Origin of the sequence: Streptomyces sp. NPDC085524, from assembly GCF_044541755.1 — a bacterium.
In the GTDB taxonomy this organism is placed as follows: Bacteria; Actinomycetota; Actinomycetes; order Streptomycetales; family Streptomycetaceae; genus Streptomyces.
In genome coordinates, this window is the sequence record NZ_JBITTH010000023.1 from 1 (window position 1) to 56,871 (window position 56,871).

A 56,871-nucleotide genomic window follows, 5' to 3' on the forward strand; every position below is an offset into this window, starting at 1 on the left:
GCCTCCGGCGGGGGCCGGGGGGGGGGGGGGGGGGGCGGGGGGGGGGGGGGGGCGGGCCCCCCCCCCCCCCCGCGGGCCGGGGGGGGGGGGGGGGGGGGGGGGGGCCCCCCCCCCCCCGAAACCCGGCCCCGCCGGGCACCGGGCTCTGCCCGGACCCGCTCCTCAAACGCCGGAGGGGCTGGGTGCCTCCCGGAGGGATTGGGGTGCCGGGCGGCGGGGTCGGCGTGCGCGCCGTACGGGCCGGGGTGCCCCCGGAGGGCTGGGGTGCCGGGCGGCGGGGTTGAGGGGCGGGCCGACACCCGCAGGGGCGGATCGTGGCGCGGGCCGTGGGGTCCGGTGGCCGGACTAGGCTGCTCGTGGCCGCGGGGTGTCCCCGCCCGGCCTCATGCCGTCCCCTCCGCGCCACCTCTGGACCCCGATGCCCCTCCCCGCCGAATCCGGCCGCCCGACCCGCCGTCCGCTGGGCCGGGGCCCCGGTGCGTCGGGAGAGGTCCCGGAAGGCCCTGGAGGGGCCTCTGAGGGCCCGGAGCCGGTTCAAGGGGCGGCGGAGCCGGAGCGCGCCCCTGAGGCCCCTGAGGCCCCTGAGGGGCGCGAGGCGGGCCCGCGGGCGGCAGACGGCGTCCCGGCCCCCGACGGAGAGGCCTCCGCGGAGCACGAGGCCGCGGCGGACCGGCCCGCGTCGTCGCGTGACGGCGGGGTGCCGGCAGCGCACGTGGGCGCGCCGGAGGAGCGGGGCGGGGCCCGGGGGGCGGACGGGTCCGTGGCGTCGCGTGACGGTGGCGCCGCCGCGGGGCGCGGTGCCGGGGCCGGGCGGACCGCGGCGGCTCCGGGTGGTGAGGGCGGGGGGCCCGCCGCAGGCGACGGGCGGTTCACGCTGCGGCTCGACAACTTCGAGGGCCCGTTCGACCTGCTGCTGCAGCTGATCTCCCGGCACAAGCTCGACGTCACCGAGGTCGCGCTGTCCCAGGTCACCGACGAGTTCATGGCCCACATCCGGGCCATGGGGCCCGACTGGGACCTCGACCAGACCACCGAGTTCCTCGTCGTCGCCGCCACCCTCCTCGACCTCAAGGCGGCCCGGCTGCTGCCCGTCGCCGAAGTGGAGGACGAGGCCGACCTCGCCCTGCTGGAGGCACGGGACCTGCTCTTCGCGCGGCTGCTCCAGTACCGGGCCTACAAGAAGATCGCCGAGATCTTCGAGGGCCGCGCCGAGGCCGAGGGCCGGCGGTACCCGAGGACCGTCGGCCTGGAGGCGCACCACGCCGACCTGCTCCCCGAGGTCGTCATCGGCATCGGCGCGGACGGGTTCGCCCGGCTCGCCGTCAAGGCCATGCAGCCCAAGGCCAAGCCGCAGGTCTACGTGGACCACATCCACGCCCCGCTCGTCAGCGTGCGCGAGCAGGCCGGGTTCGTGGTGCGGATGCTGAAGGCGCGGGGCGAGGCCACCTTCCAGGAGCTCACCGAGGACACCGACGACACCCTCACCGTCGTCGCCCGCTTCCTGGCCCTCCTGGAGCTCTACCGGGAGAAGGCGGTGGTCCTCGACCAGGAGGAGGCCCTGAACACCCTCACCGTGCGCTGGAGCGGCGGGGACGGCGACGGCGTGCCGGCCGTGACCGACGAGTTCGACCGGATCATCGTGGAGGCGAAGGATTGAGCAGCGATACGAGTGCCGTGGCGGGGCTGGAGCTGAAGCCGGCCCTGGAAGCCGTCCTCATGGTCGTGGACGAGCCCGCGACCGAGGCGCACCTCGCCAAGGTGCTGGAGCGCACCCCGCGCGAGGTGGCGGACGCGCTGCGCGAGCTCGCCGACGAGTACACGGTGCAGCGGCGCGGCTTCGAGCTGAGGCTCGTGGCCGGCGGCTGGCGCTTCTACACCCGCGCCGAGTACGCACCGGCCGTCGAGGGCTTCGTACTGGACGGCCAGCAGGCCCGGCTCACGCAGGCCGCGCTGGAGACCCTGGCGGTCGTCGCGTACCGCCAGCCGGTGAGCCGCTCACGGGTCTCTGCGGTCCGCGGAGTCAACTGCGACGGCGTCATGCGGACCCTCCTCCAGCGCGGTCTGGTGGAGGAGGCGGGCACGGAACCCGAAACAGGTGCGATCCTGTACAGGACGACGAACTACTTTCTGGAGCGGATGGGCCTGCGCGGCCTGGACGAGCTCCCGGAGCTCGCGCCCTTCCTCCCCGAGGCGGACGCGATCGAAGCCGAGACGCAAGAAGGTGTGCCGTCGTTCGATCCGGACGCACCGGACACCGATGAAGACGACAAGACGACGGACATTTGATGCGAAGCAGCGGCAACGGCAACGGTGGCGGCAACAGGAACAGCGGCGGCGGCGCCGGAGGCGGGCGCGGTAACTCCCGCGGCGGCTCCTCCAGCGGCGGCGGTGGCTTCCGCGGGAGCGGCTCCGGCGGTGGCAGCCGGGGCGGCAGCTCCGGCGGATCCCGTGGCGGTTCCTCCGGCGGCGGCTACCGCGGCGGCAGCTCCGGCGGTTCCTCCGGCGGTGGCTACCGCGGGGGCGGCTCGGGCGGCTACCAGGGTGGTGGCGGCTACCAGGGCGGCGGCTCCGACTCGCGAGACCGCGATCAGCCGGCCCCCCGCATCCGCAACCCGCGCCCCGAGGAGCGCCGCTACGACGTGGGTCCCGAGGGCGAGCGCAGCGGCCGCAGCGGCCCCAAGGCCGGCGGCGGCGGCGCCCGTGGCGCGGCGGCGCGCGGCGGCGCCAAGGGCGGTCCCAAGACCTCCAAGACCCCCGGCATCGGCGGCGCCGGCGGCCCGCGCCGTGGTCCGGGCAGCCGCAGCGGCCAGTCCCGCCCCCGCGAGCTGGACGCGCGGATCGAGGAGCGCGTGCGCGACCGGTACGCCGACAAGCCCGTGATCAAGACCCCGAAGACCTTCCCGGGCGCCGAGCAGGAAGGCGAGCGCCTGCAGAAGGTGCTCGCCCGCGCCGGCATGGGTTCGCGCCGCGCCTGCGAGGAGCTCATCGAGCAGGCCCGCGTCGAGGTCAACGGCGAGATCGTGCTGGAGCAGGGCAAGCGCGTCCAGCCGAAGGACGAGATCAAGGTGGACGGCCTGACGGTCGCCACCCAGTCGTACCTGTTCTTCGCGCTGAACAAGCCGGCCGGCGTCGTCTCCACCATGGAGGACCCGGACGGCCGCCAGTGCCTGGGCGACTACGTCACCAACCGTGAGACGCGTCTCTTCCACGTCGGCCGGCTCGACACCGAGACCGAGGGCATCATCCTGCTCACCAACCACGGCGAGCTGGCCCACCGCCTCACGCACCCGAAGTACGGCGTGCAGAAGACGTACGTCGCCGCGATCACCGGCAGCCTGCCGCGCGACATCGGCAAGCGGCTCAAGGACGGCATCGAGCTGGAGGACGGGTACGCCCGTGCCGACAACTTCCGCGTCGTCGACCAGGTCGGCAAGAACTACCTGGTCGAGGTGACCCTCCACGAGGGCCGCAAGCACATCGTGCGCCGCATGCTGTCCGAGGCGGGCTTCCCCGTCGACAAGCTCGTCCGGACCGCGTTCGGGCCGATCGAGCTGGGCGACCAGAAGTCCGGCTGGCTGCGCCGCCTGACCAACACCGAGGTCGGCATGCTGATGCGCGAGGTCGGCCTGTAGTACCGCAAAACCCCCGAAAAGCCCGCAGCGCCCTTCGGCGCTGCGGGCTTTTCCCTTGTCCGGACCCTTCCTCCCTGTTTATAGTCAACCTGACTATTAAAGGGAACGAGGGATCGTCATGAGCTGGACCGAGGTACTCGGATTCGCCACTGGTGCCCTGTGCGTCTGGCTCGTCGCCCGCCAGCACGTCGCCAACTGGCCCATCGGCATCGCCAACAACGTCTTCTTCATCGTCCTGTTCGTCCAGGCCGGCCTCTACGCCGACGCCGGACTGCAGATCGTCTTCATCGCCCTCGCCGCGTACGGCTGGTGGTCCTGGACCCACGGGGGTGGACCAGGAACCGCCGAGGCCCTGCCGGTGCGCCGCACAACGCGCACCGAGTGGATCCGGCTGGCCGCGGCGGGGGCGGTGGGGGTCCTCGCCCTCACCGTGCTGCTGGGCCGCGCCACCGACTCCACCGTGCCCTTCTGGGACGCCCTGACGACCGGGCTCTCGCTCGCGGCCACCTACGGCCAGTGCCGCAAGCTCGTCGAGTCCTGGTGGCTGTGGATCGCCGCCGACCTCGTCTACATCCCGCTGTACGCGTACAAGGGGCTCTACCTGACCGCCGCCCTGTACGCAGGCTTCCTCGCGCTCTGCGTGGCCGGGCTGGCCGGCTGGCGCCGCGACCTCCCCGAGCGCGGGACCCGTACGGCGCTGGGGGCGACGGCATGAGGCGCTACGCCCACGGGCTGGTGCTCGGCAAGTTCTACCCGCCGCACGCCGGCCACCACCACCTGGTGCGCACCGCCCAGGACCGCTGCGACCGGCTCACCGTGCTCGTGTGCGCGGCCTCCGTGGAGTCGGTCCCGCTCGCCGACCGGGTCGCCTGGATGCGCGAGGAGCACCCCGGCGCGGACGTCGTCGGCGCGGTCGACGACATCCCGGTCGACCTCACGGACCCCGCGGTCTGGGAGGCGCACATGGCGATCTTCCGGGAAGCGGTCGGCCGGCCCGTCGACGCCGTCTTCACCTCGGAGCAGTACGGGACCGAGCTCGCACGGCGGTTCGGCGCCGAGGAGGTCTGCGTCGACCCGGCCCGCAGCCTGTTCCCCGTCTCCGGGACGGCCGTACGGGCCGATCCCGCGGGCTGCTGGGACTTCCTGGGGCCGGCCGTACGGGCCTCCCTGGCCCGGCGGGTCGTCGTACTGGGCGCCGAGTCCACCGGCACGACGACGCTGTCCCGGGCGCTCGCGGCGCACTACCGGGCCCGTGGCGGGGTGTGGGCCGCGACGGGCTGGGTCGCCGAGTACGGGCGCCGCTACAGCGAGGAGAAACTGGCGGCGGCCCGCGCCGCCGACCCGGCGGCCACCTGGGAGGACATCACCTTCGCCTCGCAGGAGTTCCCGGTCATCGCCCGGCGGCAGGACGCGGAGGAGGAGCAGGCGGCCCGGCTGGGCTCGCCGGTGCTGTTCTGCGACACCGACTCCTTCGCCACCGGCATCTGGCACGAGCGCTACGTCGGCGGACGCAACGAGGAGGTCGAGAAGACCGCCGCCCTCACCCGGCGCGACCTGTACCTGCTGACGGACGACGCGGACGTGCCCTTCGAGGACGACGGACTGCGCGACGGCCCGCACCTGCGGCCCTGGATGACCGGACGGTTCCGGGAGGAACTGGAGCGCACCGGCAGACGCCACCTCGTCATGCGGGGCAGCCGCGAGGAACGGCTGGCCGCCGCGGTGGCGGCCGTCGACGAGCTGCTCGCCGAGGGCTGGCACTTCGCCGACCCCCTGCCGGAGAACCGATGAGTGGCGCGCCCCCCGCGGGCTACGACCCGTACGCCTTCTCGCCGTTCGCGGTGACCGTCGACCTCGCGGTGTTCACCGTACGGGCCGGGCTCCTGCACGTGCTGCTCATCCGGCGCGGCCAGGAGCCCTACGAGGGGGCCTGGGCGCTGCCCGGCGGCTTCGTCCTGCCCCGGGAGTCCGCCGAGACCGCCGCCCGCCGCGAACTGGCCGAGGAGACCGGCCTCGCGGAGCCCCTGGTGGCGGCCCTGCACCTGGAACAGCTGCGCACCTACAGCGAACCGGACCGCGACCCCCGGATGCGGGTGGTCTCGGTGGCCTTCACGGCGCTGGTCCCGGACCTGCCGGAGCCGGCGCCGGAGGGGGGCGGCGACGCAGCGCACGCCCGCTGGGTGCCCGTGGGGGAGGCCCGGGAACTGGCCTTCGACCACGCGGTCATCCTGGGCGACGCCCGCGAGCGGATCCGCTCGAAGCTGGAGTACACCTGCCTGGCCACCGCCTTCTGCCCGCCCGAATTCACCCTCGGGGAGCTCCAGGCCGTCTACGAGACCGTCTGGGACACCACCCTCGACCGCCCCAACTTCCGCCGCAAGGTCCTCGCCACGCCCGGGTTCGTCGAAGCCGTACCGGGCGCCGCCCGGCTGACCGGCGGGCGCGGCAAACCGGCCGCCCTCTACCGGGCCGGCCCCGCGACGGCCCTCCACCCGCCACTGCTCCGACCCGAAGGACCCACGCGATGACGAAGCGAGCCGCGACCGGCGCCCTGCTCGGGCTGGCCCTGGGCGACGCCCTCGGCTTCCCCACCGAGTTCAACGACGTGCCGTCGATCCTGGCCAAGACCGGCCCCTGGCGGGAGATGAAGCTGCCCCGCCCGGCGATCGTCACGGACGACACCCAGATGACCCTCGCCCTGGCGCGAGGCATACGGACCGCCGCCGAGCGGGGCCGGGTGGGCCCGCTGCGCCTCGCCCGCCCGGTCCGCGAGGAGTTCGTCGACTGGTACCACTCGCCGGAGAACAACCGCGCCCCCGGCAACACCTGCCTGCGGGCCTGCTCGCTGCTGAACCACCCCGAGCGGGACTGGCGGGACGCCAGCCAGATCGGCTCCAAGGGCTGCGGCGCGAACATGCGGGTGGCCCCCGTGGGGCTGGTCCCCGGCTGGACCGAGGAGGAACGGGCGGGCGCCGCCCAGCTCCAGTCGGCCCTCACCCACGGCCACCCCACGGCGCTCGCCGCCTCCGACCTGACGGCCCGCGCGGTCCACCTCCTGGCGCAGGGCACCGAGGTGACGGGGCTGGTCGGGCTGCTGCGCTCGTACGCCCTGGAGAACCGCACCCGCTACCACGAGCGCTGGCTGGGCGACCTGTGGATGCGCACCGCCTCCGACGCCTCGCCCGAGTCCTTCATCGCGCGCGGCTGGGACGAGTGCCTGGCCGTCCTCGACCGGCTGGCGGCCGCCCTGCGCAGCCCCTCCCCGGAAACCGACCCCTGCCTCACCACCGGCGACGGCTGGATCGCGGAGGAGGCCCTCGCGACCGCCCTCCAGTGCTTCCTGCTCTTCCCCGACGAACCCCTCCTGGCCCTGCGCCGCGGGGCCTGCACCAAGGGCGACTCGGACTCCATCGCCTGCCTCGCCGGCGCCTTCGCGGGAGCCCACCTCGGCGCGGACGTCTGGCCCCGCGACTGGGAGGGCCGCATCGAGTACCGGGACGAGCTCCTGGCCTTCGGAGCCCTCTGGGATGCTTGATCCATGCTGGATGCCCTGAGTCTCGACCTCGCCCCCGTCGTGGCGGAGCAGCCCGACCCGCTGCTCTTCGCCACGGTCTCGGGCGCCCACCTGTACGGATTCCCCTCCCGGGACTCCGACGTCGACCTGCGCGGTGCGCACCTGCTCCCGGCCGGAGCCCTCCTCGGGCTCCGCGACCCCGAGGAGACCCGCACCCGTATGTGGGACCGGGACGACGTGGAGATGGACCTGGTCACGCACGACCTGCGCAAGTTCGTCCGCCTGATGCTGAACCGCAACGGCTACGTCCTGGAGCAGCTGCTGTCCCCGCTCGTCGTCCACACGACGCCGACGCACGAGGAGCTGATCGCGCTGGCCCCGGGCGTCCTGACCTCCCACCACGCCCACCACTACCGGGGCTTCGCCAACACCCAGTGGCGGCTCTTCGACAAGGCCCGCGAACTCAAGCCGGTGCTCTATGCGTTCCGGGCCCTGCTCACCGGCATCCACCTGATGCGGTCGGGCGAGGTGCAGGCGCACCTGCCGACCCTGCTCGGCGAGGTGGCCGAGGCGCCGCCGTACCTGGGGGCCCTGATCGAGGCCAAGGTGGCCGCCGAGCACGGGGGCTACGAAGGGCCGGACCCCGCCGGGGTGCGCAGCGACTTCGAGGCGCTGCACGCGGTGCTGGACGCGGCGCAGGCCGCGTCGGCGCTGCCGGAGCACGCGTCCGCGTACGACGCGCTCGACGAGCTGGTCGTACGGCGCCGCACGCAGCTCGGCTGACGCGGCGAGGTGCCGTGCCGGGCGCCGCGACCTGGTGAACCTTTCCGGTCACCGCACTAGGAGGCCGCGGCGCGGCGCGTGCGCACCAGGAAGTCCTCGACGCGGGCCAGATCCGGCTCCGCGGGCAGGGGCGTGGTCGAGAGGGCCGACTCCGTCTCCTCCTGGAGCCGCGCCATCCAGGCGTCGACCTCCTCCCAGGAGGCCTCGCCGCGGCGGACGGCGAGCAGGCGCTCGCGGTACGGACCCGCGTCGACGGTCAGACGGCCCGTGCGCAGCAGGTCGCGGCAGGACAGCAGCAGCCGCAGCAGGTGCATGGCGTGCTTCCAGCGCGGGGCCCCGTGGACGCGGACGTCCGCGAGGAGCTTGCCGCGCTGGGAAGCCGCGTACCGGCTGAAGCTGGTGTGGGCCCGGCGGGAGAGGAACGCACCGCGCAGGGAGAGGAGTTCCTCACCGACCGGCGTGGCCTCCTCCACGAGCGGGGAGTGCAGGCACTCCAGGATGTTCGGGTTGGCGCGCAGGGCGAGCTCGCAGAAGCGCTCCAGCTCCCAGGAGAACTCCTCGTCCCGAGGGCCCTCCACGTGCGTGGGGGGTTTCTCGAACCGCCAGAACAGCGGCGTCGGGGCGAGGTAGACACCGCGCCGGTCGGTGTCGCTCGCCTCCGTCGCCAGCCCGAACGCCCGGGACCCCATCACGCACCGGTAGACCGTGTGGTCCCGTACCAGTGTCAGATCGTCCATCCCGGGAGGTTAGGCGCCGAGGCCCCCGCTACGCGAGCGAGATGTTCCCGTCCGGAGCCACGGTGATCTTCTTCTCGGGCAGCGGCTTGGTGGCCGGGCCGTGGGCCACGGCGCCGTCCGCGACCTGGAACTTGCTGCCGTGGCAGGGGCAGTCGATGGTGCCGTTCTCCACCTTGTTGACCAGGCAGCCCTGGTGCGTGCAGACCGCGCTGAAGCAGCGGAACGACCCGGCGGTGGGCTGGGTGACGACCAGCTTCTCCTCCTTGAGGACCGTGCCGCCGCCCACCGGTACGTCCGCCGCCTTGGCGATGGCCTTGCCGCCCGCCGCGGGCGCGGAGGCGGAACCGCCCGAGGACGGGGTGGCCGCGCTGCCCGATTCGCTCTTGGGCTGTTCCTTCTCGCTGCTGCCGCACGCGGCGAGGGTGCCGCCCGCGAGGGCTGCCGCTCCCACCGCCAGGACAGTGCGGCGGGCGGTGGTCGTGGGGTCGCTCATGGGTGTCTCCTCAGCTCAGCTGTGTGGCCGGTCGGGCGAGCAGCATCCTGGCCTGTACCGGCCCTCAGGTGAAGTCCGCCGCGCCGTCGGCGCGGGCGGTGGGCTCCCATGGGGCCAGTGAGGCAGGGCTGCCGGGTGTGCGTACCACCTCGAACACGCGCCCCACTGCTTCCCGGTTCAACGGGCCGAAAACATGCGGGTAGCGGTCGCCCGCGTCACCCTCCCGGCGGACCTCCGCAGTCAGCGCGGCCTCGTCGAGTTCCACCGCGAGCAGGGTCCCCGGCAGCTCCCGGTAGTGCGCCTCGACGATCGCGAGGGCGGTCGCCCGGTCCGCCGAACAGTGCACGAAACCCTCGGAGTCGAGCGAGGGCGGGGCGTACGGAAGGTCGGGCGCGGCGGTCCAGTCGGCGAGCGGGACGATGTGGAAGATCATGCCGATCGTTCTACCCCAGCGGCCGGGGAGCCGTGCGCCAGGTGGCGGTATCAACCGCTATCAGCGAGATTGTCCGTGTCTCGAAGCCGGGTTGACGACGCTGTCCGCGCGGCCCGGTCCCTCTTCGAAAGGCATCACGATGGCGGGTAACGACCTCGGCTCCCTTCTCGGCGGCCTCCTCGGCGGCTCCGGCGGCGGTCAGGGCGGTGGCAACATCCTCGGCTCCCTGCTCGGCGCGCTCATGGGCGGCGGCGGCGCGGGCGGTGGCGGCGCCCAGGCCGGCGGGAACGGCAACCCGCTCGGCGGGCTCCTGGACATGCTGACCAGGTCCGGCCTCGGGGACCAGGCCCAGTCCTGGATCGGCACGGGGGACAACCAGCCCGTCAGCGGCGCACAGGTCAGGGAGGCGCTGCCGGCCGACACCCTGCAGCAGGTCGCCCGGGAAGCGGGCGTCAGTCCGGAGCAGGCCGCGGACCAGATCGCGCAGACCCTGCCGCAGGCCGTCGACAGGCTGACCCCGAGCGGTCGGATGCCGTCCGGTTCACTGGAGGACATCATCAAGGCACAGGCCCTCTGACCCGCCGTACGACAGGTTTCGCACGAGGGCCCGGCGGCCCCGTCCCACGGGATGGGCGGCCGGGCCCTCGCGCTGCCCACTCTGGCTACTCTGGCCACGCAGAGTCCTTGATCCCTTACGCAACCCTGGAGCGCCCCCGTGAGAACCGCCGTCGTCATCGGAACCGGACTGATCGGCACCTCCGCAGCACTCGCCCTGTCGGGCCGGGGCATCACCGTCCACCTCGTCGACCACGACCCGGCCCAGGCCCGTACCGCGGCCGCCCTCGGCGCCGGCACCGACGAGCCCTTCGAGGGCCAGGTCGACCTCGCGATCGTCGCCGTACCGCCGGCCCACGTGGCGGCGACCCTGGCGGACGTGATCGGGCGCGGCGTGGCGCGTGCGTACGTGGACGTGGCCAGCGTCAAGGGCGGGCCGCGGCAGGAGCTCACGGAGCTCGGCGTGGACCTGACCTCCTACATCGGCACCCACCCGATGGCCGGCAAGGAGCGGTCGGGGCCGCTCGCGGGCTCCGCGGACCTCTTCGAGGGCCGCCCCTGGGTGCTGACCCCGACCCGGGACACGGAGCACGAGGTGCTGAACCTCGCCCTGGAACTGGTCGCCCTGTGCCGGGCCGTCCCCATCGTGATGGACGCGGAGGCCCACGACCGGGCGGTGGCGCTGGTCTCCCACACCCCGCAGCTGGTGTCCAGCATGGTCGCGGCCCGGCTGGAAGGCGCCGACGAGACGGCCGTCCGGCTGTGCGGGCAGGGGATAAGGGACGTGACGCGGATCGCGGCCTCCGACCCCCGGATGTGGGTGGAGATCCTGTCGGCGAACCCGGGGCCGGTGGCGGACGTCCTGGCCGGGATCGCGGCCGACCTGCAGGAGACCGTCGAGGCGCTGCGGGGCCTGCAGTCGGCCGACGAGGAGAAGCGGCGCAGCGGCGCCGCCGGGATCGAGGACGTCCTGCGGCGCGGGAACGCGGGACGGGTGCGGGTGCCGGGCAAGCACGGCGCGGCGCCGACGGTCTACGAGACGGTGGCCGTGCTCATCTCCGACCAGCCGGGCGAGCTGGCGCGGATCTTCGCCGATGCGGGGCGGGCGGGCGTCAACATCGAGGACGTGCGGATCGAGCACGCGACCGGGCAGCAGGCGGGTCTGGTCCAGCTGATGGTGGAGCCGCGGGCGGTAGCCGGCCTGACGGCCGAGCTCCGGGAGCGGGGCTGGGCGCTGCGGCAGCAGTAGCCCCGCGGGGCGGCGGCCGGGCGGGGCGGGCACGGCGCCGCTGCCGCGGCGCCGCCCCGGACCCCGGACCCCACGCCTCAAACGCCGGAACTCCAGCCCCTCCGGCGTTTGAGGAGCGGGGTACGGGGCGCTGCCCCGGGGCTTTGAGCCGCCCGGGACCGGGGGCTTCCCGGGGCCGGTAACCTGGAGCAGGGGCGTTTTTGCGCGCCTGCACACCTACGCGCTAACCAGGAAGGTGCCCGCACCGTGGAAACCGCAGCTCCGGCAGCCGTGATCGTCGCCATCGACGGTCCCTCCGGCACGGGCAAGTCCAGCACCTCGAAGGCCGTCGCCGCCAAGCTCGGGCTGCGCTACCTGGACACCGGTGCCCAGTACCGGGCCATCACCTGGTGGATGATCACCAACGGCGTGGACACCGAGGACCCGGAGGCGATCGCCCTCGCCGCCGGCAAGCCCGCCATCGTCTCCGGTACGGACCCGGCCGCGCCCACCATCACCGTGGACGGCCTCGACGCCGCCGGTCCCATCCGTACCCAGGAGGTCACCTCCAAGGTCAGCGCCGTCAGCGCCGTCCCCGAGGTGCGCGCCCTGATCACCGAGCTCCAGCGCTCCATCGCCGCCGAGGCGGCCGAGGAGGCCGACGGGATCGTCGTCGAGGGCCGGGACATCGGCACCACCGTGCTGCCCGACGCCGACCTGAAGATCTTCCTCACCGCTTCCCCGGAGGCCCGCGCGGCCCGCCGCAGCGGTGAGCTGCGCGGCAAGGAGGCCGCCGACCTCGCGGCCACCAAGGCGGCGCTGATCAAGCGCGACGCCGCGGACTCCGGCCGCAAGACCTCCCCCCTGGCCAAGGCCGGCGACGCCGTCGAGGTCGACACCACCGAGCTCACGCTCGACCAGGTCATCGAGTGCGTCGTGACCCTGGTGGAAGAGAAGCGGGCGGGTCGCAAGTGAGCGGTACGCCCTCCCTCAAGGGTGCGGCGGTCGGCAGGCGCATCGGCATCGGGCTCATGTACGGGCTGTGGAAGCCCCGCGTGCTCGGCGCCTGGAAGGTGCCCGCTTCGGGCCCCGTCATCCTCGCCGTGAACCACTCGCACAACATCGACGGCCCCATGGTGATGGGCACCGCGCCGCGACCCCTGCACTTCCTGATCAAGAAGGAAGCGTACGTCGGCCCGCTCGGCCCCTTCCTCGAAGGGATCGGGCAGGTCAAGGTCGACCGCAGCGGTCCCGACCGGACGGCCATAGGCCGCGCCCTGAACGTGCTCGACAACGGCGGCGCCCTGGGGATCTTCCCCGAGGGCACCCGGGGCGAAGGGGACTTCGCCTCGCTGCGCGCCGGGCTCGCCTACTTCGCGGTCCGCAGCGGCGCGCCCATCGTGCCGGTGGCCGTGCTGGGCAGCGGCGACACGCCGGGGCGGCTCGTCAAGGGGCTGCCCGCCCTCAAGAGCCGGGTCGACGTCGTCTTCGGCTCGGCCTTCGACGCCGGGGACGGCAGTGGCCGCCGCACCCGTACCGCGCTGGACCAGGCCACCGTACGCATCCAGGACCGGCTGACCGCCCACCTGGCCGACGCCAAGCGCCTCACCGGGCGCTGAGCGAGACTTGACCTAGTAGTGGAACCGCGCTGCGCGGGTACCACCGATCACCACGAACGACGAGGAACGGACTTCATGAACGACCAGCACGACCACGGAGCACTTGGCGATGCCGAGTACGCGGAGTTCATGGAGCTCGCCGCGGAAGAGGGCTTCGACATCGAGGACGTCGAAGGTGCCCTCCAGGAGGCCGCTGCCGGTCCCCTCCCCGTCCTCGCCATCGTGGGGCGGCCGAACGTCGGCAAGTCGACCCTGGTGAACCGCATCATCGGCCGCCGCGAGGCGGTCGTAGAGGACAAGCCCGGCGTCACCCGCGACCGCGTCATGTACGAGGCCGAGTGGGCGGGCCGCCGCTTCACGGTCGTCGACACCGGCGGCTGGGAGCAGGACGTCCTCGGCATCGACGCCTCCGTCGCCGCCCAGGCCGAGTACGCCATCGAGTCCGCCGACGCCGTGGTCTTCGTCGTCGACGCCAAGGTCGGCGCCACCGACACCGACGAGGCCGTCGTACGCCTGCTGCGCAAGTCCAAGAAGCCCGTCGTGCTGTGCGCCAACAAGGTCGACGGCCAGAGCGGCGAGTCCGACGCGGCCGCCCTGTGGTCCCTGGGCCTCGGCATGCCGCACCCGGTCTCCTCGCTGCACGGCCGCGGCACCGGCGACATGCTGGACGCCGTCCTCGAGGCCCTTCCCGAGGCCCCCGAGCAGACCTTCGGCGCCGGCACCCCCATCGGCGGCCCCCGCCGCATCGCGCTCATCGGCCGCCCGAACGTGGGCAAGTCCTCGCTGCTCAACAAGGTCGCGAAGGAGGAGCGGGTCGTCGTCAACGAGCTGGCCGGCACCACCCGCGACCCGGTCGACGAGCTGATCGAGCTCGGCGGCGTCACCTGGAAGTTCGTCGACACCGCCGGCATCCGCAAGAAGGTCCACCTCCAGCAGGGCGCCGACTACTACGCCTCCCTGCGCACGGCCGCGGCCGTGGAGAAGGCCGAGGTCGCGGTCATCCTGATCGACACGACCGAGCAGATCAGCGTCCAGGACCAGCGCATCATCACCATGGCCGTCGAGTCCGGCCGCGCGATCGTGATCGCCTACAACAAGTGGGACGAGCTCGACGAGGAGCGCCGCTACTACCTCGAGCGCGAGATCGAGACCGAGATGCAGCAGGTCTCCTGGGCGCCCCGGGTGAACGTCTCGGCGCTCACCGGCCGCCACATGGAGAAGCTGGTCCCGGCGATCGAGACCGCCCTCGCGGGCTGGGAGACGCGCATCCCCACCGGCCGGCTGAACGCCTTCCTCGGTGAGGTCGTCGCCGCCCACCCGCACCCGATCCGCGGCGGCAAGCAGCCCCGCATCCTGTTCGGTACCCAGGCCGGCAGCAAGCCGCCGCGGTTCGTCCTCTTCGCGTCCGGCTTCCTGGAGCACGGCTACCGGCGCTTCATCGAGCGCCGGCTGCGCGAGGAGTTCGGCTTCGAGGGCACCCCGATCCACATCTCGGTGCGGGTGCGCGAGAAGCGCGGCGCCCAGTACAAGAAGAAGAAGTAGTACCGGGCAGGAGCAGCGGTACCGGGGTCAGTAGCCCCGGCGCGGAGCGGGCGGCAGGGCCGCCGGGATGTGCGTCATCCCGGTCTGGTGCTGCCGCCCGCCGCTGTATGCGGGGGAGGGCTCGGACGCGGTGCCCGCGTAGGAGTAGGCGGGCGGCTGCGGGCTGTACGAGGGCTGCCAGTCGTCGACGCGCTGCCACGCGGAACCGTTCCAGCCGCCGGAGTACGAGCTGCCGCCGGTGTAACCGCCCCCGTACGAGAACGCCGTGAACCCGAGGTCCTCCTCGCCCGTGCGGTCGCCGGGCAGTGCCCGGAAGGCACGCAGGTACTCCGAGTACAGCGTGTCGTAGATCGGGGTGGGCGAGACGGTGCTCGTACGGGCGGGGGCGCGGGAGGAGTCGTATGAGTGCACGTACCAGCCAACGAACGCGGTGCCCTGCGGATGCGGGGTGAACGGGGCGAAAACGCAAGAGGCCGGGGGTGCGCGGGACGGACCGCGCACCCCCGGCGCACACCGCCGGGCCCCGGGGTGAAGGGGCCGGCGGCCGTTCCGGGGCCGGTGGGCGTCAGGCCCCCGGGGTACCCGCGAGGGGCATGGAGGCGGCCACGAGCTTGCCCGCGGCGGCGGCCTTGTCCAGGGCGTCGCGCAGCAGGTCCTCGCGGGGCTGCTGGCCGATGGAGCCGACCGGGGCGGCGTAGATGAGCACGCGCTGGGTCTTGTTGACGGCGGTCCGCCAGCCGTCGGTGACCGACAGCGCCTGGTGCGCCTGCCACCAGGCGACCTGGCCGCCGTCGGTGCCCGGCTGCAGCACGGCGTGCAGCTGGCCGCCCGCGAGCAGCACGGACCAGCCGCCGAGGGCGGTGGGGAGCTCCGCGGTGTCGGTGACCGGGATGAAGCCCTGCTCGATGAGGAGCGGCAGGAAGTCGTCCCCGGGGCCGGTGGTGCCGGGGCGGGCGATCGGCGCGGTCGGCTCGACGACCAGGGCGGGGTGCAGCTCGCCGCCGATCAGGACCAGGCCGCTGGTGATGCCGAGGACGGCCTGGCCGCCGGGCACGTTCTGCGGGCCGTCACCGGGGGACGGCAGGACGGGCACGGCGGGGGCCGGGCTGTCGCCGGTGATGCTGCGGACGGCGCCCTGCAGCTGCTCCTCGGACACGGTGACGACCTGCGAGGGGATGCAGGTGGCGTGGGCGAAGGCCAGCACGGCGGTCTCCTCGCCGACGAAGAGCACCGTGCTGGTGCGGTCGCTCTCGGGGTCGCCGGGGGTGCGGCAGGAGGTGCAGTCGTAACTGCGCGGTGCGTCGTCGCCGACGAGCAGCCTCTCGGCTTCTTCGTCACCGATCTCGGCACGTACCTCATCACTGACGTCGAGCATGCGCGGCACGGGGTGGCTCCTCGGCATAGGTGCGGGCCGGGCGGATCCCGGCTCGCCGGGCTCAACGGGGGATCGGCGGCCGGGGTCACGCCATTGGAGGGAACGGAATCGAACCGGGCCCCCGGAAGAGTGAACCGTCCGACCGGGGCTTTGTTTTCGTGCGAACTCTTTTCTGGTTGTGCGCAGTTGGTGTGCGGAGATGGCCGTTTCGGGGAGGCGGTGCGGTCGGCCGACCGGGTGGGGCCCGCAGGCGCGCGGCGTGCCGGGCCGGGAGGGCGGCGGGGCCGCGCGTAGCGTGACGCGATGCCCAACCTCGGGATCCGGCGGGGCGCCGTCAGCGCCGCCGTCACCGTCACCGCTGCCGCCGTGCTGGCACTCGTACTCCCCTCCGGTGCGGCGGCAGCGGCCCCGCCGCCGCCCGCTCCGGGACCCGCGGGGGTGGCGCACCCCGGTTCGCCCGGACTGATCGGGAAGGGGCCCGGTGACTGCGGGCCGGGCGGGGAATGGCCCTGGGACTGCGTGGCCGACTGCGAGAGCAGCGGCCGCTGGGCGGTCAACACCGGCAACGGCTTCTACGGCGGGCTGCAGTTCTGGCAGCCGACGTGGGAGGAGTACGGCGGGCTGGCGTTCGCGAAGCGGGCCGACCTCGCGAGCCGCGGGCAGCAGATCCGGGTCGCGCAGGACGTCCTCGCCCGGCAGGGGTGGGACGCCTGGCCGGTGTGCTCGAAGCGGTACGGGCTGGCGGGCCGGATGCACACGGTGCGGGCCGGGGACACGCTGTACGGGATCGCCCGCCGGTACCGGGTGGCGGGGGGCTGGCAGGCGGTGTACGCGGCGAACCGGGCGGTGATCGGGGCGCGGCCGGGGGTGATCGGGATCGGGATGCTGCTGGTGGTCCCGGGGCCGGTGGCCGCGGCGCCGGTGGCTGCGGTGCCGCCGATGGCCGTCGCCCCGCCGGTGGCCGCCGCCCCGCCGATGGCGAAGCCGGCGCCGGCCGCGGTTCCGGGGGCCGCCGCCGCCCCGCGGGTCCGCCGCTGATCCCCGTCGCGCCGTGACGCGGTGCGCGGGCCGGGCTCCCTGCGTGGTGCGGCTGCGGCGCAGCCGCCGGGGCTCCGCCCCGGACCCCGCGCCTCGAACGCCGGCGGGGCTGGATTTTCCGCGGCGAGGGGTCTGGCCCCGGCGCGGTGGAGCCGGCGCGCGTTGCGGGACGGGGGGTGGGCGCTGAACCTGGAAGCGTCGAATCGTACGGCTTGGACGGTGGTGAGCCAGATGGGCCAGAGAAGACACCCGCGTGCCGCGGGGCTGGCGGCGGCCGCAGTGCTGCTGGTCGTGCCGCCCCTGGCCGGAGCCGCCTCGGCGGCGGAGGCAGGGGTGGCGGTGCCGCCGGGCGCCGCGGCCCCGGCCGTGCCCGCCGCGGACGGTCCGGCCGATCCCGCTGCGGCCAAGGCGCAGATCGAGAAGAACTGGGTCGTCTTCTTCGACCCGAAGTCCACCACGCAGGAGAAGGCCGCCGTGCTGGAGCACGGTGACTTCCTGGAGCCGGTACTGGGAGGCCTCGCGCGCCTCCCCAGCGCGGACAAGACCGCAGCGAAGGTCAAGAACATCACCTTCACCTCCCCCACCCAGGCGACCGTGACCTACGACCTGCTGGTCTCCGGTTCCCCGGCGCTGTCCGACAGCAAGGGGATCTCGGTGCTCGACGACGGGGTCTGGAAGGTCTCGCTGAAGAGCCTGTGCGGGCTGATCGAACTCAGCGGCGAGTCGGCGCCGGCGTTGCTGCCCTGCTGAAACCGGTCGTGCACGGACCGCGGGGCCCGCTGGCAGACTCTGGGCATGCTCGAGACCTCCGCACGACTGCTGCGCCTGCTGTCCCTGCTGCAGGCCCACCGCGAATGGACCGGCGCCGACCTCGCGGAGCGGCTCGGGGTGACGCCGCGGACGGTCCGGCGGGACGTGGACCGGCTGCGGGAGCTCGGGTACCCGGTGAACGCCAGCCCCGGCACCGGCGGCGGCTACCAGCTGGGCGCGGGCGCCGAGCTGCCGCCGCTGCTGCTCGACGACGACGAGGCCGTGGCGGTGGCCGTCGGGCTGCGCACCGCCGCCGGGAACGGCGTCGAGGGCATCGGGGAGGCCTCCGTACGGGCCCTGGCGAAACTGGAGCAGGTGCTGCCCTCGCGGCTGCGGCGGCGGGTCTCGGCGCTCAACGAGTTCACGGTGCCGATGCTGCGCGGCGCCGAGCGGTCCACCGTGGACCCCTCGGTGCTGGCCGGGCTCGCCGCCGTGTGCCGGGACGGCGAGCGGCTCCGTTTCGAGTACCGGGACCACGGGGGCAACGCCACCCGCCGCACGGTCGAGCCGCACCGGCTGGTGTGCACCGAGCGCCGCTGGTACCTGGTCGCCTGGGACGTGGAGCGGGAGGACTGGCGGACCTTCCGCGCCGACCGCATCGAGCCCAGGCCCCCGCACGGCCCGCGGTTCGCTCCGCGCCGGCCGCCCGCCGAGGACCTGGCCGCGTACGTCTCCCAAGGCGTGTCGCAGCGGGCGTACGCGGCCCGCGCGGTGGTGCGGCTGAAGGTGTCGGCGCAGGACGCGGCACGGATCATCGGGCCGAGCGACGGAGCCCTGGAACCGGTCGACGGGAACAGCTGTCTGCTGCGCACCGGGGCGGTGAGCCTGGACGTTCTGGTGATTCACGTCATGCTGCTCGGCTGTGAGTTCGAAGTGGTCGAGCCGCCGGAGCTGACCGACCGGATCAGGGCCGCGCGGGATCTCCTGGGACGCGCCGTCGGAGCAGGAGAAGTGAAGGAAATGTAGCGGTCCTGAGGGGCATTCGGTTGGTCTGGTCCAGGGCCGGGACCGCGGGAGTGGCGGCAATGGCCGGGGGAAATGCGTCGGCTCTCGGGAGGAATTCCGGAGGGTCTTGACGGCGGGCGTGTCGCGGACCGTAAAACAATTGGCGGTTGTAGATATTCTGTGACACAAGCGTGACCCGGGATGGACGAACGTCCGGGCGTGGCGCTGACGAACGCAGAAGGCGGGCCGGGTCTGGGACCCGGCCCGCCTTCGTGTCGCGGGGTCAAGTGGTGCGTACCGCCCCCGCGGTGGCGCTCAGCCGCCGGCGACCGGACGGGCCGCGGCGGCCGCCGTCCCGCGGGCGGGAGCCCGCTCGCCGTGGGCCGGGCGGCGGCTGCCGACCGGTGTGACGGGAGTCCGCTCGGAGCGGATCACGTGCTGCCGTCCGGACGCGTGCCCGGCAGGCCGGGGCGCCGGGGAGTGCGCGGCGACCGTGGCGGCCGCTGCCGCGACGGCGGGCTGCGGGACGGGTGCCGGGGCCGGCTCCCCGGCCGGGTCGCCGCCGGCCCGCAGCTGCCACTTGCCGCCCGCGGAGAGCAGCGGGGTGAGCGCGGTGACGACCGGCGCGGGCATCCGTCCGGTCTCCGCGCGGCGGCGCAGCAGCTCGCGCAGCTCGAAGACGTAGGCCTCGGACCGGGCGATCAGCGGCTCGAACCAGGGGAGGGCCAGCAGGATCAGCAGACCCGCGGACCAGCCGAGCAGGACGTCGCTGACCCAGTGGGTGCCGAGGTACACGGTGGTGGCGCCCACGCTCAGCGAGACGACCGCGGAGACCACGGACAGCACCCGCCGGGTGACCACGGTGGAGGCCAGGTAGGCCAGGATTCCCCAGGTCACAACGGCGTTGGCGGTGTGGCCGGAAGGGAATATATCGCCGCCCGCGAAGAGCTCGGCCGAGCCGATCTCCGTGGCGTAGTGCGGACCGAGCCGGCCGAGACCGAGCTTCACGGCCCCGACGGTGATGTTGAGGAGGAGCAGGGCCACGCCGAGGGCGATCAGGGGGCGGAGGGTGTGCTGCCGCCAGGAGCGCCAGCCGAGCCAGGCGGCGACCATGACCGCGGTGGGCCCGCGCTGGCCGAGCACGACGAGGTAGTCGAGGAACGCGTGCACCTGCGGCCACTGTTCGTAGGGCCGGAAGAACATGACCTGCCAGTCCAGGCGGACGAGCCAGGACGTGGTCAGTACGGCCACGACGATCGCGAGGTAGAAGGCGAGGGTCGATCCGAGGAGTACGACGCGGTGCCGGCTCATCTGCGGGGTTTGCAGATGAGCCGGTCGCTCTGGTTCCCGGTCCAGCCGGGCGAACACCCGCTCCAGACGGGTCAGGATTTGATCGGTACGCACTCAATCGACGTTACCGTCCGCCGATGCTCAAGCCGGGCGAATCGCGGGCTTTGTGATGACCATGTGATGTGGAGTTGGTCTCACGCGAGACTTAATTCCGGTTATTTCGGCAGCGGTTGAGGAGGTCTTGATCGGCCGTTCCGGTAATTGTTTCCCGTGCTTATCCAGGCTTTATGTCGGTGAGTCGTTTTCATTTCTACGGAGGTCCCGAGCCGTTCAGCCAGAACGCCCCGTACGCCGCCGAGACCAGGGCCGCCGCGCCCAGGACCGCGGAGGCCCGCACGGTCCGCCACCGGGCCAGGGCCAGGGCCACGGGCAGCAGCAGCGGGAAGGCCGGGAGCAGCAGCCTGGGCTTGGAGCCGAAGTACCCGGAGGCGCACAGCGCGAGCGCCACGACGATCCCGCAGTACACGAGCAGCGGCGCCGGCTGCCGCTGGCGCACGCACTTCGCGTACAGCCACAGCACCAGCACGACGCCCGCGATCAGCCCCACCCCGGCGGGGAAGGCGGACGAGGCCAGCTTCCCGCCGATGAACCGGGCGAAGGCCCAGCCGCCGTCGAAGCCGTTGCCCCAGCCGCCCTGCACGTCCAGGTACCCGAGCAGCCCGCCGCCGGTGCGCGCCCCGACCCACAGCACGTACGCCGCCGCGCCCGCGGGGGCGAGCAGCGCACCCGCCGCCATCCGCCGGGAGCGTTCCCCGCGCCGCCGGGCCAGTAGGACGGCCACCCACACCGCCGCGACCACCGCGGCCCCGACCGGGCGGGTCAGCCCGGCCGCCGCGGCGAGCAGCCCCGCCGTCAGCCACCGGCCGCGCAGGGCGCCGTACAGGGCCCAGGCCGCCAGCGCGGTGAAGAGCGACTCGCTGTACGCCATCGACTGCACGATCCCGACGGGCAGCGCCGCCCAGACCCCGGCGGCGAACACCCCGGCGCGGCGGCCGTGGACCAGGTCGGCCACCGCGAAGATCCCCCAGGCCGCCGCGAGTCCCGCGGCCACCGACACCACCAGGCCCGCGGAGCCGTACGACAGCCCCGTCGGTGCCGACGCCAGCCGCTCCAGCCAGGGCAGCAACGGGAAGAACGCCAGGTTCGAGTGGACGTCCCCGTTGGGGAGGGCCACCTCGTACCCGTACCCCTCCGCGGCGATGCGGGCGTACCAGAGCGAGTCCCAGCGGGCGGACAGCAGCGTGTGCGGGCTGCTGCCGGCCGCCGCGCACCACACCGCGAGCACGGCCAGCCCGAGCAGCCGGACGGCCGCGAAGACGGCGAGTGCGGGCGCGGCCCGGCGAAATCCAAGATCCTTCACGGGCATGATTATCGGTGGCGGCGGCCGGTGACCCGGGTCGCAGGCCCGGCCGCGGATCCGGCGGGAACTGCGGACCGTGAGCGCGCGTGTACGCGGGGGAGGCTCGGGGTGGACGGGAGTGGCGCACGCCACACGGAGGGCGCCGTCGGGATGAGAGCTTGGCCACGTGCCCTGCAGGCGAACTCGCGTACGCTGATCGTTCACTCGCGTGTCGATGCCGGACCCCGTTGGACGCCGCACAGCGCACCACCCCCCGTGGCTCCACAAGACGCTGGTCCGCCGAGCCCGAGGGATCACCTGGGAGGTACATGCATGTCGGGGACGAACGCGGCCGGGGTCGAGGCCCCTTCCCCCTGGCAGCGGCTCTGCGCCGCCTCCGGCGGAACCAACCGCTGGGTCGTCCTGGCGGTCCTCTGCGTCAGCCTGGTCCTCGTCGCGCTCGACGCGACGATCCTGCACGTCGCGGTGCCCTCCGTCACCGAGGACCTGCGCCCCGGCTCCATCGAGCTCCTCTGGATCGTCGACGCCTACCCGCTGGTCTGCGCCGCGCTCCTGATCCTCTTCGGCACCCTCGGCGACCGGGTCGGCCGCCGCCGGATCCTCCTCCTCGGCTACGGACTCTTCGGCGTGGCCTCCGCCATAGCCGCCCTCGCCGACAACGCCCAGGTGCTCATCGCCGCGCGCGCCCTGCTCGGCATCGGCGGGGCGATGATCATGCCCGCCACCCTGTCGATACTCCGCCAGGTCTTCCCCGACCGGCGCGAGCGGGCCCTGGCCATCGGCATCTGGACCGCCGTCGCCGCGATAGGCGCGGCCAGCGGGCCGGTGCTCGGCGGATTCCTCGTCCAGCACTACTGGTGGGGTTCCGTCTTCCTCATCAACATCCCGCTCATGGCGCTGATCCTGCCGCTCGGACGCTGGCTGCTGCCGGAGTCGCGCGGGGCGGCGGACGGGCCGTGGGACGTGCTGGGCGCACTGATGGCCGCCGCCGGAGTGCTCGGCGCGGTGCTCGGGATCAAGCGGCTCGGTGCGGAGCGGCACCTGCTCGACCCGTACGCGCTGGTCCCGCTCGCGATCGGCGTGGTGCTGCTCGTGCTCTTCGTACGGCGGCAGAAGCGGCGTGAGCACCCGCTGATCGACATGCGGATGTTCTCCCGGGCCGCCTTCTCTACCTCCGTCGGCTGCATCGTGCTGGCCATGCTGGCGCTGGTCGGCCTGGAGCTGATCGCCGTGCAGTACCTCCAGCTGGTGCTGGACCTGAGCCCGCTCGAGACCGGCCTGCGGCTGCTGCCGCTCACCTTCGCGGCCATGGCCGCGGGCGCCACCGGCTCGTACACGCTGTCCCGGATCGGGCCGCGCACGATGGTGTCCCTGGGCTTCGTGCTCACCGCCCTCGCCGTCTTGCTGCTGACGCTGATGGGGCAGGACGACCGGCCGGTGCTGCTGACGGTGGGCTTCGTGCTGCTGGGCTTCGGGCTGCAGACCACGCTGTTCGCGGCGTACGAGTCGATGCTGAGCGAGGCCCCGGCGGCGACGGCCGGCGGCGCGGCCTCGATCGGCGAGACCTCGTACCAGCTCGGCGCGGGCATGGGCATCGCGCTGCTGGGCAGCGTGATGAACGCGGCGTACCGGCCGGGGCTGGCGGACGTGCCGGGGGTCGCGGCGGCGGACTCGGCGGGCGCGGCCAACTCCCTGGGCGAGGCCTACCAGATCGCCGCGCACATCGGGGGGCCGGCGGGGGCCTCGCTGCACGCGGCGGCGCGGCACTCGTTCGTGCACGGGCTGCACGTCACCCTCGTGGTGAGCGCGGGGCTGTTGTTCGCGGGGGCCGTGATGGCGCTGAAGCTGCCGAAGGTCATGGAATGCGGGGTGCCGTCCGGCGGTGAGCCGGAGCCGGAGGCTGCGCTGCCGTCGCAGGCGTCGGTCCCCGAGGCCCGGGTCGCCGTGCCGGCGCAGGCGAAGGCCGAGCCGTGCCCGTCCCCGGTGGAGCAGGCTGGCTGAGCCGTCGGCTGCGCCGCCGCCGGGGCTCAGCCCCGGACCCCGCGCCTCAAACGCCGACGGGGCCGGATCGGCCGGTCGGGGCTGGATCGGCTGGGAAGGGCTGGATCGGCCGGTCCGGGCTGGATCGGCCGGGAAGGGCTGGATCGGCCGGGAAGGGCTGGATTTTGTGCCCATGGGGTCGCTAGCGTCAGCGGCGCGGTGCAAAAACTTGCGCTGCTAGGTTCTGTCGGCCGGGCCGGCCGCGACGCGGCCCCCGGCACCACGCGGCCCTCGGGCCGCCCAGGCCGCCGGGAGGCCCCGTGTCCTTCGTACCCACCGATCCGCTCGGGCTCGACGAGCTCCTCGGGCCCGAGGACCTCGCCATCCGGGACACCGTCCGCGGCTGGGCCGCCGACCGGGTGCTGCCGTACATCGCCCAGTGGTACGAGAGCGGTGAGCTGCCCGCGATCCGGGAGCTGGCGCGGGAGCTCGGTTCCATCGGGGCGCTCGGGATGTCCCTCACCGGCTACGGGTGCGCGGGGGCCAGCGCCGTGCAGTACGGGCTCGCCTGCCTGGAGCTGGAGGCCGCCGACTCCGGGATCCGGTCGCTGGTCTCCGTGCAGGGCTCGCTGGCCATGTACGCGATCTGGAAGTACGGCTCCGAGGAGCAGAAGCAGCAGTGGCTGCCCGGCATGGCGGCAGGTGAGCTGATCGGCTGCTTCGGGCTGACCGAGCCCGACGTCGGGTCCGATCCCGCCGCGATGCGGACCCACGCGAAGCGCGACGGCACCGACTGGGTGCTGAACGGCCGCAAGATGTGGATCACCAACGGGTCCGTGGCCGCGGTCGCCGTGGTGTGGGCGCAGACGGACGAGGGGATCCGCGGGTTCGCGGTGCCCACCGGCACCCCGGGGTTCTCCGCGCCGGAGATCAAGCACAAGTGGTCCCTGCGGGCGTCCGTGACGAGCGAGCTGGTCATGGACGACGTACGGCTGCCCGCGGATGCGGTGCTGCCGGGCGTGACCGGGCTCAAGGGTCCGCTCGGCTGCCTCAGCCACGCGCGGTACGGGATCATCTGGGGATCCATGGGCGCGGCGCGCGCCAGCTTCGAGTCCGCGCTCGACTACGCCAGGACGCGGGAGCAGTTCGGGAAGCCGATCGGGGGCTTCCAGCTCACCCAGGCCAAGCTCGCGGACATGGCCCTCGAACTCCACAAGGGCATCCTGCTCGCCCACCACCTGGGCCGGCGGATGGACGCGGGCACCCTGCGGCCGGAGCAGATCAGCTTCGGCAAGCTCAACAACGTCCGCGAGGCCATCGATATCTGTCGCACCGCGCGGACCATCCTCGGTGCCAACGGGATCTCCCTCGAATACCCCGTCATGCGGCACGCCACCAACCTCGAATCGGTCCTCACCTACGAGGGCACCGTCGAGATGCACCAACTGGTGCTGGGCAAGGCGCTCACCGGGCTCGACGCCTTCCGGTGAGGGCCCCGCCTAGCTCTGGTTGAAGAAGTCGCGTGAGCGGCCGCCGGGCTCGCCGTTCACGATCTGGGTGTCGGCCGGGGTCAGCAGGAAGACCCTGGTCGCCACCCGCTCGATGGATCCGCGCAGCCCGAAGGTCAGTCCGGCCGCGAAATCGACGACGCGCTTCGCGTCGCCCGGGTCCATCGAGGACAGGTTCACGATGACGGGGACGCCGTCGCGGAACAGCTCGCCGATGCCGCGCGCGTCACGGAAGCCGTCCGGGGTGACCGTCGCGATCCGCCGGCCGTGCTCCACCGCCGACTCCGAAGCCACCTTGACCCGGGGGTCGGTGACCCACGCGTCACCGGGGCCGGACACCGCACCGTTCTGGCGCTCCACCGCCTCCGCGTAGTCGTCGTCGTAGTAGCGCTCGTCGTCGCTGTCCTCCACGAGACCCAGCCAAGCACTCGCCTTGCGCACCGAACCCATGGACTGCCTCCTTTCATCGCGGTCAGTCTGTCTCTTCGCCGCTGCCCCTATGCTCGTCCATGATGCTGACAACGCGCCAAGTGGATAGTCGCCGCGCAGGGGTTTCGTGACGGTACTGGTGCAGAACATCCGTTGCACGGTCAAGGATCCTGGCAGCTACCACTGCTGTCTGAGTGAAAATACGACTGCTACCTCCGAATGGGTGAGCGATTGCGGCGTACGGGTGACAGCCAGGGCTCGGTACGATGCCCCGCAGGCACGCGTACGACTCACGGGGGAAGCAGTTTGTTCGGCATCGTCAGACCTTGCACGCACCGGCTCGGAGAGCGGTTCAAGGCGGAGTGGATGGCCCATCTCTGCGGGCTCTGCCTGGCACTTCGGGGTGACCACGGCCAGTTCGCGAGGATCGTCACCAACTACGACGGCCTGCTCGTCTCCGTTCTGACGGATGCTCAGTCCGGTCCGGCGGCCGGCTCCCGGCGCACCGCGGGCCCCTGCCCCCTGCGCGGGATGCGCACCGCCTCCGTGGCCAACGGCGAGGGCGCGCGGCTCGCCGCGGCCGTCTCGCTCGTCCTGGCCTCGGCGAAGGTACGGGACCACGTGGCGGACCGGGACGGGCTGTTGGCCCGCGCCCCGATAGCCATGGCGGCCCGCAAGGTCGCCCGCGGCTGGGACCGGGCCGGCGCCCGGACCGGGGCCTCGCTCGGCTTCGACACGGCCGTGCTCGTCGACGCCGTGGACCGGCAGGCGGGCATCGAGACGCTGGCGGGCCTCGGCACGCCGGTGCTCGTCGTGACCGAGCCGACGGAGACCGCGACGGCCGCCGCCTTCGCCCATACCGCCCAGCTCGCCGGACGGCCAGGCAACGCTCCCGCGCTCGCCGAGGCGGGCCGGTACTTCGGACGGCTCGCGCACCTGCTCGACGCGGTGGAGGACCAGGCCGCGGACGCCGCGGCGGGCGCCTGGAACCCGCTCACGGCCACCGGTACCTCGCTCACCGAGGCCCGCAGACTCTGCGACGACGCACTGCACGGCATCCGGCTCTCACTGCGCGAGGTCGAGTTCACGGACGCGGGGCTCGCCCACCGGCTGCTGGTGCACGAGCTGCGCACCTCGGTGGACCGGGCCTTCGGCACGAGCAGCTGCGGGCACGGGCACGCCGCGACGAACTCCGCCGGACAGGGCGGCGGGCCGTACGCCGCGAACCCGTACGCGGGCAGCCCCCAGTCCGGCGGCGCGCCGTACGGCTCGGCCCCCTACGGCTCCAACCCGTACGCCCCCGGCGGTCCCGGCACCGCCCCGCCCATGGGGCCGGGCGGCCCCGGCTGGGGCGGCGGCGGGCACGGCGGTGGCGGCGGCGGGCTGCCCCCGCAGCGGCCGCGGCGCGGGCTCCTCGCCGGCTGCGCGGTGGCCATCGGGCTGTTCTGCACGTGCCAGCTGTGCTGCACCGAGCACGAGGGTCCGTGGTCCCGGGAGAAGAAGGACCCCTGGTGCGACGGCTGCGATGGATGCGACGGCTGTGACTGCTGCTGCAACTGCGACGGCTGCTGCTGCGACGGCTGCGACTGCGGCTGCGACTGCTGAGTCCTCCTCGGTCCGCGCTCCCTCGGGCTGAGTCCTCCCCGGGCCGGGGCTCCCTCGGGACGAGGCCCCCTCGGGCCCCGGCTTCCTCGGGCTGAGGAGCCGTCAGGGCCCGGCCCCTTTCACGGACGTGCAGGTCCGGACGGCGTACCGCGGGTTCACCCGGGGTTTCCGTCCGGACCGGCGTGGAAGGGTTGAGCGGCATGAGCGATGACGCAAATGATCCGCACGCCGCCTGGTACGCCTGGCACGAGCATCGGGTGGCCACCGTGTCGGCCCCTTACGGTCCCCTCGCGCTGATCGGGACCCATTGGCTCGCCGATTACCCGGAAGGTCGAATTCCGGCCGTTCCGGGGCAGTGGCGCACGGCCGCCGGCGGAGTGGAGCTGACGGCCGTGCCCGGGGATTCCCTTCAGCTCGACGGCGAGCCCTTCACCGGTGACGCGGTACTCATCGCAGACGAGGGCCCGCCCTCGCGCTCCCGGCTCACCGCCGGGGACAGGCGCCTCGTGGTGGTCCGCCGCGAAGGGGAGTGGGCGGTACGCGTCTTCGACCCCGGCTCCGAGGCCCGCCGCGCCTTCGGCGGGATCGAGGCGACCCCGTACGATCCCGCATTCGCCCTGCCCGGGCGGTTCAAGCCGTACGGCGAGCAGCGGACCGTCCAGGTCGACAACGTCGACGGGCGGGCGCGCGGACTCGGCATCGGCGGCGAGCTGACCTTCCGCTTCGGCGGCGTCGAGCACAGCCTCCAGGTCGCCGTCGACGAGGACGACGGCAGCCTCTGGGCCGTCTTCGGCGATGCCACCAGCGGTCGCTCCAGCTACCGGTTCCGTTTCCTGAAGCCGGGCGTGCCGGGGGAGGACGGCTCGATCACGGTCGACCTGAACCGGGCCCTGCTGCCGCCCTGCGCCTTCGCGGACCACTTCATCTGCCCCTTCCCACCCCCCGGGAACACGCTGCCCTTCGAGGTGGCGGCCGGCGAGCGGCGGCTGAAAGGCGCCCTTGCGACCGGTATCTGACGACAGGACACTCCCGACAGCGCTTGTCAGGGGCACGGCCAAAATGCACGCGCCGGTCATGCCCCCGACTGCGCCTCACGGGCGCCGGCACCCCCACAGCCGCCGGGCCCCCGAACCCTCTCCAGGAGGACGAGAAGTGAGGATCAAGCGCATCACCCGTACCAGGCTCCTCGCGGTGGCCACCGGCCTGGCCGCCGTCGCAGCGCTCGCGGCCCCCACTGTGGCGAGCGCGGAAGCCGTCAAGGACGGCAAGGACACAGGCTTCAGCGAGGCGCGCCTCGCCTCCGTCGGTGCATCCGTGCTGCGCGCCGACGTCGCCGGCACCGCCTGGTACACCGACACCGCCACCGGCACCCTGGTGGTCTCCGCCGACTCCACGGTCTCCGCCGCCGACATCGCCAGAATCAAGCGCGAGGCCGGAGCCGACGCCGGCGCCCTGCGCATCGAGCGCACCCCCGGCAAACTGTCGAAGCTGATCTCCGGCGGCGACGCGATCTACGCGTCCAGCTGGCGCTGCTCGCTGGGCTTCAACGTGCGCAGCGGCACCACGTACTACATCCTCACCGCCGGGCACTGCACCGACGGCGCGGGCACCTGGTGGACCAACTCCTCCCACACCACCACGATCGGCCCGACGGTCGGCTCCAGCTTCCCCACCAACGACTACGGACTGATCCGCTACGACAACACCTCGCTCGCCCACCCGGGCACGGTCGGCAGCCAGGACATCACCAGCGCCGTCAACGCCACCGTCGGCATGTCCGTGACCCGGCGCGGCTCCACCACCGGCATCCACAGCGGCTCGGTGACCGGACTCAACGCCACCGTCAACTACGGCGGCGGCGACATCGTCTACGGCATGATCAAGACCAACGTCTGCGCCGAGCCCGGCGACAGCGGCGGCCCGCTCTACTCGGGCACCCGCGCCGTCGGCCTCACCTCCGGAGGCAGCGGCAACTGCTCCTCGGGCGGCACCACCTACTTCCAGCCCGTGGTCGAGGCCCTCAACGCCTACGGGGTCAGCGTCTACTGACGCGTGACCCACGCGCCCCCGCCGCACCCCTGGACGTCCTCCCGCCTTCTGGGAGGATGTCCAGGGTGTCCGTGTCCACGGGGGAGGCAGGGTTCCGAATGAAGCGAATCGGCGTGACCGGGCACCGGTCCATCCCGGACGAGGTGCTCGCCCACGTGGAGAGCGGCCTGCGTGCCGTACTGGGCGGCCACGAAGGGCCGCTGGAGGCCCTCTCCAGCCTCGCCGAGGGAGCGGACCAGCTGTTCGCCGCCATCGCGCTGGAATACGGCGCAGGGCTCACCGTGGTCATCCCCAGCGGGGACTACGAGGACGCCTTCGAGGACACCGAGTCCCTCGCCCGCTACCGCGGCCTCAAGCGGCGGGCCACGCAGGAGGTCCGGATGGACTTCGCCCGCTCCACCGACGAGGCCTACTACGCCGCCGGCACCTACATCGCCGACTCCTGCGACCGGCTCGTCGCCGTCTGGGACGGACTGCCCGCGCGCGGGCACGGCGGCACCGCCGAGATCGTCGCCTACGCCCGCTCCCTGGGCAAGCCGGTCACCGTGATCTGGCGGGCGGGCGTGACCCGGGACTGAGCCCGCGGGCCCCCGCACGCCCACCTCAACTGCTGTGCCGGGCGAGCCAGTCCGTGTGCTGCGGGGAGACGTACCGCTCGGTCTCGTACACCGCCGAAGGCCACTGCGACTCGGTGATGGTGGTCTGCATCACGACCATCATCGCCGCCAGGTCCTGCTCGATCAGGGTGTGCGCCTCGATCAGCGGATGGTGGCGGCGCACCTCGTTCCACGCGATGCCGGCCGCCGCCGCCGCGCTCAGCAGCCCGGTCAGCTTCGGCCCCGGCCCCGAGCCGAGCGCCCCGAACAGGGCGAACAGCAGGGCCAGACAGGTCAGCAGCACGATCGTCCACGACCACAGGGCCGTCGCACGCCGGGACACCTCCGTCTTGCGCCGGTACCAGTTGCGCTGCTCGATCAGCCGGTCCCGGACGTACGTCTCCCGCCGCACCTGGTACTCGAGGCCGCGCAGCCGGAACATCGCTCCGGTGATCTCCCCGCCCTCCGGGACCGCCCCGGAGCTCCGCGGATCGTCCCAGCCCATCTTCTTCAGCTCGTCCAGCCCCGCCTCCAGCCGCGCCCGGTACGTGGCCTCGGCGCCCGCCGCATCGCTGCCGAACGGCGCCCCGTGCACGGCGTACCGCCAGGCCAGGGACTTGATGAACTCGGCGGCGCTCCGGTTGAGCTGCCACTGCGGACGGGCCCGGCGCCTCGTCGCCCGTACGCCCACGCCCAGCACCCCGGCGTACGCGAGCACGCTCACCAGCCCGAACAGGTACACCGAGCCCAGCCTGGGGCCCGTGGGCAGGGCCGCGGCCGCCGCGGCCGCGACGAGGAGCAGCAGCTGGGCGCGCGTCGCCTGGGTGGATTCGCGCTGCCGGGAGATCGCCGCCTGGTCGGTGTGGTGGAAGAGGGCCGGCAGGTCCTCGTTTCGAAAGGTCATGCTGTCGGGCACAGCGCCCCCCTGCTGTCGATCGGATCGATCGGATCGATCGCGTTTCGGCGGCGGGGACCGGTGGGGTCCCCGCCGCCCTCCTGGGATCACACGGCGAGCGGCTCCAGGTCGCGGTGGACCCGCCGCTCGTCACGGGCGTACCGGGTCAGACCGTGCTCCTCGCCGAGCAGCCTCGTCAGCTCGCCGACCGCCTCCGCGCGCAGCCGGGCCGCCTCCTCCTTGCGGCCCATCGAGTCCAGGCTGACCGCCATGTTGGAGGCGCTGGCCAGGGTCTCCGGATGGTGTGCCCCGAGCGCCTCGCGCAGCCGCATCACCGCGAGCCGCTCCAGCTCCAGGGCGCCCTCCGGATCACCCAGGTCGGCCCGGGTGTTGGCCAGGTTGAGGTTGGCGAAGACCGTGTGCGGGTGGTTGTCGCCGAGCACGTCCCGCATCAGCCGGATCGTCTGCCGCAGCATGGTCTCCGCCGTGTCGGCGGCGCCCGTGCCCCAGTGGAAGACCGCCAGGTTGTTCACGGCCGCCAGGGTGTACGGGTGCCGCTCGCCCGGAACCTTCATGTACTCGTCCACCACCTCCTGCGCCAGGTCCCGGGCGGCCCCCGGATCCCCGGTCGCGAAGAGGTCCGAGGCCAGGTTCAGCTCGCAGGACAGCAGGTCCGGGTTGACCGAGGTGTACTTGGCCCGGTAGCGGGCCCGGGTGGCCGTGGTCAGCCGGAGCGCGTCCTCCAGCTGGCCCGCCCTGCGCAGCGACACCGCGAGGTTCTTCGCGGCCGCCAGGGTGCCCGGGAAGGCCCGGCCCAGCGTGCGCTTGTAGCTCTCGTACGTCCGGCTGAGCAGCTGCACCGAGTCCTCGTACCGGCCGACCTCGCGCAGGTCGCGGGCGAGGTTCTGCGCGGAGGACAGGGTGTACGGGTGCTCCGGCCCCAGCACCTCCGTGCGCAGGTCGTGCACCTCCTGGTCGATCTCGCGGGCTCTGGTGTACTGCCCCACGAGCCGCAGGTTCAGCGCCAGGTTGTTCGCCGCCGCCAGCGTGCGCGGGTGCGCCTCGTGGAAGATCTGGCTGAAGCCCTCGTGCGCGTCGGTCGCCAGCTCCATCGCCTCGCCGTACTGGCCCAGGGCGCCCAGCGTGTTGGCGAGACCGCTCATGGTCATGTACGTGTGCGGGTGCGAGGGGCCGAGGACGGCCTTCTGCCGCTCCAGCGTGACCTCGTCCAGCTCCTTCGCCTCCACGAACCGGCCCTGCGAGCGCAGGATGTTCGACAGGTGGAAGCGCAGGTACAGGTACTGCAGGTCGTCGTTGCCCAGCATCTCCTTCCAGGCTTCGCGCAGCTCCTCGCCGAGCGCGTACGCGGCCTTGAAGTCACCGCGCTTCCACAGGTAGCGGACCCGGTCGATCAGCAGGCGGCGGGTCTCCGGCTCCTTGCAGTACCGGGCCTCCGACGGGGTCAGGTGCGACCAGATCGTGTTGAACCGCGGCCAGGTCTCCGGGTTGTCGATCGGCTCGTCGTCGTCCGGGCGGGCGCCGGCCAGGATGCGGTGGACGGCGTGCCGGGCCTCGCGCTGCTCCTCCTCGCTCATCTGGGACCGGATCACCGCCTGGACCAGGCGGTGCACCTGGATGCTGTTGCTGACCTGGTCGACCTTGGCCAGCGCGAACCGGCCGATCTCCCGGATCACCCGGCCCAGCACCAGCTTCTCCTGCAGCGAGGAGTCGTACGGCTTGAGGGCGTCGATCATCTCCTTGCTGTAGAGCAGGTTCGCCGAGATCGGCTCCGGTGCCAGGAAGGCGCACAGCTGGAGCAGCCGCACGGCGGCGGGGGAGCGGGACTGCAGCCGCTCGATGGAGATGTTCCAGGTGGCGGCCACCGGCTCCGGGTATCCCGGCGGCTGGTTCAGACCGAGCACCCGGGCCGCCTGCTGGGCCAGCTGCTCGATGTACGCGGACACCGGGGTCGCGGTCTCCGCGATCCATGCGCCCGCCTGCTCGACGGCGAGCGGCAGGTCCCCGACCGCTATCGCCACCTGCTCGGCGTCCTCCTTGCTGAGCCCGGGGGCCCGGCGCTGGAGGTGCTCGATGGACTCCTCGCGCAGGAACACGTCCACCGGGAGCGCGTCGCCGTACTGCGACCAGGACTGGTTGCGCGAGGTCACCAGCACGTGGCCGGGCCCGCCCGGCGGGAAGAACCGCTTGAGCGTCTCGGGATCGTCCGCGTTGTCGAAGACCAGCAGCCAGCGCGAGGACGGCACCCCGCGCCGCAGCAGGTCGATCGCCTCCTGCGAGGCGGCCGCCATGTCCTCGCCGGTCTGCGCGCCGAGGCGTACGGCCAGCTCCGCGAGGGCCGCGACCACGTCGTCGGTCTGCTCCGAGGAGATCCACCACACCAGGTCGTAGTCGGCCATGAACCGGTGGACGTACTCCAGCGCCACCTGCGTCTTGCCGACGCCGCCGAGACCGAACAGGGTCTGCGGCTGCGGCAGCACCACGGAGATGCCGCCGCCGAGCTGGTCGCGCATCCGCTCCAGCACCATGGAACGGCCCGTGAAACCGGGGTTGCGGGGCGGCGCGTTCCAGATCTTGGGGACGGTCCCCGGGAACCGCGGTCCGGGCTGGGAGGCACTGGCCACGGTGTCCGTCAGGGCCGCCGGCCGCTCCACCGCGCGCAGCAGCGCCGTGGTCGCGTGGACCTCGTCGAGGCGGAACAGGTCGACCGGATTGCGGTCGATGTAGGGCGTGGCGAGGCGTACGTCGCCCACGCGCAGCGCGACCAGGTGGCGCCTGCCCCCGGTCGGGTCCTCGGCGGCCGCCCGCTCCCACACGTCCACGGCCCGGGCGGACTTGAGGTAGGCGCTGGAGAGCAGCACCACGGTCCGGGCCGCGTTGTCGACGCTGATGCCCGCACCGCCGATGGTGTCCCCGGAGTCCGCGCCGGGGGTCCGTTCGGCGGACACGTCCCGGGGGACGACGCGGAAGCCGGCCCGGGTGAGCACCGACTCGATCCAGTCGGCCCACATCCGGTTCTCGGCGACGTACGAGAGGAACAGGTCGGCGGGGAGCGCGGGGCGGCGGCGGGTGAAGGCGTCCCGGATGCGCAGGCGCACCTCCTCGCCGATGACCGGCATGGAGGTGATGGCGCCCTCGGTGACCACGGTGGTGAGCCGCTCGAAGGCGGAGAGCAGGGAGTTGGTGAGCCCGGCCTCGTCGCCGAAGGTGGCCAGGGTCTCCTCGTAGGCGTAGTAGGGACGGTAGGGGATCTCCACCGCGCCCCAGTAGGAGGTGAGTTCGTCCCCGACCAGCCCGTTGGGGAAGCGGTCGAACTTGATCCGGGCCAGCGCCCGGCCCGCGTCCGCCTTCTCCTTCTCGCCCTCGTCGATGCGCATCGGAACGGGGTAGATCTTGATGCCCCGGTCGTTGAACCGCTCGTCGATCTGCCGGGCCACCGAGGCGGCGCCGTCGATGGACTGGTCGGAGAGGGTGAAGCAGTCCACCAGGATGTCGGGGAGGTGGACCGTGCAGATGTCCGCGATGTCGGAGAGGCCGGTCCGGCTGTCGATCAGGACGTAGTCGTAGTTGCTCTTCATGTCCTCCCGTAAGGCGTCGAAGAAGAGCCCGCCGCCGAGCCGGTCGTAGAAGTTGTCCCAGTCGAAGGTGGAGACGGTCGCCGAGTACTCGCGGTTCTGCCGGCCCGCCGAGACGAAGTCCAGGGTGCCGCCGTCCGGGAACTCCCAGCCGAGGGTCTCGGGGGTGAGGGAGACGGCGTGCGGCTGGATCCGCGCGTAGTCCCGGTGCCAGTCGTCGGCGCGCTGCACCGGGCTGGTCGCGGCCCACGCGTACTCGCTGATCAGGTCGATGACCCCGGTGGTGGCCCCGAGGGTGGACGGGTCCAGGAACGGGTGGAAGAAGCGGTGCAGGCCCGGGGCCTCCAGGTCCCAGTCCACGGCGAGGACCCGCTTGCCGTTGGCCGCGAGGATCCAGGCGGTGTTGGCGAGCGCCATGGTGCGGCCCGTGCCGCCCTTGTACGAGTAGAAGGTGACGATGCGTCCGTCACGGCTGTCTTCGCTGTCACGACTCGCTGTCATCCGCGTCCCCCCGATCGGTGTCGTTGCTGTCGTGGCCGTGCTCTCTGTCTTCGGTGTCCTCGGCGTGCGCGCCGTCGTGGGCCCCGTCGTGGGCGCCGGCCGGGAAGGGCACTCTCGGCGGGGCGGGCGGCCCGCCCATTCCCATGGGGCCCAGCAGCCGCGGCCGTTCGATCTGGGTGTTGCCGGCCGGCAGGTACACCTGGGCGTGTCTGAGGAACTGCTGGGCGGCGGCCTCGACCACCTGCGGGAGGATCTGGCCGAGCGTCTCCATGCTGGCCACGCCGTTGGCGGCGGCCCGGCACGCGGCCCGGCCCTGCCGCATCTTGACGGGCAGGGTCTCCTCCAGCCGCCGGGCCAGCTCGGCCTCCTTCGCGCGGCTCTGGCTGTCGTAGCGGTTCCACGGCACCACCACGTTGATCCACGGGCGGTGCTCCTGGTCGAAGGCGGCCAGGCGCTGGCGGCGGTGCTCGTCCTCCACCGCCCACCGGTCGACGATCAGGATCTCCGGCCGGGTCGGCGGCTGCTTGCTGTCGAAGTGCCCGGCCTCGTCGTCGAAGGAGGCCACGGTGGTCTGGTAGTTGAGGTTCTTGACCAGGTCCTCGGCGACGTACGCGATGGGCCGCTGGGCGACCGGATGGTACGGGTTCCACTCCAGGGCGCTGTCCCCGTAGTACTCGGGGCTGCGGCCCTCGGGGAGGTCGTGCCGGGAGGCGGCCGCGACCGTGACGTGGAGGGTGCGGGAGGGGCCGCCGGCGGGACTCCCGGTGGTGCCGAAGGCGCTGGGGACCACCCGGTAGTCCACCGGCCGGACGGGGGCGAGGTCGACGTTCTTGCCGACCTGGACGATGCGCCGGGCCAGCTCGTACACGGCCTTCTCGTACTGCTCCGCGTAACCGCGCAGCTTGATCAGCCCGTACAGTCCGTCGGTGACGTAGCGCTCGCCGAAGGTGGTGTGGTTGAACTGCAACCGCTCGGCGGGGCCGGGTAGTTGCGAGGGCGGGACCGGCACCCATAACGCGGGCACGATGGCCTCGGGCGGCTGGCCGCCCGCGCTGACGGCCCCGTGCTGGATGGCTCGCTGCGCGAAGGCGAACCACTCCTTCCCGCACATCTGGCTGGTGAAGTACCGCGGTGAGAACAGGGGAACGAAGACGCGGCAGTTGGCGAGCGCCTCGGCGAGCCGTTCCGACCAGCCCTCACCGCTGCGTATGTCCCGGTCCATGAAGCCGACCGGGAATCCGGCGGGCAGGTCCGTCATCGCCATGACATGACCGCAGAGATCACGGAAGAGGCGCTCCACCCACATGTCCGGGTCGGGTCCCCCCGCTCCGAATCTCGGTGTATGCGCGTAGCTGAGAAAAAAGTACGGCTCCCCTTTTTTTGCGGGCACACGACCCCCGTCCCGAAGATTGCGAGCGAAGGAACATCATTCCGGAGCTGCTTCGCCGCATCCCCTCATCGTTCAGTCAATCAGCATCGGTTTTCGGTCATCCACTCAAGCGCGTGGTCAACGGCATCCGGAAGGGAGAAGAGCATGGCCGAGGCCCCTCCCACCCGTCCCCTGCGCACCTTGGAATCAGGGAACGCGCCGCCGATCACGGCGAAATCGCTGTCGTCCAGCGCGACGTCCTCGTAGGCGGTCCACTCCCCCTCTTGCAGGTGCCCCTGCCGGTCCTGCAGGTGTCCCTGCCTTCCCCCTGGAAGGTTCACCTTCACCACACACTCGTACATGCGCAAGGGGGGCTTCGGAATTCGATACTCCGCGAGATGGAAAGCGGAGCAGACGGAAAATCCCACATTGATCATGAGTACCTGGGCCCCCTCCCAGCACAGCTTTCCCAGCGGAGACTCCTCGCCCATGTGGCTTTCCAGCCGGTGCCCGGAACAGAGCCGCTGCGCGTCCCCGCCGACCGCGGCGAACGAGGTCTGCGGGTGGGCGCTGCGCGCGGCGCCGGGCGCGGTGCGGACGGCCTCGGCCAGCGCGCCCATGCCCTGGCTGGGGGTGCTCGCCGGGTCGAAGGCGGGCATCCGCTCCCGGAAGGCCAGCACCTCGGGCCCGGACATCCCGGAGATCCGCGCCAGGTGCGCACTGGAGGTGGTGGAGTTCTCCGGGGTGAACGCGGGGACCACGAGCGTCCCGCGCGGCCCGAGGACGCCCAGCAGGGCGTCCCGCAACGGCTCCGCGCCGAGCCCCGTGCCCCCGAGCGAGGCGTGCACCAGCAGCCGCATCCCCGGCCGCACCCCGAGCAGCCGCAGGTGCACGGCCAGGGCCAGTGCGCTTCGCGGCTCGCCTGAGGGAGTCCGGGCCGCCCCTGCCCGGGCCGCCCCTGCCCGGGCCGCCCCTGCCCGGGCCGCCCCTGCCCGGGCCGCCCCTGCCCGGGCCGCCCCTGCCCGGGCGGCCGGCGCCTGCTGCCCGCCTGCGGCCGGGCGGTCCTGCCGCCGGCCCGCGGCCGGTGCCGGGGCGGTGTTGCACCCGTTGGCCGGGCCGGAGGCCGTCACGCGTCGACCGCCTTCAGTTCCCAGCGGAGCTCCTCGACCAGGCGCTTGCCGGTGGTGGTCAGTTCGGCCGCCCCCGCGAGCCGGTCCAGGGCCTGGTGGATGCGGTCCGAGCCGGCCGGCTCCGGGGACTCCGTGGCCCGCCGGTAGGCCTCCACCGCCACCCGCTCGTGGACGTCCGCCAGCAGCCGGGACACCGGGACGGGGCGGGAGCGCCACGGCGAGGGGTGCTGCCACTCCCCGTCCAGCGCGTACAGGTCGGCCACCTCGGTCAGCGCCCGCAGCCGGGCCCGGCGCCGCCCGGTGAGCAGGGCCAGGGCGGTCTCCGCGACCCCCGCCGCATACGGCACCCCGAGCGCCCCCGGCCCGTGCCGGCCGGCCTCGCCCCAGTCCCCGGCCCGCGGGCCGCCCGCGAGCGGGGTCAGCGTGGTCAGCCCGCCGGCCGCCGCCCGGGCGAACTCCGGTACGGCGGAGCGCAGCAGGGCCCAGGCCTCGTCGAGGCGGCCCCGCCACTCCTCGGCCTCCCCGGCGCCGAGCCGCAGCCTGGGCGGGCGGGCGAAGCAGTTGCGGTACGGGTCGAGGTCCTCCAGTGCGACCGGCGCCTCCTCCGGCCCGGGCGACCAGGTCCGTACGGGCTGCCAGCGGGCGTCCCCCGCCGCGGGGCCGAAGCGGTGCTCGGTGCGGCCGTCCCGCGCGGCGTACCCGCCGTCGGTGACGCGCAGCACGGCCCGGCCCTCGGTGCCGGGCTCCCCGAGCCGCAGCAGCCCGAGCGTCGGCAGGTACACCTCGCCGTCCCGGAAGGCCACCTCGGCCGGCAGGTCCAGCCCGCCCCGCAGCACGGCCGCCGCCGCGAGCGCGGTCAGCCTGCGCGCGGACCCGGGGCCGTCCGGGGCGCCGGAGCCGTCCAGGGCCGCCAGGATCCAGGTACGGGTGAACGGGTGGTCCAGTACGGCGTCCAGCGCCTGCGCGCCCGCGTCCCCGGCCCGCTCCACCGCGCCGAGCAGCTCCCAGGCCCGGGCCCAGGCGGGCTCGGCGGCGAGGTCGGCGTGCAGGCGGGCCAGCAGGACCCGGGTCAGCTCCTCCTGGGAGCGGGCCAGCCGGTCGGGATCGGTCAGCTGCGGAGCGGTCGCGGCCGCCGCGGTACGGCCCTCGACCCCGTCCACGAGCTCGCGCAGATCGGTGCAGTACACGGAGGGGTTGTCGAAGCCGTTCGCGTCCCGGTAGCGGTGCGTGTAGAGGCCGCCGCCGCACGAACGTACGACGGGGCACCGGCGGCACGCGTCGCTGACGCCCGCGAGGCCCAGCTGCCGGGCGCGGACCCCGGGATGGGCCGCGACCTGGTCAAATGCATGGTCGAAGACGTTGAACCCGGTGGCCGCGGCGCCCTCGAAGGCGCTCTTGAGGGAGTCCACCTGCTCCAGCGTCCCGTCGGTCTCGACGACGACCAGGTCGGTGGGCGCGAGCCCGAGGGACTCGGTCAGGCTGGGCCCGCCGCGCAGCGTGGACAGCAGGGAGTCGAAGATCCGCACGGGGACCGGGCGTTCGCGGCGCTCCCAGTGGTCGAAGATCCGCAGGAGCCAGCGGGCGTACGCGTCGGAGGCGCCGTCGGGGCGGGCCGGGGGCGTCTCCCAGGTGGCGTGGGGGAGGAGGAAGTCGACCCGCGGCGGCTCCAGTTCGACGAGCGCGTCCAGAACGGCGACGGGGTCGTTGGCCACGTCCACGGTGCAGAGCAGACCCTGGTAGAGGTGGCGGTACGGCGCCGAGCGGAGCAGGTCGACGGCGGCCAGGACCAGCGGATGGCTCGTACGGCCGTCCGCGAACCGGCGGTGGCGGTCGTTGGCGGCGCGGTCCCCGTCGAGGGAGATGCCGACCCGGACGCCGAACTCGTCGAAGAGGTCGAGGTAACGGGTGCTGAGCTGGAGGCCGTTCGTGTGGATCCGCAGATCGAGGTCGGCGGTCCCGGCGAGGGCCCGGGTGAACTCCTCGCACACGAGGCGGAGTCGGTCAGGGCCCGCCAACAGGGGTTCCCCTCCATGGAGGATCACCGTGACGGAGGGGAGTGCATGGTCACGGGCATGTTCGGCGAGCCTGGACGCGGTGTGCGCGATCACCTCGGGGGAGATCACTTTCGGCCGGGCTCGCCAGCTCTGATCTGCGTGTTCGTAGACATAGCAATGATCACAAGCAAGATCGCATCTGCTGTGAACTTTCAGGACGATCTCGCGAAAAGCGATCAGGCCGGTCATTCCACCAGTCTAGAGCGCTTACTCAACTGTCAGAGAGCGGAGTTGAAGATGGGGGCCTGGACGGCGCGGCCGGATTCCGTCTGCAGCACCCGGCCGAGTGCGGCGGTCGCAGAGGCACTGCGGACGTCGATCCGGTCGAGCGGGACCCGGTCGGCCTTGACCGTGCAGGTCGGGGGGGTTGCGGAAGTGTTCACGACACCGTCCTCGGGGAAGCCATGGTGAATGGTCATGTGAATGACAGCAGCCACATGCTGATGTCAAGGGGGATATTACTTCGCCACACTCCATTGAGCGACCGAGACATGACGCCTGATCAACCGTTCTATAGAAAGCGTGCGGCATTACTCGAGGTCGGCTCATCGCCCGTTCGCCGCAAGGCAAGATCCTTTTCTCTTTCCGGAGGTCGCGGGGCGGCCGTACACCGGGCGTGGGACGGGCCTGACCTGCACAGAGCCCGGTCGGTAGGTTGGCCGGATGACCACCACACCGCTGATCCTGCTGTTGTCCGGAAGTCTGCGCGCCGGTTCCTCCAACGAGGCGGTGCTCCGCACCGCGCGCGCCGTGGCCGCCGAAGGCCCCGCACGGGTGAGCACGATCCTCTACGAGGGGCTGGCGGCCCTCCCGCACTTCAACCCGGACGACGACGCCGACCCCCTGCCGGAGCCGGTCGCGGCGCTGCGCACGGCCATCGACCGCGCGGACGCGATCCTGATCTGCGCCCCCGAGTACGCGGGCACGCTGCCGGGCTCCTTCAAGAACCTGCTGGACTGGACGGTCGGCGGCACCGAGATCAGCGACAAGCCCGTGGCCTGGGTGAACGCCGCGGCCCCGGGCCGCGGCGGGGGCGCGGAGGCCGCGCTGCGCACGGTCCTCGGCTACACCGGCGCGCAGGTCGTGGAGGACGCCTGCGTGCGGATCCCGGTGTCCGGGCAGCAGGCAGGGCCCGACGGGACCCTCGCCGATCCGGGGGTACGGGAACGGCTCGGCGAGGTGCTCGGCCTGCTGGCGGACGCCCGGGAGCGGTTCGCAGCCTAGTGCTGACCGGAAAGGTTCACCGGGACACCCCCTAGGCGGGCTGCTGTTCGCTGAGCGGGGGTGCGGGCAGGTCGCGCAGGAGCCAGGTGAGGACGTCGGGCAGCGCGCGCAGGGCCGCGAAGTGCGCGGCCGCCGGGTCGAAGGTGGTCGTGGCCCCCGGGATCCTGCTGGCCAGCCAGCGGGCGTGGCCGACGGGGGAGAACACGTCGAGCTCCCCGTGCCAGATCAGCACCGGGCAGCGGATGTCGGCGGGGTCGAAGCCCCAGGGGCTGCTGAAGGCGAGCATGTCGTCGATCCAGCCCCAGGCCGAAGTCCGCACCCCCTCCCGGTAGTTGCGCAGGAGCATCGCCCGCAGGCCGGCGTCCGAGACGATCATGCGGTCGCTGGCGGTCAGCTCGCGGCGCAGTTCGTCGAGGAGCCGCCCGGGGTCCCGGGCGATGCCGGCGGCGCGGGGGATGAGCCGGGCCGCCAGTTCCTCCGGGTCGCTGGAGGCGGTGGTGTACTCCTTCACGTTCGACGCGGCCATCCCGGCGAACCAGTCCAGGTCCTCCGCGTCCCGGGGGGCCATCGGCACCAGGGCCGCCGTGCGGGTCACCCGGTCCGGCAGCAGGGCGGCGCAGGCCAGGGCGCCGGGGCCGCCGCCGGAGCGGCCGGCCACCGCGAAGGTGTCGAAGCCCAGGGCGTCCGCGATGTCGGCGACGTCCTGGGCGACGTCGGCGACGGTGCGGCCGGGGTGGCGGTCGGAGCCCCCGTAGCCGGGCCGGTCGTAGGCGATGAGCTGCATGCGGCGCTGGTAGAGGACCATGCCCCGGGGGGCCGGCCCCAGTCTGCTGCCGGGCATGCCGTGGAGCAGGAACACCGGTTTGCCGTCCGGATCGCCCCAGCGCTCCACCGTGAGCGCCCGTCCGTCCGCGGCGCGCACCTGATTGCGCACGCACTGCCTCCCTCGCGGTCGATTCGACTGGTCACGGTGATTGTGCTCGCTGGGGGAGGAGTGCGGTAGGGCGCACTTCGCGCGAAATTCTTGTGAAAGTTTTCACAAACGCGCGGGGGTCTTTAGTCCTCCAGCATATGCCCAGGTCAACAGGGTGTTCTGGGGGGTGTGAACGGGCGTGAACGGGCCTTCCGTCCCTCGGGAAAGGGCTTTTTCGGTGCCGCCGATTCCGCTTTCGGGTGTCGAATTGGGGCATCGGGAAAACAGGTCCGCGCAGGCCTTCGGCCGGGGCGGGTTCGAAATGAAGGAGTTCCTGCCATGCAGGCCAACGAGATGGTGGACGGACTGGTCGAGCGGGCGCTGGGCGCGCTCGGCAGGTTCGAGTCGTTCAGCCAGGAGCAGGTCGACCACATCGTCAAGAAGGCTTCCCTGGCGGCCCTGGGCGCACACGGCGAGCTCGCGAGGCTCGCCGTCGAGGAGACCGGCCGCGGGCTCTTCGAGGACAAGGCGGTCAAGAACCTCTTCGCCTGCGAGCACGTCGTCAACTCGATGCGCGGCCTGAAGACCGCGGGCGTCATCCGCCGCGACGAACTCAACGGCATCACCGAGATCGCCGAACCCGTCGGCGTCGTCTGCGCGATGACCCCCGTCACCAACCCGACCTCGACCACGGTCTTCAAGGCGCTGATCGCCCTCAAGACCCGCAACCCGATCGTCTTCGCCTTCCACCCGTCCGCACAGAACTGCTCCGCCGAGGCCGCACGGATCGTCCGCGACGCCGCCGTCGCCGCCGGGGCCCCGGAGGACTGCGTGCAGTGGGTGACCGCCCCCTCGATGGAGGCGACCGCCGCCCTGATGAACCACCCGGGCGTCTCCACCATCCTCGCGACCGGCGGCAACGCGATGGTCAAGGCCGCCTACTCCTGCGGGAAGCCCGCTCTCGGCGTCGGCGCCGGCAACGTCCCGGCGTACGTGCACAAGAGCGCCAGGCTCGGCCGCGCGATCCACGACATCGTGCTCTCCAAGGCCTTCGACAACGGCATGATCTGCGCCTCCGAGCAGGCCGTCATCCTGGACGAGGAGGTCTACGAGCAGGGCATGGCCGAGTTCGGGCGGCTCGGCGCCCACGTGGTCTCCGCCGCCGAGAAGACCAAGCTGGAGCGGTTCGTCTTCGGCACGACGGCCCACGCCGCGGACGTCTCCGGCGCGAAGCTCAACCCGGCGGTCGTCGGCAAGTCCCCGCAGTGGATAGCCGAACAGGCCGGGTTCACCGTCCACGAAGGAACCTCCATCCTGCTCGCCGAGTGCGGCGAGGTCGGCGAGAACGAGCCGCTGACCCGCGAGAAGCTCTCCCCTGTGCTGGCCGCCCTGAAGGCCTCCGGCACCGAGCACGGCCTCGAACTCGCCGCCGCGATGGTCGAGTTCCACGGGCTGGGCCACAGCGCCGCCGTCCACGCCGAGGACGAGGAGCTCGTCGAGGAGTTCGGCAGGAGGGTGAAGGCGGTCCGCGTCATCGCCAACTCGCCCTCCGCCTTCGGCGGCATCGGCGACGTCTACAACGCCTTCCTGCCCTCGCTGACCCTCGGCTGCGGCTCCTACGGCCACAACTCGGTGTCCGACAACGTCACCGCGGTGAACCTGGTCAACGTCAAGCGGATCGGACGGCGCAACACCAACATGCAGTGGTTCAAGGTCCCGCCGAAGATCTACTTCGAGCGCAACTCCCTCCGGTACCTGGGTGAGATGGAGGGGGTCGGCCGGGTCTCGATCGTCACCGACAGGACCATGGTCGCCCTCGGCTTCGTGCAGAAGGTCACCGACATCCTCCAGGCCCGCGAGGGCTCCGTCGCCGTCCAGGTCATCGACGACGTCGAGCCCAACCCGGAGCTCGCGACGGTGCGGGCGGGCGCCGCGATGATGCGCGACTTCGGGCCCGACACGATCATCGGCCTCGGCGGCGGCTCCCCGATGGACGCCGCGAAGATCATGTGGCTGATGTACGAGCACCCGGAGGTGGAGTTCGCGGACGCCAAGGAGAAGTTCTTCGACGTCCGCAAGCGCGCCTACACCTTCCCCTCCCTGGGCGGGAAGGCCCGGATGGTCGCCATCCCGACCACCTCGGGCACCGGCTCCGAGGTCACCCCGTTCGCCGTCATCTCCGACCCGGCCGCGGCCCGGAAGTACCCCCTCGCCGACTACGCGCTGACCCCGGACGTCGCCATCGTCGACCCGGTCCTGGCGATGGGGCTGCCGCCCGCCGTGACCGCGGACTCAGGCTTCGACGCCCTCACGCACGCGACCGAGGCGTACGTGTCCGCGTACTCCAACGACTACACGGACGGCCTCTGCCTCCAGGCGATCAAGCTGATCTTCGAGAACCTCCGGCGGTGCGTCGTCGACGGGCCGAACGACCCCGAGGCCCGCGAGAAGATGCACAACGCCGGGACGATCGCGGGCATGGCCTTCGCCAACGCCTTCCTCGGCCTGGTGCACGCCATGGCGCACACCCTGGGCAACACCTTCCACGTGGCCCACGGCCGCACCAACGCGATCCTGCTGCCGCACGTGATCCGGCACAACGGCACGGTCTCCCACAAGGCCACCCCGTGGCCGAAGGCCGAGGTCTACCGGGCGCCGGAGCGCTTCCAGGAGATCGCGAGGATGCTGGGCCTGCCGGCCGCCACCCCCGCCGAGGGCGTCGAGTCGTACGCCAGGGCCGTCGAGGAGCTCCGCACCGGGTGCGGGATCCCCGCCTCCTTCGCCGAGGCGGGCATCGAGGAGCGGGCCTTCATCGAGGCCCTGCCGGTCCAGGCCCTGAACGCCTACGCCGACCAGTGCGCCCCCGCCAACCCGCGGATGCCGATGATCGACGACATGGAGCGGCTGATGCGCCAGGCGTACTACGGCACGCGGCCGGCCGCGTAGCGTCCGCCGACGACGGCGGGAAGCGGCCCGCCCGGGCAGCCGAAGGCCCGGGCGGGCCGTCCGCTATGCGCGGGGGATCAGGAGCGCCGCCGCCGAGCGGGCCTGCTCCAGGGCCCGGGCGCGGTCCGCGCCGCGCTGGCCCAGGACGACCCGGGTGCTCAGGCCGTCCAGCAGGGCGAGGAGCTCCGAGGCCCGGGCCGGGACGTCCATGGGGGCGAAGCGGCCCTGGTCCACGCCCTTGGCCAGCAGCGTCTCCAGGTCCCGCTGCCAGCTCTCGTCGATCTCCTCCTGGGCCGCCCTCAGCGGCTCGTTGGAGGCCGTGCGGGCCCACAGCTCGATCCACAGGGTCCAGCGCGGGTCGCGGGGCCCCTCGGGGAGGTAGAGCTCCAGGTACTGGTCGAGCTTTCGGGAGGCCGCCACCCGACGGCCGAGGAGTGCCCGGCGCTCCCCGGTGAGCAGCTCCTCGCTCCAGCGCAGCGCCTCCAGCAGCAGCCGGTCCTTGCTGCCGAAGTAGTACAGGATGTGCCCGCCGCTGGTGCCGAGCCGCTCGGCCAGCTTGGACATGGTCAGCGCGGCGAGCCCGTCCTCGGCGATCGCGGCCATGGCCTCTTCGAGCATGCGCTCCTGGGCGATCTGCCCGTCACGCCGCCGTGCCGCTCCTGCCACCGCTCCCGCCCTCCCTCTTCCTTGGCCAGACCTTATCCCGAGCAGGGTCTTGACGGCCGGGCGCTCCACCCTTCATCTTGAATGCCATTCAAGAACTTAGAACGCTGTTCAAGATCAGTCAGGGGTGTAGGCGGATGAGCGACGAGGTCTTCAAGGTCGAAACGCACGGCATCGACCCGATCCCGGACGAAGAGCGGCACGGCAGTGCCATGGACCTCTTCTGGCTCTGGTTCGGCTCCAACCTGACCTTCACCTACGTGATCAACGGCGCCCTGGCCGTGGCCTTCGGGCTCTCCTTCTGGCAGGCCACCGCCGTGGTCGTGGTCAGCGGGCTCTCGTTCTTCGCCGTCAGCGCCGCCGGGCTCAGCGGCATCCGCACCGGCACCGCCACCCTGGTCATCTCCCGCGCCGCCTTCGGCGTCCGGGGCAACTTCCCCGCCGGAGTGCTCAACTGGGTGGTGAGCATCGGCTACACCATCGTCAACACCGTCGTGGGCACCCTGGCGCTGGAACTGATCCTCGCCCAGACCGGCCTGGCGGAAGGGAAGCCGGCCCGCGCGCTCGCCCTCCTGATCACCCTCGCGCTGACCTTCACCGTCGCGATGTGGGGCCACGCCACCGTGCAGTTCGCCGAGCGCTGGGCGGCGTACGTGCTGGCCGCCGGGTTCGGCGCGCTCCTCGTCCTCGTCCTGCCCGGCGCCGACACCTCCGCCCCGTCCGCGGCGCCCGGGCTCTCCGGCTGGAGCCTGGCCTTCGTGGTCATGCTCGCCGGACCGTTCTCGTACCTGCCGATGCCCGCCGACTACACCCGCTACCTGCCCCGCACCACCTCGCTCCGCTCCCTCGCCTGGTATGGGGCGCCGGGTGGAGGTGTCTTGCGTCCGCAGGGCAGTAACTCCCTGCTATCATGTGGGCACCAGTAGCGATAGCCAAGTTGCTGGATTCGGCCGGTCATCGACCTGCCCGGCGGTCGGGAGGATCGTCGTACGGACGGACGCAAGCGCCGTCAAACCCGCCGGGGTGACCCAGGAGGGAGTCTTCGGCCCTTGGGGCAGAAGAGAACTCCAATCCTCCAGCCTGAACCTTCGAGTTCTTGGCAGTTGGCGGAGCCGGGAGACGGTCACGTCAGTAGTGGCCGTCACCGCGTTGGGCGGGGTCTTCCTCGCCGACATGCTGCTGCGCCGCTGCCACTACGACGCCGACGCGCTGCACGCCGGGAGCACGGGCGCCTACTGGTACCGCGCCGGCTACCACCCGGCCGGGATGGCCGCCCTCCTCGCCGGCATGGCCTTCGCCGCCCTGACCTGCGACTCCGCGCTGTGGACCGGGCCGCTCGTCGCCCCGCTCGGCGGCGCCGACCTCACCCTGCTCGGCTCGGTCGTCTCCGCGCTCGTGTACTGGGCCCTGGCGCGCCGCGGGGTGCCGGCGCCGCGCGTTCCCGAGGCCGTTCCCGCAACCTGACGCCGGGCCGCCGCCCGTCATCCCGTCCGCACCTGCCTCCCCTCCGCATCCCCTCCGCACCCGCACCCGCACCCGCACCGCAATGGAGCACACCCCGATGTCCCACCCCCTCCCCGCCGACCTGCTGCTCACCGGAGCCCGGATCCACACCGTGGACCCCGACCTCCCCGAGGCCGAAGCCCTCGCCGTCCGCGACGGGGTGATCGTCTGGGTCGGCCCCGACGCCGAGGCCGGCGCCTGGGCCGGCCCGGACACCGAGCGGATCGACGCGGCCGGGAAGCTGGTCCTCCCCGGCTTCGTCGACGCGCACAACCACGTCCGGCTCGGCTCCGACGACGCGTGCGTGCAGCTCGCCGGAGCGCGCACGCTGGAGGGCATCCACGAGCGGATCCTGGCCTGGAGGGAGGCCAACCCGGACGCCGCCTGGATCGAGGCCGAGGCCTTCGACTACTCCGCGATCCCCGACGGCCGGATGCCGACCGCCGCCGACCTGGACCCGGTCACCGGGGACACCCCCGCGCTCGTGCTCTCGTACGACGTCCACACGGCCTGGCTGAACACGGCGGCGCTGCGGCGCCTCGGCGTCACCCGCGACCGTACGGACCTGCCCTTCGGGACCGCGGCGGTGTCCCCGGAGACCGGCGAACCCACCGGATTCGTCAAGGACTTCGCCGTCAAGGGCCTCTCGCGCGACGGCCACCGCGCGCTGCGCGACCTGGGCGTGCCGTGGGCCTCGCCGGACCGGCAGTACGGGCGGCTCGCCAAGAGCCTCGACGACGCCATCGGCTTCGGCATCACCACGGTGGTCGAGCCGCAGAACTCCCTCGACGACCTGGAACTGTACGAGCGGGCCCGGGCGGAGGGCCGGCTGCGCTCGCGGATCGTGGCCGCGCTGTTCCATCCGAGGGGTACGGGCGACGCGGACCTGGCCGACTTCGAGGACGCGGCCCGCCGCTTCTCCGGCGACCGGCTGCGGGTCGGCCCGCTCAAGCTGTACATCGACGACGTGGTGGAGCCGCGCACGGCCGCGCTGCTGGAACCGTACGCGGGCTGCGGCGCGCACCGGGGCGAGACCTTCTACCCGGCCGAGGAGTTCGCGGAGCTGCTGGCGAAGCTGGACGCGCGGGGCTTCCAGTGCTTCGTGCACGCGACGGGCGACCGGGGCATCCGGACCGTCCTGGACGCGGTGGAACACGCGCGCACGGTCAACGGCCCGCGCGACGCCCGCCACCAGGTGGTGCACGTGGAGTGCCTCGACCCCGACGACGTACCGCGCTTCGCCGCGCTGGACGTGGTGGCCTGCATGCAGCCGAGGCACTGCGCACCGGAGATAGCGGGGCCGGGGCAGGACTGGGCCGAGAACGTGGGCGAGGAGCGGTGGCACAAGGCGTGGCCGATGCGGAGCCTGCACGAGGCGGGGGCGGTGCTGGCGTTCTCCAGTGACTGGAACGTCGCCGAGATGGACCCGATGGTCGGCATCTACACGGCGGTGACGCGGCGGTCCCTCGGCGGGGGCGGCGAGGCGTGGCAGCCGGGGGAGACGGTGGACGTGGAGACGGCCGTGCACGGCTACACGATGGGCTCGGCCTACGCGAACTTCCTGGAGGAGGAGCGGGGTTCCCTGACGGTGGGCAAGGCGGCGGACTTCGTGGTCCTGTCCCGGGACATCCTCACCGTCCCGGCGGAGCGGATCCCGGGCACGGTGGCGGAGACGGTCGTGGTCGCGGGGGAGGTGGTTCACCGGGCCCTGGCCGGGAGCTCGGCGGGCTGAGGGGCTTCCCCGGCGGTCCCGGCGGGGCTTCGTCCGGGGCTGCCCGGTTCCGACGGGGTCGGGTGTGTGCCGGGGCGCCCCCGCAGGGCGTCGGACACAACCGCCCCGGACATGCGGGCTCCCTGGAAACGTTCGACGCCCGAGGAGGTGTGCCCCGGCGCGCGCCCGGCACCGGCGGAACCCCCAGCCCCGCCCGAGCGGCGCAGCCACCCGGCGGGGGCGAAACCAGCCTCGCCGGCGTTCGAGGCGCGGGGTCTGGGGCGGAGCCCCAGGTCTTCGAGGCGCGCCCACCGCCCACCGCCGGGCCGCCCATCGCCGGGCCGCCCATCGCCGGGCCGCCCACCGCCGGGCCGCCCACCGCCGGGCCGCGGCCGCGTACGGCCACGTGTAACGCCATCGTGGACGGCGGACGACAGGTCCGTGTCCGAACGGCCTCGGCGGGCAACGGCCGTTGCAGCGCGGCCGGGCGGCTGGCTAGCTTCGGCGCATGCCCCGCGTTCCCGGTCTGACGAAGCGGCGCGCGATCGACCTCATGCGGGTCGCCGGCGCGCTGTGTCGGTGATCCCTTCCCCCCGGTCCCGCCGCCCCGCCCTTCCTCAGCCAGGAGTGTTCGTGAAGCCGTCCCGCTCTGCCCTGCTCACCTTCGGGTCCGCCTTGGTGCTCTCCGCCACGGTCGCCCTGCCCTCCGCCCAGGCCGCCGCCCCGGCTCACGGCCGCGGACGGCGGGGCGGTCGTGCGCGAGTGGTACGACACCACCGCGCAGACCATCGCCGTCGCAGGCGCGCCCACCCAGGTCACCAACAGCCGTACCTGGGCGATCAGCTGGCTCGCCGCCGCCCGTGCCACGCGGGAGGCCCCCGGCGGGCGCGGCCGCGGCGCGTTCCAGGACGCGGCCGTCGCCTCCGCCGTCCACGACGCCCTCGTCGCCCTCGCTCCGAGCCGGAAGGCCGAGCTCGACGCCGCGCTCGTCGGCAGCCTCGCGCGGATCCCCGACGGCCCCGCCGAGGAGCGGGGCGTCGCCGCCGGGGCCCGGCAGGCGAAGCTCGCGCTGGCCGACCGCGAGGGCGACGGACTCGACCCCGCGTCGGTGAACGCGCCGTTCGCCGTGCCGACCGCCGCCCCCGGGGTCTGGCAGCCGACGCCCGCCGGCTACGCCCCCGCCGCGCAGTACGGCAACCGCGTCGCCAAGCCCTTCCTGCTCGATTCCCCGGCGCAGTACCGGGTGGGCCCGCCGCCCGCGCTCGACTCGCAGCGGTACCGGACGGACCTGGAGGAGGTGCGCGCGTACGGGAAGTCCGACAGCCCGGTGCGCACCCCGCAGCAGACGGAGACCGCCACCTTCTGGTACGGCTCCTCGCTGACCCTCTACACCGAGCCCCTGCGGGTGGCGCTGACCCGCTCGCACGGATCGGTCGCCGATCAGGCCGGGCTGGTGGCCCTGTTCCACACCGCCCTGGTCGACACGCAGATCGCCACCTCCGACAGCAAGTACGCGTACACCCGCTGGCGCCCGGTCACGGCGATCCGCACCGGCTCCATCGGCACCGACCCGGCCTGGAGCCCCCTCCACAACACTCCGGCCCACCCGGACTACCCGAGCGGCCACGGCACGTACGCCGGCGCCGCCGAGGCGGTGCTGGACGCGCTGGCCGGGCCCCGTACGGCCCCGTACACCCTGACCAGCCCGACCGCGCCCGGGGTCCGGCGGACGTACACGAGCTGGGAGCAGCTGACGCGCGAGAACGTCGACGCGCGCGTCTTCTCGGGGATTCACAGCCGCTCCGCCGACGAGGCGGGAGTCGCCCTCGGCCAGGCGGTCGGCCACCACGCCCTGCGCGGGGCCGGTCAGCTGCTGAGGCCGCTGCGCTAGACCGTCTCACCCCTCCGTCCCCTCGCCGGCGAAGCGGGGGACGGAGAGGGAGTCGCCGGGGAGCCCGCTGCCCACCGCGGCCCCCGGCCGGCCCCGGCGGAAGGCCGCGCAGGCCAGGGTGACCGCCGAGCCGAGCACCGCCCAGCCGGCCAGCACCAGCATCGGGCCGCCCGCGCCGTTGCCCTTGAAGTACGAGATGGAGCGCGCGGCGTACGTACCGGCGCCCGGCGGCAGGGCCGGGCCGATGGCGCTCCAGAACGGCGGCAGCAGCGGGTACGGGTAGGCGCCGCCCGCGCTCGGGTTGCCGAGCACCACGACCAGCAGGATCGCGAGGCCGATGCCGACCACGCCCGCCAGTCCCTGGAAGGCCAGGGTGATCGCGCCGACCGCGAAGACGACCAGGGTGCCCAGTCCCCACAGGCCCATGATGCTGCCGGGCAGCGCGTCCAGGACCGGGCCCGCGATGAGCGTGCCGAGCAGGCCCGCGGCGATCGAGTACAGGAGCAGCGCGCCGAGCCGGATGATGGCGCGGGCGGAGTTCGCGGGCCGGGCGCCGGCGCTGATCGCGAGGATCGCGGCGCACAGGTAGCCGCCCACGCACCAGCCGATGACCAGGTAGAAGGAGCTCAGGCCGCGGGCGTCGCCCTTGTCCGCCGGGGCCACGTCGGTGATCTTGAGGGTGCGCCCCTGGGCCTTCTCGACGATGCCCACGACCTCTGCCAGCGCCTGGGAGAGCGAGGCGCCGGCGCCGGAGGCGACCAGCAGCTCGTCGGTGGTGCCGGCCGGGTTGACGATCAGCGCACCGTCCACGTCCCGGTTCTCGATCTGCTCGACCGCAGTGGCCCTGTTCTGGACCGCGGTGGCGTCGAGCGGTTTGCCGGGCAGGCCGTCGAGCTGCTTCACGGTCCGCTCGGTGAGCTGCTCGACGGGGGCGGCCACCGCGATCGGGATCTCGCTGGGCTTCGGCTGGTGGAAGGCCCCGATGTACGAGGTGATGAAGGCGAGCTGGAGGGCCAGTACCCCCAGGACCAGCAGGGCCGCCCGGACGGTCACGGCGTCCTTGATCTCGGCGAGGAAGCCGCCGGACGGGCCTGCGTCGGTGCTCTCGGTGCGCTGGGTCATGCCCCCACGCTCGGCGGGGCGGGTACGGGGCGCAGCAGGGGTGGGCCGAACGGATGATCTCCATGTGGAGGGTCGAACAAGTGTTTCGCACGGGTATTCGAATTGCTCTATGGTGGAGCCGGGGGAGGTGTACTACGAGCGAAGCAGGAGGCCGCGGGTGCCTGGTTTTACGCATCTGCACACCGTTTCGGGGTTCTCCATGCGCTACGGAGGCTCGCACCCGGAACGGCTGGCGGAGCGTGCCGCCGAGCGGGGCATGGACGCCCTCGCCCTGACCGACCGCGACACCCTCGCAGGTGCGGTGCGGTTCGCGAAGGCGTGCGCGAACGAGGGCATCCGGCCGCTGTTCGGCGCGGACCTGGGCGTGTCGCCTGCGGGCGGCAGTACGGAGTCGGCCGGGTCGGGGGGCTCGGCCGGCCCCGGTGAGACCTCCTACCGGCGGCGGATCCCCGTCAAGGGCGGGGCCTTCGTCGACGAGTCCGCCGCCCGGGCCGTCTTCCTGGCCCGGGACGGGGCCGCCGGATGGTCCGAGCTGTGCCGGATGATCACCGCCGCGCACGCGGGCTCCGCCGGCGCCGGGCCCGCGCGGGATGCAGGAGGGCAGCCCGTGGTGCCCTGGGAGGCGTTGCGCGGGGAAGGCGTCTTCGTGCTGCTCGGGCCCGGCTCCGACGTGGGGCGGGCCCTCGCCGAGGGGCGGCCCGACCGGGCCGCGCGGCTGCTCGCGCCCTGGCGGGAGGTGTTCGGGGACGCGGTCCGCCTGGAGGCCGTCCACCACGGCCGCACCGGTACCGGCTCCGGCTCGCTGCGGCTGGCCGCCCGTACCGTCGGCTTCGCCGCCGAGCAGGGCGTCCCGGCCGTGCTGACCAACGCCGTCCGGTACGCCGACCCCGGCCAGGGCCCGGTCGCCGACGTCCTCGACGCCGCCCGCCGGCTCGTCCCCATCGATCCGCGCAGCCCCCGTTACCCGCTCGACACCGGCGAGCGCTGGCTCAAGGCGCCCGCCGCCATGGCCGAGGCCGCCGACCGCATCGCCCAGGCCGCCGGCCTGCGCCCCGCCGACGCCCGCCGGCTGCTCGCGGAGACCCGGCACACCTCCGAGGCCTGCTCCGTGGACCCCGAGGACGACCTCGGCATGGGCTCCGTGTACTTCCCCGAGGCCCGGCTCGTCGGCGCGGCCCACCGCACCGCCCAGCGGGTCCTCGCCTCCCGCGCTTCGGCCGGCATGGTGCTGCGCGGTTATGCGGACGACCCCGCGTACTGGGAGCGGATGCACCACGAGCTCGACATCATCGCCCACCACGGCTACGCATCGTACTTCCTGACGGTCGCCCAGGTCGTGGACGACGTACGGCAGATGGGCATCCGGGTGGCCGCCCGCGGCTCCGGTGCGGGCTCCCTCGTCAACCACCTCCTCGGCATCGCGCACGCGGACCCCGTCGAGAACGGCCTGCTGATGGAGCGGTTCCTGTCCAAGCGCCGCCGGGTCCTGCCCGACATCGACATCGACGTGGAGTCCGCCCGCCGGCTGGAGGTCTACCGGCGGATCATCGACCGGTTCGGCGCCGAGCGCGTCGCCACCGTCTCCATGCCCGAGACCTACCGGGTCCGGCACGCCATCCGCGACGTCGGCGCCGCCCTGTCCATGGACCCGGCCGCCGTCGACCGGCTCGCCAAGGCCTTCCCGCACATCCGGGCCCGCGACGCCCGCGCCGCACTACAGGAACTTCCCGAACTCCGCGACGTACGGGGGGAGTCGCACGGGCGGCTGTGGGAGCTCGTCGAAGCGCTGGACGCGCTGCCGCGCGGAATCGCCATGCACCCGTGCGGGGTGCTGCTCTCCGACGCCTCCTTGCTCGCCCGCACGCCCGTGGTGCCCACCAGCGGCGAGGGCTTCCCGATGTCCCAGTTCGACAAGGACGACGTGGAGGCGCTCGGGCTGCTCAAACTCGACGTGCTGGGCGTCCGGATGCAGTCCGCGATGGCCCATGCCGTCGCCGAGATCCGGCGCGGTACGGGGAAGGAGCTCGACCTGGACGACCCGGCGCAGGTCCCGCCGGGCGACGGGGCCACGTACGAGCTGATCCGCTCGGCCGAGACGCTGGGCTGCTTCCAGATCGAATCCCCGGGCCAGCGGGACCTGGTCGGGAGGCTCCAGCCGTCGACCTTCCACGACCTGGTCGTCGACATCTCGCTGTTCCGGCCGGGGCCGGTGGCCGCCGACATGGTGCGGCCGTTCATCGAGGCCCGGCACGGGCGGGCACCGGTGCGCTTCCCGCACGAGGACCTCGCGGACGCGCTGCGCGAAACGTACGGGGTGGTGGTCTTCCACGAGCAGATCATCGAGATCGTGAACGTCATGACCGGCTGCGGACGGGACGAGGCGGACCGCGTGCGGCGCGGACTGTCCGACCCCGATTCGCAGGGGCGGATCAAGGCCTGGTTCGCGGCGACGGCGCACGGGCGCGGCTATCCGGCGGAGGTGGTCGACCGGACCTGGGAGATCGTGGAGGCCTTCGGCTCGTACGGCTTCTGCAAGGCGCACGCGGTGGCCTTCGCCGTGCCCACGTACCAGTCGGCGTGGCTCAAGGCGCACCACCCGGCGGCCTTCTACGCCGGGCTGCTCACGCACGATCCGGGGATGTACCCGAAGCGGCTGCTGCTGGCCGACGCCCGACGGCGGGGCGTGCCGGTGCTGCCGCTGGACGTGAACCGGTCCGCGGTCGCCCACCGCATCGAACTGGTGTCCGATGCGTCTGCTTCTCCTGCCCGGGCGGTGTGGGGGCTGCGCCTCGGCCTGTCCGACGTCCACGGCGTCAGCGGAGCCGAGGCGGAGCGGATCGAGGCCGGGCAGCCGTACGCCTCCCTGCGCGACTTCTGGGACCGGGCCCACCCGGGGCGGCCGGTTGCGGAACGGCTGGCGCAGGTCGGCGCGTTGGACGCCTTCGGGGCCAACCGCCGTGACCTGCTGCTGCACTTGACGGAACTGCACGGGGCGCAGCGGGCCGCCGGGGTGCGGGGTGGGAGCCGGGGAGGTGGCCAACTCCCGCTGGAGGGAGGCCGGTCCACGGCCTCCGTCGGGCTGCCGGACCTCTCCGACGCGGAGCGGCTCAGCGCCGAGCTGGGCGTCCTCGGCATGGACACCTCGCGGCACCTGATGGCGGACCACCACGCCTTCCTGGCCGAGCTGGGGGCCATCCCGGCGCGGCGGCTGCGGGACACCCGGCACGGGCAGACCGTACTGGTCGCGGGGGCCAAGGCGGCCACCCAGACCCCGCCGATCCGGTCCGGGAAGCGGGTCATCTTCACGACCCTGGACGACGGGACGGGCCTGGTCGACCTGGCCTTCTTCGACGACAGCCACGAGCGCTGCGCGCACACCGTCTTCCACTCCTTCCTGCTGCTGGTGCGGGGTGTCGTGCAGCGGCGCGGCCCGCAGAGCCTGAGCGTGGTCGGGGCGGCGGCGTGGAACCTGGCGGAACTGGTGGAACTGCGGGCCGCGGGCGGCCTGGACGCGGTGGCGGCCCGCCTGGCTGCTTCCGGCGAGGGTGCGGGTGCGGGTGCCTCCGGCGAGGGTGCTGCCGGTGCGGGTGCCTCCGGTGCGGCCGACGGTGACGGCGATGGCGGCGGTGCGGCCGGCGGGCAGGGGCCCGGCCGCCGGATCCGCATGTCCACGGGGTACGAGATGAACCCCTGGGCCGACCTCCAGCCGCCGGGCGAGGGCCCCGCGACCGGCCGCAAGCTCTGGCACTCCAGCCCGGGGAGCGCGGGATGACGACCGGGCGGGCCGTCATGTGCCTGCGGCTCCGCCCCGTCGGCGGGGGACCGCTCGGGGCCGAGGCGTACGCCGGGGTGCTCGCGCTGCTCGGCGGGCTGACCCCGGCCGTGCAGGCGCTGCCGCCCGACGCCGTGCTCGCCGATGTCCGGGGCGCGCTGCGGTACTTCGGCTGTGACGCCGGCTGGCTGGCCTCCGTGATCCGGGTGCGGGCCCTCGCCCTGTACGGGGTGGACACCGCCGTCGGCGTGGCCGGCAACCCCATGCTGGCCCGGGCGGCGGCCCGCGAGGCCCGGCCCGGCGGGACCCTGCTGATCCCCGACGAGCCCGCCGCGGTACGGGAGTTCCTCGCCGGGAAACCCGTCGGCGCCCTCGACGGGGTCGGCCCCAAGGCCGCCCGCACCCTGTGCTCCTACGGTCTCGACTCCGTCGGCCGGGTCGCCGCCGCACCGCCCGCGGCACTGCGGCGGATCCTCGGGGCCCGGCTCGGCCGTGAGGTGCACGAGCGCGCCCTGGGCATCGACCGGACCCCCGTCCGGCCGGGATCCGCCGCCCGGACCGTCGCCGCCGAGCGGGCCTTCGACCTGGACGAGCTGGATCCGGCACGGCACCGGCGGGCGCTGCTCTCGCTGACCGAGGAGGTCGGCGCCCGGCTTCGTACACAGGAACAGGGCCGGGGCCAGGTCTGCCGGACCCTCTCGCTCACCGTCCGCTGCGCCGACCGCACCACCCTCACGCGCACCCGCACCCTCGGCGAACCCACCGCGCACACCCCCGCCCTGACCGCCGCGGCCTACGCCCTCTACGACGGCCTCGGCCTCCAGCGGGCCAGGGTCCGCGCCCTGTCCCTGCGGGCCGAGGACCTGGGCCCGGCCGAAGGGGCCGCGCGGCAGCTCAGCCTCGACCCCGACGACGAGAAGGCCCGCCGGCTGGAGGCCGTCACGGACCGGGTGCGCGCACGCTTCGGGCCGCACGTCATCGCGCGGGGCACGCTCGCGGCGTGACGGCGCTGCCACAGAGGGACGCTCGACACGCGAATTTTTACCGACGCGTAACTTCCAAGTCTTGCTACTCGCCCGTAATTTAGCGGCAGCAGCGCCCCTTTGTGATCCGGATCACGGGACGAACCCCCACGCCCCATCCCCTTGAGTCGAACGCAAGGAGATCACACGATGCTGCCCTGGAGACGACTGCTCCGCCAACTGGCCGTCCTCACCCTCACCGCCGCCGCGCTCGTCGCCCCCGCCGGCGCCGCGCAGGCCTCGACGGCCCCCACCAGCGGTTGGAACAACTGGTCCTGCAAGCCGTCCGCCGCGCACCCGCGCCCCGTCGTGCTCGTGCACGGCACCTTCGGCAACTCCTGGGACAACTGGCTCGGCCTCGCCCCGTACCTGGTGAACCGCGGCTACTGCGTCTACTCGCTCGACTACGGACAACTGCCCGGCGTGCCCCTCTTCAACGGCCTCGGACCCATCGACAAGTCCGCCGGGCAGCTCGCCGTCTTCGTCGACAAGGTGCTCGCCGCCACCGGCTCCGCGAAGACCGACATCATCGGGCACTCGCAGGGCGGCATGATGCCGCGCTACTACCTGAAGTTCCTCGGCGGAGCCGAGAAGGTCAACGCCCTGGTGGGGCTCGCCCCCGACAACCACGGCACCGACCTGCTCGGCTTCACCAAGCTGCTCCCGTACTTCCCCGGCGCCGAGGACCTGATCACCACGGCGACCCCGGGCCTCGCGGACCAGATCGCCGGATCCGCCTTCCAGCAGAAGCTGAACGCGGGCGGGGCCACCGTCCCCGGCGTGAAGTACACGGTGATCGCGACCAAGTACGACGAGGTGGTCACCCCGTACCAGACGCAGTTCCTGACCGGCTCGAACGTCCGCAACGTCGTGCTCCAGGACCTGTGCTTCCTGGACCTCTCGGAGCACGTCGCCATCGGACTCACCGACCGGATCGCCTGGCACGAGGCGCTCAACGCCCTCGACCCGGCGCACGCCGAA

The 56,871-nt window shown here is 73.2% G+C and carries 49 protein-coding genes (1 of these 49 only partly in view); 32 read left to right on the forward strand and 17 right to left on the reverse strand.

Annotated elements, in window-relative coordinates:
• Positions 1-418: 418 nt before the first annotated feature.
• The 8 genes from ACIGFK_RS29950 (at position 419) to ACIGFK_RS29985 (ending at position 7,929) form a co-directional block, all read left to right on the forward strand.
• Entirely contained in the window at positions 419-1,657 is a 1,239-nt protein-coding gene (locus ACIGFK_RS29950; RefSeq protein WP_386465636.1) for a segregation/condensation protein A, read from the forward strand.
• Positions 1,654-2,286, forward strand: coding sequence for an SMC-Scp complex subunit ScpB (gene scpB, locus ACIGFK_RS29955; RefSeq protein WP_376660635.1), 633 nt, complete (start codon positions 1,654-1,656; stop codon positions 2,284-2,286). The genes ACIGFK_RS29950 and scpB overlap by 4 nt, the downstream gene beginning before the upstream one ends.
• The gene (locus ACIGFK_RS29960; RefSeq protein ID WP_376660636.1) at positions 2,286-3,632 is read left to right on the forward strand and encodes a pseudouridine synthase; all 1,347 of its coding nucleotides are present in this window, start codon (positions 2,286-2,288) and stop codon (positions 3,630-3,632) included. Before scpB ends, ACIGFK_RS29960 begins: the two co-directional genes overlap by 1 nt.
• Positions 3,633-3,750: 118 nt before the next feature.
• On the forward strand, positions 3,751-4,347 hold the full coding sequence (gene pnuC, locus ACIGFK_RS29965; RefSeq protein ID WP_376660637.1) for a nicotinamide riboside transporter PnuC: 597 nt from the start codon (positions 3,751-3,753) through the stop codon (positions 4,345-4,347).
• Positions 4,344-5,423, forward strand: a complete 1,080-nt coding sequence (locus tag ACIGFK_RS29970; protein ID WP_376660638.1) for an AAA family ATPase — start codon at positions 4,344-4,346, stop codon at positions 5,421-5,423. Before pnuC ends, ACIGFK_RS29970 begins: the two co-directional genes overlap by 4 nt.
• Entirely contained in the window at positions 5,420-6,160 is a 741-nt protein-coding gene (locus ACIGFK_RS29975) for an NUDIX domain-containing protein (protein ID WP_376660639.1), read from the forward strand. The genes ACIGFK_RS29970 and ACIGFK_RS29975 overlap by 4 nt, the downstream gene beginning before the upstream one ends.
• Positions 6,157-7,167: an ADP-ribosylglycohydrolase family protein gene (locus ACIGFK_RS29980; RefSeq protein ID WP_376660640.1), complete on the forward strand. Its 1,011-nt coding sequence runs from the start codon at positions 6,157-6,159 to the stop codon at positions 7,165-7,167. Before ACIGFK_RS29975 ends, ACIGFK_RS29980 begins: the two co-directional genes overlap by 4 nt.
• 3 nt (positions 7,168-7,170) lie before the next feature.
• Positions 7,171-7,929, forward strand: coding sequence for a DNA polymerase beta superfamily protein (locus tag ACIGFK_RS29985; protein ID WP_376660641.1), 759 nt, complete (start codon positions 7,171-7,173; stop codon positions 7,927-7,929).
• A gap of 56 nt (positions 7,930-7,985) precedes the next feature.
• On the opposite strand, the gene ACIGFK_RS29990 is transcribed toward ACIGFK_RS29985, so the two are convergent.
• From ACIGFK_RS29990 to ACIGFK_RS30000, 3 genes are all read right to left on the reverse strand, one after another.
• Positions 7,986-8,666: a DNA polymerase beta superfamily protein gene (locus tag ACIGFK_RS29990; protein WP_400054327.1), complete on the reverse strand. Its 681-nt coding sequence runs from the start codon at positions 8,664-8,666 to the stop codon at positions 7,986-7,988.
• Between the two features lie 28 nt (positions 8,667-8,694).
• A complete protein-coding gene (locus tag ACIGFK_RS29995) occupies positions 8,695-9,159 on the reverse strand; it encodes a Rieske (2Fe-2S) protein (protein WP_376660643.1) in 465 nt (154 codons plus the stop codon).
• Positions 9,160-9,223: 64 nt separating this feature from the next.
• Positions 9,224-9,592: a DUF952 domain-containing protein gene (locus tag ACIGFK_RS30000; protein WP_376660644.1), complete on the reverse strand. Its 369-nt coding sequence runs from the start codon at positions 9,590-9,592 to the stop codon at positions 9,224-9,226.
• Positions 9,593-9,683: 91 nt separating this feature from the next.
• Here ACIGFK_RS30000 and ACIGFK_RS30005 point away from each other — a divergent pair, with 91 nt between their 5' ends.
• From ACIGFK_RS30005 to der, 5 genes are all read left to right on the forward strand, one after another.
• Positions 9,684-10,169 carry a YidB family protein gene (locus ACIGFK_RS30005; RefSeq protein WP_386465650.1) on the forward strand — a complete coding sequence of 162 codons (486 nt, stop codon included), beginning with the start codon at positions 9,684-9,686 and terminating at the stop codon, positions 10,167-10,169.
• A gap of 138 nt (positions 10,170-10,307) precedes the next feature.
• Positions 10,308-11,396: a prephenate dehydrogenase gene (locus ACIGFK_RS30010; RefSeq protein ID WP_376660646.1), complete on the forward strand. Its 1,089-nt coding sequence runs from the start codon at positions 10,308-10,310 to the stop codon at positions 11,394-11,396.
• A 246-nt stretch (positions 11,397-11,642) separates the two neighbouring features.
• Complete coding sequence (gene cmk / locus ACIGFK_RS30015) at positions 11,643-12,350, forward strand: (d)CMP kinase (protein ID WP_376660647.1); 708 nt, start codon at positions 11,643-11,645, stop codon at positions 12,348-12,350.
• Positions 12,351-12,406: 56 nt separating this feature from the next.
• Positions 12,407-12,994, forward strand: a complete 588-nt coding sequence (locus tag ACIGFK_RS30020) for a lysophospholipid acyltransferase family protein (protein ID WP_386465751.1) — start codon at positions 12,407-12,409, stop codon at positions 12,992-12,994.
• 75 nt (positions 12,995-13,069) lie between these two features.
• Positions 13,070-14,536, forward strand: a complete 1,467-nt coding sequence (der, locus tag ACIGFK_RS30025; RefSeq protein WP_376660648.1) for a ribosome biogenesis GTPase Der — start codon at positions 13,070-13,072, stop codon at positions 14,534-14,536.
• A 27-nt stretch (positions 14,537-14,563) separates the two neighbouring features.
• Here the strand turns inward: der and ACIGFK_RS30030 are convergent, their stop codons facing one another.
• Together ACIGFK_RS30030 and ACIGFK_RS30035 are read right to left on the reverse strand one after the other, a co-directional pair.
• Complete coding sequence (locus ACIGFK_RS30030; protein WP_386465655.1) at positions 14,564-14,947, reverse strand: hypothetical protein; 384 nt, start codon at positions 14,945-14,947, stop codon at positions 14,564-14,566.
• Positions 14,948-15,101: 154 nt separating this feature from the next.
• Positions 15,102-15,920: a hypothetical protein gene (locus ACIGFK_RS30035; protein WP_376660650.1), complete on the reverse strand. Its 819-nt coding sequence runs from the start codon at positions 15,918-15,920 to the stop codon at positions 15,102-15,104.
• A 294-nt stretch (positions 15,921-16,214) separates the two neighbouring features.
• Here ACIGFK_RS30035 and ACIGFK_RS30040 point away from each other — a divergent pair, with 294 nt between their 5' ends.
• The 3 genes from ACIGFK_RS30040 to ACIGFK_RS30050 all read left to right on the forward strand — a co-directional run bounded on the left by ACIGFK_RS30040 (position 16,215) and on the right by ACIGFK_RS30050 (position 18,725).
• Positions 16,215-16,949: a transglycosylase family protein gene (locus tag ACIGFK_RS30040; protein WP_400054331.1), complete on the forward strand. Its 735-nt coding sequence runs from the start codon at positions 16,215-16,217 to the stop codon at positions 16,947-16,949.
• Between the two features lie 231 nt (positions 16,950-17,180).
• On the forward strand, positions 17,181-17,699 hold the full coding sequence (locus ACIGFK_RS30045) for a hypothetical protein (RefSeq protein ID WP_376660088.1): 519 nt from the start codon (positions 17,181-17,183) through the stop codon (positions 17,697-17,699).
• Between the two features lie 45 nt (positions 17,700-17,744).
• The gene (locus tag ACIGFK_RS30050; protein WP_376660087.1) at positions 17,745-18,725 is read left to right on the forward strand and encodes a helix-turn-helix transcriptional regulator; all 981 of its coding nucleotides are present in this window, start codon (positions 17,745-17,747) and stop codon (positions 18,723-18,725) included.
• A 294-nt stretch (positions 18,726-19,019) separates the two neighbouring features.
• On the opposite strand, the gene ACIGFK_RS30055 is transcribed toward ACIGFK_RS30050, so the two are convergent.
• Positions 19,020-20,108 (reverse strand): phosphatase PAP2 family protein, encoded by a 1,089-nt coding sequence (locus ACIGFK_RS30055; protein ID WP_376660086.1) that lies wholly within the window; start codon positions 20,106-20,108, stop codon positions 19,020-19,022.
• 196 nt (positions 20,109-20,304) lie between these two features.
• Positions 20,305-21,420 carry a hypothetical protein gene (locus ACIGFK_RS30060; RefSeq protein ID WP_400054334.1) on the reverse strand — a complete coding sequence of 372 codons (1,116 nt, stop codon included), beginning with the start codon at positions 21,418-21,420 and terminating at the stop codon, positions 20,305-20,307.
• Positions 21,421-21,726: 306 nt separating this feature from the next.
• Here ACIGFK_RS30060 and ACIGFK_RS30065 point away from each other — a divergent pair, with 306 nt between their 5' ends.
• Positions 21,727-23,415 (forward strand): MFS transporter, encoded by a 1,689-nt coding sequence (locus ACIGFK_RS30065; protein WP_376660084.1) that lies wholly within the window; start codon positions 21,727-21,729, stop codon positions 23,413-23,415.
• 299 nt (positions 23,416-23,714) lie between these two features.
• Positions 23,715-24,884, forward strand: coding sequence for an acyl-CoA dehydrogenase family protein (locus tag ACIGFK_RS30070; RefSeq protein ID WP_400054336.1), 1,170 nt, complete (start codon positions 23,715-23,717; stop codon positions 24,882-24,884).
• A gap of 9 nt (positions 24,885-24,893) precedes the next feature.
• Here the strand turns inward: ACIGFK_RS30070 and ACIGFK_RS30075 are convergent, their stop codons facing one another.
• On the reverse strand, positions 24,894-25,352 hold the full coding sequence (locus tag ACIGFK_RS30075) for a cell division protein SepF (protein WP_376660082.1): 459 nt from the start codon (positions 25,350-25,352) through the stop codon (positions 24,894-24,896).
• A gap of 285 nt (positions 25,353-25,637) precedes the next feature.
• Between ACIGFK_RS30075 and ACIGFK_RS30080 the strand changes: the two genes are divergently transcribed.
• The 4 genes from ACIGFK_RS30080 to ACIGFK_RS30095 all read left to right on the forward strand — a co-directional run bounded on the left by ACIGFK_RS30080 (position 25,638) and on the right by ACIGFK_RS30095 (position 29,563).
• A complete protein-coding gene (locus ACIGFK_RS30080) occupies positions 25,638-26,936 on the forward strand; it encodes a DUF5685 family protein (RefSeq protein ID WP_376660081.1) in 1,299 nt (432 codons plus the stop codon).
• A gap of 200 nt (positions 26,937-27,136) precedes the next feature.
• Positions 27,137-27,952 (forward strand): DUF1684 domain-containing protein, encoded by an 816-nt coding sequence (locus tag ACIGFK_RS30085; RefSeq protein ID WP_400054339.1) that lies wholly within the window; start codon positions 27,137-27,139, stop codon positions 27,950-27,952.
• Between the two features lie 136 nt (positions 27,953-28,088).
• The gene (locus ACIGFK_RS30090; protein ID WP_376660079.1) at positions 28,089-28,985 is read left to right on the forward strand and encodes a S1 family peptidase; all 897 of its coding nucleotides are present in this window, start codon (positions 28,089-28,091) and stop codon (positions 28,983-28,985) included.
• Positions 28,986-29,083: 98 nt separating this feature from the next.
• A complete protein-coding gene (locus ACIGFK_RS30095) occupies positions 29,084-29,563 on the forward strand; it encodes a hypothetical protein (protein WP_376660078.1) in 480 nt (159 codons plus the stop codon).
• A gap of 25 nt (positions 29,564-29,588) precedes the next feature.
• Here ACIGFK_RS30095 and ACIGFK_RS30100 read toward each other — a convergent pair whose 3' ends face one another.
• From ACIGFK_RS30100 to fxsA, 6 genes are all read right to left on the reverse strand, one after another.
• Complete coding sequence (locus ACIGFK_RS30100) at positions 29,589-30,485, reverse strand: DUF4231 domain-containing protein (RefSeq protein ID WP_376660077.1); 897 nt, start codon at positions 30,483-30,485, stop codon at positions 29,589-29,591.
• Between the two features lie 98 nt (positions 30,486-30,583).
• Positions 30,584-34,570 carry an FxSxx-COOH system tetratricopeptide repeat protein gene (fxsT, locus tag ACIGFK_RS30105; RefSeq protein WP_376660076.1) on the reverse strand — a complete coding sequence of 1,329 codons (3,987 nt, stop codon included), beginning with the start codon at positions 34,568-34,570 and terminating at the stop codon, positions 30,584-30,586.
• Positions 34,554-35,960 (reverse strand): TIR-like protein FxsC, encoded by a 1,407-nt coding sequence (locus ACIGFK_RS30110; protein WP_386465676.1) that lies wholly within the window; start codon positions 35,958-35,960, stop codon positions 34,554-34,556. The genes fxsT and ACIGFK_RS30110 overlap by 17 nt, the downstream gene beginning before the upstream one ends.
• Before the next feature lie 80 nt (positions 35,961-36,040).
• A complete protein-coding gene (locus ACIGFK_RS30115; protein WP_386465679.1) occupies positions 36,041-36,799 on the reverse strand; it encodes an aminoglycoside N(3)-acetyltransferase in 759 nt (252 codons plus the stop codon).
• A 266-nt stretch (positions 36,800-37,065) separates the two neighbouring features.
• The gene (gene fxsBH / locus ACIGFK_RS30120; protein ID WP_376661970.1) at positions 37,066-39,312 is read right to left on the reverse strand and encodes a radical SAM/SPASM protein FxsBH, inactivated beta-hydroxylase extension form; all 2,247 of its coding nucleotides are present in this window, start codon (positions 39,310-39,312) and stop codon (positions 37,066-37,068) included.
• 29 nt (positions 39,313-39,341) lie between these two features.
• Complete coding sequence (gene fxsA, locus ACIGFK_RS30125) at positions 39,342-39,506, reverse strand: FxSxx-COOH cyclophane-containing RiPP peptide (protein ID WP_376661971.1); 165 nt, start codon at positions 39,504-39,506, stop codon at positions 39,342-39,344.
• A gap of 280 nt (positions 39,507-39,786) precedes the next feature.
• Here fxsA and ACIGFK_RS30130 point away from each other — a divergent pair, with 280 nt between their 5' ends.
• Positions 39,787-40,347 carry an NADPH-dependent FMN reductase gene (locus ACIGFK_RS30130; RefSeq protein WP_376661972.1) on the forward strand — a complete coding sequence of 187 codons (561 nt, stop codon included), beginning with the start codon at positions 39,787-39,789 and terminating at the stop codon, positions 40,345-40,347.
• Positions 40,348-40,378: 31 nt separating this feature from the next.
• Here the strand turns inward: ACIGFK_RS30130 and ACIGFK_RS30135 are convergent, their stop codons facing one another.
• Entirely contained in the window at positions 40,379-41,281 is a 903-nt protein-coding gene (locus ACIGFK_RS30135; protein WP_376661973.1) for an alpha/beta fold hydrolase, read from the reverse strand.
• Between the two features lie 318 nt (positions 41,282-41,599).
• On the opposite strand from ACIGFK_RS30135, the gene adhE reads away from it, so the two are divergent.
• On the forward strand, positions 41,600-44,206 hold the full coding sequence (gene adhE / locus ACIGFK_RS30140; protein WP_400054344.1) for a bifunctional acetaldehyde-CoA/alcohol dehydrogenase: 2,607 nt from the start codon (positions 41,600-41,602) through the stop codon (positions 44,204-44,206).
• A 63-nt stretch (positions 44,207-44,269) separates the two neighbouring features.
• Here adhE and ACIGFK_RS30145 read toward each other — a convergent pair whose 3' ends face one another.
• Entirely contained in the window at positions 44,270-44,872 is a 603-nt protein-coding gene (locus tag ACIGFK_RS30145; protein WP_376655966.1) for a TetR/AcrR family transcriptional regulator, read from the reverse strand.
• Between the two features lie 134 nt (positions 44,873-45,006).
• Between ACIGFK_RS30145 and ACIGFK_RS30150 the strand changes: the two genes are divergently transcribed.
• The 5 genes from ACIGFK_RS30150 to ACIGFK_RS30170 all read left to right on the forward strand — a co-directional run bounded on the left by ACIGFK_RS30150 (position 45,007) and on the right by ACIGFK_RS30170 (position 49,974).
• Positions 45,007-45,795 carry a purine-cytosine permease family protein gene (locus tag ACIGFK_RS30150; protein ID WP_376655965.1) on the forward strand — a complete coding sequence of 263 codons (789 nt, stop codon included), beginning with the start codon at positions 45,007-45,009 and terminating at the stop codon, positions 45,793-45,795.
• 208 nt (positions 45,796-46,003) lie between these two features.
• Complete coding sequence (locus tag ACIGFK_RS30155) at positions 46,004-46,333, forward strand: cytosine permease (RefSeq protein ID WP_376655964.1); 330 nt, start codon at positions 46,004-46,006, stop codon at positions 46,331-46,333.
• A 97-nt stretch (positions 46,334-46,430) separates the two neighbouring features.
• A complete protein-coding gene (locus tag ACIGFK_RS30160) occupies positions 46,431-48,104 on the forward strand; it encodes an amidohydrolase (protein ID WP_400054347.1) in 1,674 nt (557 codons plus the stop codon).
• A gap of 487 nt (positions 48,105-48,591) precedes the next feature.
• Positions 48,592-48,666 (forward strand): putative leader peptide, encoded by a 75-nt coding sequence (locus ACIGFK_RS30165; protein ID WP_376655971.1) that lies wholly within the window; start codon positions 48,592-48,594, stop codon positions 48,664-48,666.
• Positions 48,667-48,837: 171 nt separating this feature from the next.
• Positions 48,838-49,974: a vanadium-dependent haloperoxidase gene (locus ACIGFK_RS30170; protein ID WP_400054349.1), complete on the forward strand. Its 1,137-nt coding sequence runs from the start codon at positions 48,838-48,840 to the stop codon at positions 49,972-49,974.
• 6 nt (positions 49,975-49,980) lie between these two features.
• On the opposite strand, the gene ACIGFK_RS30175 is transcribed toward ACIGFK_RS30170, so the two are convergent.
• Positions 49,981-51,096: a DUF3533 domain-containing protein gene (locus ACIGFK_RS30175; RefSeq protein WP_376655961.1), complete on the reverse strand. Its 1,116-nt coding sequence runs from the start codon at positions 51,094-51,096 to the stop codon at positions 49,981-49,983.
• A 109-nt stretch (positions 51,097-51,205) separates the two neighbouring features.
• Between ACIGFK_RS30175 and ACIGFK_RS30180 the strand changes: the two genes are divergently transcribed.
• From ACIGFK_RS30180 to ACIGFK_RS30190, 3 genes are all read left to right on the forward strand, one after another.
• Complete coding sequence (locus ACIGFK_RS30180) at positions 51,206-54,868, forward strand: DNA polymerase III subunit alpha (protein WP_400054351.1); 3,663 nt, start codon at positions 51,206-51,208, stop codon at positions 54,866-54,868.
• On the forward strand, positions 54,865-55,872 hold the full coding sequence (locus ACIGFK_RS30185) for a hypothetical protein (RefSeq protein ID WP_400054353.1): 1,008 nt from the start codon (positions 54,865-54,867) through the stop codon (positions 55,870-55,872). Before ACIGFK_RS30180 ends, ACIGFK_RS30185 begins: the two co-directional genes overlap by 4 nt.
• Positions 55,873-56,040: 168 nt before the next feature.
• A protein-coding gene (locus tag ACIGFK_RS30190) for an esterase/lipase family protein (RefSeq protein WP_400054355.1) crosses the window boundary here: on the forward strand, positions 56,041-56,871 show its 5' portion. 30 nt of this gene lie beyond the right edge of the window; the window shows 831 of its 861 coding nt (coding positions 1-831); the start codon lies at positions 56,041-56,043; the stop codon falls past the right edge of the window.

Bases quoted from the DNA above. Each gene is read 5' to 3' on its own strand.
- ACIGFK_RS29950 (WP_386465636.1), top strand. From the start codon at position 419: ATGCCCCTCCCCGCCGAATCCGGCCGCCCGACCCGCCGTCCGCTGGGC.
- ACIGFK_RS29960 (WP_376660636.1), top strand. From the start codon at position 2,286: ATGCGAAGCAGCGGCAACGGCAACGGTGGCGGCAACAGGAACAGCGGC.
- pnuC (WP_376660637.1), top strand. From the start codon at position 3,751: ATGAGCTGGACCGAGGTACTCGGATTCGCCACTGGTGCCCTGTGCGTC.
- ACIGFK_RS29970 (WP_376660638.1), top strand. From the start codon at position 4,344: ATGAGGCGCTACGCCCACGGGCTGGTGCTCGGCAAGTTCTACCCGCCG.
- ACIGFK_RS29975 (WP_376660639.1), top strand. From the start codon at position 5,420: ATGAGTGGCGCGCCCCCCGCGGGCTACGACCCGTACGCCTTCTCGCCG.
- ACIGFK_RS29980 (WP_376660640.1), top strand. From the start codon at position 6,157: ATGACGAAGCGAGCCGCGACCGGCGCCCTGCTCGGGCTGGCCCTGGGC.
- ACIGFK_RS29985 (WP_376660641.1), top strand. From the start codon at position 7,171: ATGCTGGATGCCCTGAGTCTCGACCTCGCCCCCGTCGTGGCGGAGCAG.
- ACIGFK_RS29990 (WP_400054327.1), bottom strand. From the start codon at position 8,666: ATGGACGATCTGACACTGGTACGGGACCACACGGTCTACCGGTGCGTG.
- ACIGFK_RS29995 (WP_376660643.1), bottom strand. From the start codon at position 9,159: ATGAGCGACCCCACGACCACCGCCCGCCGCACTGTCCTGGCGGTGGGA.
- ACIGFK_RS30000 (WP_376660644.1), bottom strand. From the start codon at position 9,592: ATGATCTTCCACATCGTCCCGCTCGCCGACTGGACCGCCGCGCCCGAC.
- ACIGFK_RS30020 (WP_386465751.1), top strand. From the start codon at position 12,407: ATGTACGGGCTGTGGAAGCCCCGCGTGCTCGGCGCCTGGAAGGTGCCC.
- der (WP_376660648.1), top strand. From the start codon at position 13,070: ATGAACGACCAGCACGACCACGGAGCACTTGGCGATGCCGAGTACGCG.
- ACIGFK_RS30040 (WP_400054331.1), top strand. From the start codon at position 16,215: ATGCCCAACCTCGGGATCCGGCGGGGCGCCGTCAGCGCCGCCGTCACC.
- ACIGFK_RS30045 (WP_376660088.1), top strand. From the start codon at position 17,181: ATGGGCCAGAGAAGACACCCGCGTGCCGCGGGGCTGGCGGCGGCCGCA.
- ACIGFK_RS30050 (WP_376660087.1), top strand. From the start codon at position 17,745: ATGCTCGAGACCTCCGCACGACTGCTGCGCCTGCTGTCCCTGCTGCAG.
- ACIGFK_RS30060 (WP_400054334.1), bottom strand. From the start codon at position 21,420: ATGCCCGTGAAGGATCTTGGATTTCGCCGGGCCGCGCCCGCACTCGCC.
- ACIGFK_RS30065 (WP_376660084.1), top strand. From the start codon at position 21,727: ATGTCGGGGACGAACGCGGCCGGGGTCGAGGCCCCTTCCCCCTGGCAG.
- ACIGFK_RS30075 (WP_376660082.1), bottom strand. From the start codon at position 25,352: ATGGGTTCGGTGCGCAAGGCGAGTGCTTGGCTGGGTCTCGTGGAGGAC.
- ACIGFK_RS30085 (WP_400054339.1), top strand. From the start codon at position 27,137: ATGAGCGATGACGCAAATGATCCGCACGCCGCCTGGTACGCCTGGCAC.
- ACIGFK_RS30095 (WP_376660078.1), top strand. From the start codon at position 29,084: ATGAAGCGAATCGGCGTGACCGGGCACCGGTCCATCCCGGACGAGGTG.
- ACIGFK_RS30100 (WP_376660077.1), bottom strand. From the start codon at position 30,485: ATGACCTTTCGAAACGAGGACCTGCCGGCCCTCTTCCACCACACCGAC.
- fxsT (WP_376660076.1), bottom strand. From the start codon at position 34,570: ATGACAGCGAGTCGTGACAGCGAAGACAGCCGTGACGGACGCATCGTC.
- ACIGFK_RS30115 (WP_386465679.1), bottom strand. From the start codon at position 36,799: ATGCGGCTGCTGGTGCACGCCTCGCTCGGGGGCACGGGGCTCGGCGCG.
- fxsBH (WP_376661970.1), bottom strand. From the start codon at position 39,312: ATGACCGGCCTGATCGCTTTTCGCGAGATCGTCCTGAAAGTTCACAGC.
- ACIGFK_RS30130 (WP_376661972.1), top strand. From the start codon at position 39,787: ATGACCACCACACCGCTGATCCTGCTGTTGTCCGGAAGTCTGCGCGCC.
- adhE (WP_400054344.1), top strand. From the start codon at position 41,600: ATGCAGGCCAACGAGATGGTGGACGGACTGGTCGAGCGGGCGCTGGGC.
- ACIGFK_RS30150 (WP_376655965.1), top strand. From the start codon at position 45,007: ATGAGCGACGAGGTCTTCAAGGTCGAAACGCACGGCATCGACCCGATC.
- ACIGFK_RS30160 (WP_400054347.1), top strand. From the start codon at position 46,431: ATGTCCCACCCCCTCCCCGCCGACCTGCTGCTCACCGGAGCCCGGATC.
- ACIGFK_RS30175 (WP_376655961.1), bottom strand. From the start codon at position 51,096: ATGACCCAGCGCACCGAGAGCACCGACGCAGGCCCGTCCGGCGGCTTC.
- ACIGFK_RS30180 (WP_400054351.1), top strand. From the start codon at position 51,206: ATGGTGGAGCCGGGGGAGGTGTACTACGAGCGAAGCAGGAGGCCGCGG.
- ACIGFK_RS30185 (WP_400054353.1), top strand. From the start codon at position 54,865: ATGACGACCGGGCGGGCCGTCATGTGCCTGCGGCTCCGCCCCGTCGGC.